The sequence below is a fragment of the Massilia sp. KIM genome, from assembly GCF_002007115.1.
Classification (GTDB): Bacteria; Pseudomonadota; Gammaproteobacteria; order Burkholderiales; family Burkholderiaceae_D; genus Telluria.
On sequence record NZ_MVAD01000001.1, the window covers coordinates 2,160,848 to 2,216,918 of the forward strand.

Annotated in this window: 52 protein-coding genes (2 of these 52 cut by a window edge); 26 read left to right on the forward strand and 26 right to left on the reverse strand. The window is 69.0% G+C overall.

Going from position 1 to position 56,071, the window contains the following annotated elements:
- From mdcB to B0920_RS09385, 9 genes are all read right to left on the reverse strand, one after another.
- Positions 1 to 70 carry the beginning of a triphosphoribosyl-dephospho-CoA synthase MdcB gene (gene mdcB / locus B0920_RS09345; RefSeq protein ID WP_078032236.1) on the reverse strand. 797 nt of this gene lie to the left of the window's left edge, so 70 of the gene's 867 nt are visible here — the first part of the coding sequence; it begins with the start codon at positions 68 to 70; the stop codon falls past the left edge of the window.
- The gene (gene mdcG, locus B0920_RS09350; protein WP_078032237.1) at positions 67 to 750 is read right to left on the reverse strand and encodes a malonate decarboxylase holo-[acyl-carrier-protein] synthase; all 684 of its coding nucleotides are present in this window, start codon (positions 748 to 750) and stop codon (positions 67 to 69) included. Before mdcG ends, mdcB begins: the two co-directional genes overlap by 4 nt.
- Positions 734 to 1,450, reverse strand: a complete 717-nt coding sequence (mdcE, locus tag B0920_RS09355) for a biotin-independent malonate decarboxylase subunit gamma (RefSeq protein ID WP_078032238.1) — start codon at positions 1,448 to 1,450, stop codon at positions 734 to 736. The genes mdcG and mdcE overlap by 17 nt, the downstream gene beginning before the upstream one ends.
- Before the next feature lies 1 nt (position 1,451).
- Positions 1,452 to 2,354 carry a biotin-independent malonate decarboxylase subunit beta gene (locus B0920_RS09360; protein ID WP_078032239.1) on the reverse strand — a complete coding sequence of 301 codons (903 nt, stop codon included), beginning with the start codon at positions 2,352 to 2,354 and terminating at the stop codon, positions 1,452 to 1,454.
- Entirely contained in the window at positions 2,351 to 2,665 is a 315-nt protein-coding gene (gene mdcC, locus B0920_RS09365; RefSeq protein WP_078032240.1) for a malonate decarboxylase acyl carrier protein, read from the reverse strand. Before mdcC ends, B0920_RS09360 begins: the two co-directional genes overlap by 4 nt.
- Before the next feature lie 10 nt (positions 2,666 to 2,675).
- Positions 2,676 to 4,343 (reverse strand): malonate decarboxylase subunit alpha, encoded by a 1,668-nt coding sequence (gene mdcA, locus B0920_RS09370; protein WP_078032241.1) that lies wholly within the window; start codon positions 4,341 to 4,343, stop codon positions 2,676 to 2,678.
- A gap of 27 nt (positions 4,344 to 4,370) precedes the next feature.
- Entirely contained in the window at positions 4,371 to 5,786 is a 1,416-nt protein-coding gene (locus B0920_RS09375; RefSeq protein WP_078032242.1) for an SLC13 family permease, read from the reverse strand.
- 198 nt (positions 5,787 to 5,984) lie between these two features.
- Entirely contained in the window at positions 5,985 to 6,899 is a 915-nt protein-coding gene (locus B0920_RS09380) for a LysR substrate-binding domain-containing protein (protein WP_078032243.1), read from the reverse strand.
- 49 nt (positions 6,900 to 6,948) lie between these two features.
- Positions 6,949 to 7,896 carry a LysR family transcriptional regulator gene (locus tag B0920_RS09385; RefSeq protein ID WP_078032244.1) on the reverse strand — a complete coding sequence of 316 codons (948 nt, stop codon included), beginning with the start codon at positions 7,894 to 7,896 and terminating at the stop codon, positions 6,949 to 6,951.
- A 283-nt stretch (positions 7,897 to 8,179) separates the two neighbouring features.
- Between B0920_RS09385 and B0920_RS09390 the strand changes: the two genes are divergently transcribed.
- From B0920_RS09390 to B0920_RS09435, 10 genes are all read left to right on the forward strand, one after another.
- Complete coding sequence (locus tag B0920_RS09390; RefSeq protein WP_078032245.1) at positions 8,180 to 10,462, forward strand: TonB-dependent receptor; 2,283 nt, start codon at positions 8,180 to 8,182, stop codon at positions 10,460 to 10,462.
- A gap of 139 nt (positions 10,463 to 10,601) precedes the next feature.
- On the forward strand, positions 10,602 to 11,489 hold the full coding sequence (locus tag B0920_RS09395) for an alpha/beta fold hydrolase (RefSeq protein ID WP_078032246.1): 888 nt from the start codon (positions 10,602 to 10,604) through the stop codon (positions 11,487 to 11,489).
- Positions 11,490 to 11,510: 21 nt separating this feature from the next.
- Positions 11,511 to 12,710: a substrate-binding domain-containing protein gene (locus B0920_RS09400; RefSeq protein ID WP_078032247.1), complete on the forward strand. Its 1,200-nt coding sequence runs from the start codon at positions 11,511 to 11,513 to the stop codon at positions 12,708 to 12,710.
- A 1-nt stretch (position 12,711) separates the two neighbouring features.
- On the forward strand, positions 12,712 to 13,503 hold the full coding sequence (locus tag B0920_RS09405; protein ID WP_078032248.1) for an ABC transporter ATP-binding protein: 792 nt from the start codon (positions 12,712 to 12,714) through the stop codon (positions 13,501 to 13,503).
- Positions 13,466 to 14,239 carry an ABC transporter ATP-binding protein gene (locus B0920_RS09410; RefSeq protein ID WP_078032249.1) on the forward strand — a complete coding sequence of 258 codons (774 nt, stop codon included), beginning with the start codon at positions 13,466 to 13,468 and terminating at the stop codon, positions 14,237 to 14,239. Before B0920_RS09405 ends, B0920_RS09410 begins: the two co-directional genes overlap by 38 nt.
- Positions 14,240 to 14,241: 2 nt before the next feature.
- Positions 14,242 to 15,270: a branched-chain amino acid ABC transporter permease gene (locus tag B0920_RS09415; RefSeq protein ID WP_078032250.1), complete on the forward strand. Its 1,029-nt coding sequence runs from the start codon at positions 14,242 to 14,244 to the stop codon at positions 15,268 to 15,270.
- A 2-nt stretch (positions 15,271 to 15,272) separates the two neighbouring features.
- The gene (locus B0920_RS09420) at positions 15,273 to 16,349 is read left to right on the forward strand and encodes a branched-chain amino acid ABC transporter permease (RefSeq protein WP_078032251.1); all 1,077 of its coding nucleotides are present in this window, start codon (positions 15,273 to 15,275) and stop codon (positions 16,347 to 16,349) included.
- Between the two features lie 386 nt (positions 16,350 to 16,735).
- The gene (locus B0920_RS09425; RefSeq protein ID WP_179119131.1) at positions 16,736 to 17,398 is read left to right on the forward strand and encodes a choice-of-anchor J family PEP-CTERM protein; all 663 of its coding nucleotides are present in this window, start codon (positions 16,736 to 16,738) and stop codon (positions 17,396 to 17,398) included.
- A gap of 30 nt (positions 17,399 to 17,428) precedes the next feature.
- Positions 17,429 to 17,917: a post-PEP-CTERM-1 domain-containing protein gene (locus tag B0920_RS09430; protein ID WP_078032253.1), complete on the forward strand. Its 489-nt coding sequence runs from the start codon at positions 17,429 to 17,431 to the stop codon at positions 17,915 to 17,917.
- On the forward strand, positions 17,904 to 19,334 hold the full coding sequence (locus B0920_RS09435; RefSeq protein WP_078032254.1) for a PA domain-containing protein: 1,431 nt from the start codon (positions 17,904 to 17,906) through the stop codon (positions 19,332 to 19,334). Before B0920_RS09430 ends, B0920_RS09435 begins: the two co-directional genes overlap by 14 nt.
- Positions 19,335 to 19,537: 203 nt before the next feature.
- On the opposite strand, the gene ppa is transcribed toward B0920_RS09435, so the two are convergent.
- The 5 genes from ppa to hemC all read right to left on the reverse strand — a co-directional run bounded on the left by ppa (position 19,538) and on the right by hemC (position 24,360).
- Positions 19,538 to 20,077 carry an inorganic diphosphatase gene (ppa, locus tag B0920_RS09440; RefSeq protein WP_078032255.1) on the reverse strand — a complete coding sequence of 180 codons (540 nt, stop codon included), beginning with the start codon at positions 20,075 to 20,077 and terminating at the stop codon, positions 19,538 to 19,540.
- Between the two features lie 134 nt (positions 20,078 to 20,211).
- Entirely contained in the window at positions 20,212 to 21,408 is a 1,197-nt protein-coding gene (locus tag B0920_RS09445) for a heme biosynthesis protein HemY (protein ID WP_078032256.1), read from the reverse strand.
- Positions 21,409 to 21,411: 3 nt separating this feature from the next.
- A complete protein-coding gene (locus B0920_RS09450) occupies positions 21,412 to 22,593 on the reverse strand; it encodes a uroporphyrinogen-III C-methyltransferase (protein WP_078032257.1) in 1,182 nt (393 codons plus the stop codon).
- Between the two features lie 2 nt (positions 22,594 to 22,595).
- A complete protein-coding gene (locus tag B0920_RS09455) occupies positions 22,596 to 23,357 on the reverse strand; it encodes a uroporphyrinogen-III synthase (protein WP_078032258.1) in 762 nt (253 codons plus the stop codon).
- Positions 23,350 to 24,360 carry a hydroxymethylbilane synthase gene (hemC, locus tag B0920_RS09460; protein WP_078032259.1) on the reverse strand — a complete coding sequence of 337 codons (1,011 nt, stop codon included), beginning with the start codon at positions 24,358 to 24,360 and terminating at the stop codon, positions 23,350 to 23,352. Before hemC ends, B0920_RS09455 begins: the two co-directional genes overlap by 8 nt.
- A 110-nt stretch (positions 24,361 to 24,470) precedes the next feature.
- On the opposite strand from hemC, the gene ppc reads away from it, so the two are divergent.
- Entirely contained in the window at positions 24,471 to 27,266 is a 2,796-nt protein-coding gene (ppc, locus tag B0920_RS09465; RefSeq protein ID WP_078032260.1) for a phosphoenolpyruvate carboxylase, read from the forward strand.
- Between the two features lie 255 nt (positions 27,267 to 27,521).
- On the opposite strand, the gene B0920_RS09470 is transcribed toward ppc, so the two are convergent.
- From B0920_RS09470 to B0920_RS09480, 3 genes are all read right to left on the reverse strand, one after another.
- The gene (locus tag B0920_RS09470) at positions 27,522 to 29,693 is read right to left on the reverse strand and encodes a family 10 glycosylhydrolase (RefSeq protein ID WP_078032261.1); all 2,172 of its coding nucleotides are present in this window, start codon (positions 29,691 to 29,693) and stop codon (positions 27,522 to 27,524) included.
- A 242-nt stretch (positions 29,694 to 29,935) separates the two neighbouring features.
- The gene (locus tag B0920_RS09475) at positions 29,936 to 30,736 is read right to left on the reverse strand and encodes a transporter (protein WP_218669348.1); all 801 of its coding nucleotides are present in this window, start codon (positions 30,734 to 30,736) and stop codon (positions 29,936 to 29,938) included.
- A 56-nt stretch (positions 30,737 to 30,792) separates the two neighbouring features.
- Positions 30,793 to 31,959: an L-dopachrome tautomerase-related protein gene (locus tag B0920_RS09480; RefSeq protein WP_078032262.1), complete on the reverse strand. Its 1,167-nt coding sequence runs from the start codon at positions 31,957 to 31,959 to the stop codon at positions 30,793 to 30,795.
- 122 nt (positions 31,960 to 32,081) lie between these two features.
- On the opposite strand from B0920_RS09480, the gene B0920_RS09485 reads away from it, so the two are divergent.
- Positions 32,082 to 32,972 (forward strand): LysR family transcriptional regulator, encoded by an 891-nt coding sequence (locus tag B0920_RS09485; RefSeq protein WP_078032263.1) that lies wholly within the window; start codon positions 32,082 to 32,084, stop codon positions 32,970 to 32,972.
- Between the two features lie 43 nt (positions 32,973 to 33,015).
- On the opposite strand, the gene B0920_RS09490 is transcribed toward B0920_RS09485, so the two are convergent.
- Both B0920_RS09490 and rpoD read right to left on the reverse strand, forming a co-directional pair.
- On the reverse strand, positions 33,016 to 33,984 hold the full coding sequence (locus tag B0920_RS09490; protein WP_078032264.1) for an IS1595 family transposase: 969 nt from the start codon (positions 33,982 to 33,984) through the stop codon (positions 33,016 to 33,018).
- Positions 33,985 to 34,124: 140 nt separating this feature from the next.
- Positions 34,125 to 36,755: an RNA polymerase sigma factor RpoD gene (rpoD, locus tag B0920_RS09495; RefSeq protein ID WP_179119132.1), complete on the reverse strand. Its 2,631-nt coding sequence runs from the start codon at positions 36,753 to 36,755 to the stop codon at positions 34,125 to 34,127.
- A gap of 786 nt (positions 36,756 to 37,541) precedes the next feature.
- Here rpoD and B0920_RS09500 point away from each other — a divergent pair.
- From B0920_RS09500 to B0920_RS09515, 4 genes are all read left to right on the forward strand, one after another.
- Positions 37,542 to 37,937, forward strand: coding sequence for a ProQ/FINO family protein (locus B0920_RS09500; RefSeq protein WP_143745771.1), 396 nt, complete (start codon positions 37,542 to 37,544; stop codon positions 37,935 to 37,937).
- A complete protein-coding gene (locus B0920_RS09505; protein WP_078032265.1) occupies positions 37,934 to 38,527 on the forward strand; it encodes a 3'-5' exonuclease in 594 nt (197 codons plus the stop codon). Before B0920_RS09500 ends, B0920_RS09505 begins: the two co-directional genes overlap by 4 nt.
- A 99-nt stretch (positions 38,528 to 38,626) precedes the next feature.
- Positions 38,627 to 39,373 (forward strand): c-type cytochrome, encoded by a 747-nt coding sequence (locus tag B0920_RS09510; protein ID WP_078032266.1) that lies wholly within the window; start codon positions 38,627 to 38,629, stop codon positions 39,371 to 39,373.
- Positions 39,370 to 40,638, forward strand: coding sequence for a cytochrome c (locus B0920_RS09515; protein WP_078032267.1), 1,269 nt, complete (start codon positions 39,370 to 39,372; stop codon positions 40,636 to 40,638). Before B0920_RS09510 ends, B0920_RS09515 begins: the two co-directional genes overlap by 4 nt.
- Here the strand turns inward: B0920_RS09515 and B0920_RS09520 are convergent.
- Positions 40,635 to 41,525 (reverse strand): EamA family transporter, encoded by an 891-nt coding sequence (locus tag B0920_RS09520; protein WP_078032268.1) that lies wholly within the window; start codon positions 41,523 to 41,525, stop codon positions 40,635 to 40,637. The genes B0920_RS09515 and B0920_RS09520 overlap by 4 nt on opposite strands.
- Before the next feature lie 167 nt (positions 41,526 to 41,692).
- Between B0920_RS09520 and B0920_RS09525 the strand changes: the two genes are divergently transcribed.
- A complete protein-coding gene (locus tag B0920_RS09525; protein ID WP_179119133.1) occupies positions 41,693 to 42,577 on the forward strand; it encodes a LysR family transcriptional regulator in 885 nt (294 codons plus the stop codon).
- On the opposite strand, the gene B0920_RS09530 is transcribed toward B0920_RS09525, so the two are convergent.
- The 3 genes from B0920_RS09530 to B0920_RS09540 form a co-directional block, all read right to left on the reverse strand.
- Complete coding sequence (locus B0920_RS09530) at positions 42,570 to 43,442, reverse strand: PhzF family phenazine biosynthesis protein (RefSeq protein WP_078032270.1); 873 nt, start codon at positions 43,440 to 43,442, stop codon at positions 42,570 to 42,572. The genes B0920_RS09525 and B0920_RS09530 overlap by 8 nt on opposite strands.
- A 100-nt stretch (positions 43,443 to 43,542) precedes the next feature.
- A complete protein-coding gene (locus B0920_RS09535; protein ID WP_078032271.1) occupies positions 43,543 to 44,664 on the reverse strand; it encodes a type IV pilus twitching motility protein PilT in 1,122 nt (373 codons plus the stop codon).
- An 83-nt stretch (positions 44,665 to 44,747) separates the two neighbouring features.
- Complete coding sequence (locus B0920_RS09540) at positions 44,748 to 45,221, reverse strand: DMT family transporter (RefSeq protein WP_078032272.1); 474 nt, start codon at positions 45,219 to 45,221, stop codon at positions 44,748 to 44,750.
- 196 nt (positions 45,222 to 45,417) lie between these two features.
- Between B0920_RS09540 and B0920_RS09545 the strand changes: the two genes are divergently transcribed.
- Complete coding sequence (locus B0920_RS09545; protein WP_078032273.1) at positions 45,418 to 46,197, forward strand: head GIN domain-containing protein; 780 nt, start codon at positions 45,418 to 45,420, stop codon at positions 46,195 to 46,197.
- Between the two features lie 93 nt (positions 46,198 to 46,290).
- On the opposite strand, the gene B0920_RS09550 is transcribed toward B0920_RS09545, so the two are convergent.
- Both B0920_RS09550 and B0920_RS09555 read right to left on the reverse strand, forming a co-directional pair.
- Entirely contained in the window at positions 46,291 to 46,740 is a 450-nt protein-coding gene (locus B0920_RS09550) for a copper chaperone PCu(A)C (RefSeq protein ID WP_078033361.1), read from the reverse strand.
- Positions 46,741 to 46,795: 55 nt separating this feature from the next.
- A complete protein-coding gene (locus B0920_RS09555; RefSeq protein ID WP_078032274.1) occupies positions 46,796 to 47,338 on the reverse strand; it encodes a YaeQ family protein in 543 nt (180 codons plus the stop codon).
- A 108-nt stretch (positions 47,339 to 47,446) separates the two neighbouring features.
- Here B0920_RS09555 and B0920_RS09560 point away from each other — a divergent pair, with 108 nt between their 5' ends.
- The 8 genes from B0920_RS09560 (at position 47,447) to B0920_RS09595 (ending at position 55,717) form a co-directional block, all read left to right on the forward strand.
- Entirely contained in the window at positions 47,447 to 48,478 is a 1,032-nt protein-coding gene (locus B0920_RS09560) for an NADP-dependent oxidoreductase (protein WP_078032275.1), read from the forward strand.
- Between the two features lie 77 nt (positions 48,479 to 48,555).
- On the forward strand, positions 48,556 to 48,993 hold the full coding sequence (locus B0920_RS09565) for a phasin family protein (RefSeq protein ID WP_078032276.1): 438 nt from the start codon (positions 48,556 to 48,558) through the stop codon (positions 48,991 to 48,993).
- A 113-nt stretch (positions 48,994 to 49,106) separates the two neighbouring features.
- Positions 49,107 to 49,460 (forward strand): KGG domain-containing protein, encoded by a 354-nt coding sequence (locus B0920_RS09570; RefSeq protein WP_143745687.1) that lies wholly within the window; start codon positions 49,107 to 49,109, stop codon positions 49,458 to 49,460.
- An 83-nt stretch (positions 49,461 to 49,543) separates the two neighbouring features.
- A complete protein-coding gene (locus tag B0920_RS09575) occupies positions 49,544 to 50,056 on the forward strand; it encodes a YgjP-like metallopeptidase domain-containing protein (RefSeq protein WP_078032277.1) in 513 nt (170 codons plus the stop codon).
- 173 nt (positions 50,057 to 50,229) lie between these two features.
- Positions 50,230 to 51,477 carry a porin gene (locus tag B0920_RS09580; RefSeq protein WP_143745688.1) on the forward strand — a complete coding sequence of 416 codons (1,248 nt, stop codon included), beginning with the start codon at positions 50,230 to 50,232 and terminating at the stop codon, positions 51,475 to 51,477.
- A 7-nt stretch (positions 51,478 to 51,484) separates the two neighbouring features.
- Positions 51,485 to 51,916 carry a phosphate ABC transporter substrate-binding protein gene (locus B0920_RS09585; protein WP_078032279.1) on the forward strand — a complete coding sequence of 144 codons (432 nt, stop codon included), beginning with the start codon at positions 51,485 to 51,487 and terminating at the stop codon, positions 51,914 to 51,916.
- Position 51,917: 1 nt separating this feature from the next.
- Entirely contained in the window at positions 51,918 to 54,623 is a 2,706-nt protein-coding gene (locus B0920_RS09590; protein ID WP_078032280.1) for an EAL domain-containing protein, read from the forward strand.
- Positions 54,620 to 55,717: a diguanylate cyclase gene (locus B0920_RS09595; protein WP_078032281.1), complete on the forward strand. Its 1,098-nt coding sequence runs from the start codon at positions 54,620 to 54,622 to the stop codon at positions 55,715 to 55,717. The genes B0920_RS09590 and B0920_RS09595 overlap by 4 nt, the downstream gene beginning before the upstream one ends.
- 21 nt (positions 55,718 to 55,738) lie before the next feature.
- Here the strand turns inward: B0920_RS09595 and B0920_RS09600 are convergent, their stop codons facing one another.
- Positions 55,739 to 56,071, reverse strand: the 3' portion of a protein-coding gene (locus tag B0920_RS09600) for a TIGR00730 family Rossman fold protein (protein WP_078032282.1). The gene runs 255 nt beyond the window's last position; only the last 333 of its 588 coding nucleotides appear in the window; the start codon falls outside the window, past its right edge; the stop codon is at positions 55,739 to 55,741.

Genomic DNA, 56,071 nt, shown 5'->3' on the forward strand with positions numbered 1-56,071 from the left:
CCGCAAGGCGGGCGACCTGCGCGGCCACCTCGCGTCGCGCGCCCACGCGCTCGATCGTCAGCGCCGTCATGCCAGCTCCTCCATCGTCGCGAACAGTTCGTCCAGGGGGACGAGCGAAATGCGCGCCAGCTCCTTGGCCAGCACGCGTGTGCCCGGCGCGCCGTCGAGCGCCGCCTGCAATTCCTTCCACGCCACCGCGCGCCCATCGGGGAACACGATCTCGCCGTCGAGCGGCAGCGCCGCAGCATGGCGTGCCAGCAGCGCCAGCGCAGTTTCGAGGTGGGCGCGCCCGAGCGGGCGCAGGAGCACGTCGATGTCCGAGGTCTCGCGCAGATAGGACTGGCCGGTCACCGCCTGCAGCGCCACCGAGCCGTAGGCGGCCGGACTCAAACCGTGCGCGGTCGCCTCGCGCTCGAAGGCCGCCAGCGGGCCGCGCCAGCGCGCGGGGGCCGCGTCGAGCGCGGCCAGCAGCGGCAGGGGAGGCGCATGTCGGCCGACGTCGGCGATCGGCGCCCGCGCCGCGATGCGGAGCTTGCGGTCGTCTTGCACGCGCGGCGGCAGCGCGATGCCGAGCGCCAGCAGGCCAGTCTCCTGGCCCGCTACCGGGACCGCTTCGTCACGCCGCACCACCGCCGGCCAGCCGGCGCGCCGCCAGCCGTCCAGCGCCGTGCGGTGTTCGGGTTCGGCGCCGGCGCACACCCTGTCCCAGCCGTGGGCGCTCAGCCAGACCAGGTCATGCCGGGCGAACATCGCCGCCCCCGCGCACCGCTTCCGCGACCGTCTGGGCCAGCATGCGCCCGCCGCGCTCGCGGCCCAGTTCCATGCGGCGGTCCTGCGGCCCGGCCTCGCGCAGGGCCTGCGCCAGCGCCTGGGCCAGATCCCCTTCCCAGATCCCGTGCAGGCCGCCCATGCGCAGGTAGTTCGGCGCGCCCGGCGCGAACACCGGATTGTCCCTGGCCAGTTCCGTCAGGCGTTCTTCCGGCACCTTGGTGATGCGCGCCATGGCCGGCAGGCCCATCACGCGGATGGTGGCCTCCGGCAAGGCATAGCAGGCGTCGGCGATCAGGCCGCTGGTGATGAAGCCGCCCGACAGGGCCTGGTCGTAGACCAGGCCGAGCACCGTGTGGCCGCGACGGCGCGCCAGGTCGATGCACTTGCCCAGATGGGCCATGTAGCTGTTGATGCCCAACATCTCGTCACGGTGGCGCAGGCGCTGGCCCTGGGTGTCGACCAGGATCACGATCGGCCGGCCAGGGTGCGCCTGCACGGTCTGCAGCACCGCGCGCGCCTGGGCCAGCGCGATCTCGACGCCGATCGGCGTGTGCTCGGTGGTGCCGATCACGCTCACCTGCCGCCCCTCGACCTGGGCGCTGCCGGACAGGAAGTTGCCGCTTTCGACGATGTCGTGGCCGGCCGGGAACAGCCGCGCCGCCAGAAGTTTCCAGTCCATCTCATTCTCCTTTGCGCGACGGGGCGCGGTGGCGCTGCGCCAGCGCGAGGAAGGCCTCGGCTTCCAGCACCGGCACCCTGGCCGGTTCGGGAATGCCCATGCCTGCCCAGACCTCGAGCGGATCGCGCATGTTCTCGGTGTCGCGCAGGCGGCGCGCCAGCATGTCCTGCTCGGCCAGCAGCTCTTCCAGGCTCAGGACCGCGCCCTGGGCGCGCAGGGCCGCGATGGCGTCCAGCGCGGCGGCGCGGAAGGCCGCTGCGTCGTCAGCCACCAGCGCCTGGCAGTCGCCCATCAGGTAGCGGTGCTTGCCGCCGGTGGTGCGCCACACCAGGGCGCGGTCGCGGGCGTCGAATTCCTCGACCCCGTTGGCGGTCTCGATCACCTCCGGCCCGGACATGGCGAGCCGCCCCTCTTCCGACATGATCACGGTGTTGGCGCAGCGCGCCGCGATGCCCATGCCGCCGAAGCAGCCGTTGGCCCCGCCCACCACCGCCACCACCGGGATCCCGGCCGCGCGCACGTCGAGGATGGCGCGCATCACTTCCGAGACGGCGATCAGGCCGGCGTTCGCCTCGTGCAGGCGCACCCCGCCCGATTCGAGCAGCAGCAGCACCGCGTGCGCGTCCTCGTCGATCGCGCGGCGCAGCATGCCGACCAGCTTGGCCCCATGCACTTCACCCACCGCGCCGCCCATGAAGCCGCCCTCCTGGGCGGCCCCGAACACCCGCTTCCCGCCCAGCAGGCCACGCCCAACCACGACGCCGTCGTCGAAGGACACCGGGGCGTCGAGCTGGGCCAGGTGGGGACTGGTCACGCGCGCCGCCGGCGGCAGGAATTCCTCGAAGCTGCCGGGGTCGAAGATGGCCGGGATGCGCTGGCGCGCATTCAGTTCGAGGTAGCTCATGGCCGGCCTCCGGTCACGGATTCGGCCGCCTGGTCCAGGCGCAGGCCCACCACGGCGGGCGTGGCGCCCATGTCGTTGATGCAGATGCGCGCGTCCGCCAGTCCCCAGCGGGCATGGAAGTCGTCCATCACCGCGCGCCAGGTGGCGCCGAAGCCGGTGGCGGCGGTGCGCACTTCGATCTCGCAGGCGCCGGCCAGGGCCGCGGGTTCGATCAGCACCTCGAGGTTGCCGGAGCTGACCACGCCGACCAGCCGGGCGTCGCCGGCCAGGGGTTGGCGCCCCTGTTCATAGCGAAAATTCAGGGTTTCCATCGTCTTTCCTTCACCAGTTCCGGAAGCGCTTCGGCGGATCGTACAGTCCGCCTGACGCGCGCACCAGGTCCTTCATGTTCTTCGCCGCCAGCAGGTCGCGGGTCGCCATGCGCTTGTCGATGCCGAGGTCCTCGGCGCGCCGGATCACGCCGCGGTCGCGCAGGTTCTCGACCATGCGCCGGTCGCGCCCCAGGCCCACCGGCGTGTAGCCGGCCACGCCGCGGATCGCCTGTTCGCGCTCCTCGTCGCTGCGGCACAGCAGCAGGTTGGCGATGCCCTCTTCCGTCAGGATGTGGGTGACGTCGTCGCCATAGATCATCACCGGCGGAATCGGCATATCGGCCTGCTCGGCCAGCTGCCAGGCGTCGAGGCGCTCCACGAAGGCCGGCGCCATGTGCTCGCGGAAGGTCTCGACCATCTGCACCACCAGCTTCTGGCCGCGCGGGATGGTGTTGCGCCCGAGGCGCGCCTCGCGCCCCGCCTTGAGCCAGGCTGCGCTCGGGTGGCGCCGTCCGCGCGCGTCCGAGCCCATGTTGGGCGCGCCGCCGAAGCCGGAAATGCGGCCCAGCGTGGCGGTGGACGAATTGCCCTGCAGGTCGATCTGCAGGGTCGAACCGATGAACATGTCGCAGGCATAGTGGCCGGCCGCCTGGGAAAACGCGCGGTTGCTGCGCATCGAGCCGTCCGGGCCGACGAAGAACACGTCGGGACGGGCGCGGATGTAGTCCTCCATCCCGAGCTCGGAGCCGAAGGAGTGCACCGACTCGACGAAGCCGGCCTCGATCGCCGGGATCAGCGCCGGGTGCGGATTGAGCGCCCAGTGGCGCGCGATCTTGCCCTTCAGGCCCAGCTGGGCGGCGTAGGTGGGCAGCAGCAGCTCGATGGCGGCGGTGTCGAAGCCGATGCCGTGGTTCAGGCTGTCGATGGCGTATTCGGCATAGATGCCCTTGATCGCCATCATCGCCATCAAGACCTGGATTTCCGAGATCTGGGCCGGGTCGCGCGTGAACAGCGGCTCGATGTAGTAAGGGGTGGGCGACTGCACCACGAATTCGACCCAGTCGCCCGGGATGTCCACGCGCGGCAGCTTGTCGACGATGCGGTTGACCTGGGCGATCACGATGCCGCTCTTGAAGGCCGTGGCTTCCACGATGGCGGGCGTGTCCTCGGTGTTCGGACCGGTGTAGAGATTGCCCTCGCGGTCCGCCGCCTCGGCCGCCACCAGGGCCACGCGCGGGGTCAGGTCGACGAAGTAGCGGCCGAACAGCTCGAGGTAGGTGTGGATCGCGCCGATGTTGAGCTTCCCGGCCATGGCCAGCTTGGCCAGGCGCCCGGCCTGCGGGCCGGAGAAGGAGAAGTCCAGGCGCGATGCCAGGCCCTTGTCGAACACGTCCAGGTGCTCGGGCAGGGACAGCACCGACAGCAGCATGTGCAGGTCCCTGACGCGGGCCGGATCGAGCCTGGTCAATGCCTTGGCCAGGAAATCGGCCTGCTTCTGGTTGTTCCCCTCCAGGCAGACCCGGTCCCCGTTCTCGAGCACCGCGTGCAGCAGGTCGACGATACGGCCCGCGTCCACCCGCTTGCCCTCGATGCCCTCGCCGAGGGCGGCGCGGGCCCGGGCCACGCGCTCCCTGCGGTTGGTTTGCTGGGTGTCCCAGCGGCGTTGCGTCTCTAACATGGCGTTTCCTACGGTTGAACCCTGCGCTTACAGGACGACGAACAGCAGCCACACCACCACCGGCGCCACCAGGGTCACCACCGCGCCGTAGATCATCAGCTGGCGCAGGAAGACGTCGCGGTCGATGCCCTGGGCATTGGCCAGCACCAGGGCGCCGTTGGTGGAGAAGGGGCTGACGTCGACGATGGTCGAGGCCACCGCCATCGCGGCGATGAAGCCGATCGGGTCGACGCCCGTGCCCTGCTGCAGGAAGGGCACGGCGAGCGGAATCAGGGAGCCCAGCACCGCGGTCGAGGACGCGAAGGCCGAGACGATGGCGCCCACGAAGCACAGCAGCAGCGCCGCCATCAGGGGCGAGGTCAGGCCGGCCACGCTGTGGCCGACGAAGTCGATGGTGCCCATCTTCTGCATCACGCCGACGTAGGTGGACACGCCGACGATCAGCATGATCTCGGGCCAGGACACCTGGCCGATGGCGCGCTTCTGCACCTGGGGAGACATGATGGACAGCAGCAGGCCGATGGTGACGGCCACGAAGCCGATGTCGAGCTTGTACATCAGGGTCAGGACCGCCAGCGCCGCCAGGCCCAGCACGGTGGCGAGCTGCTGCACGGTCGGTCCGGCATCCAGCGCAGTCGCGCCGGGCACGGCGCCGGCGCCGCCGCCCACGGCGGTGAGCGCGTCCGCCGAACGTTGACGGGTCAGCTTCTCCTCGCTCGCGGCCTCGGCCTCGGCGTCGTCGTAGATCTGCGGGCCTTGCGCCGCCACTGCGACCTGGGTCGCGAAGGGCATGCCAGGCAGCCCGGGCGAAGGGCGCGCCGCGGCCGATTTATCCTGGCGCATCAGGCGCACGCCGCCCAGCAGGAAGAACAGCAGCAGGGCGACTGCGAAGTTGAAGCCGAGGCTGACCAGGGCCGTGGTCATCTCCGACAGCGGCAGGCCGGCCTTCTGCACGATCTTGTTGGTGATGCCGCCATAGATGCTGATCGGCGAGAAGCCGCCGCCCTGGGCGCCGTGGATCACCATCAGGCCCATCATCAGGGGGCTGATCTTGTACTTGGCGGCGAAGCCGAGGGCGATCGGGGCGATGATGGCGACCGCCGCCGGGCTGACCGCGCCGACCGCCGTGAGCAGGGCCGCGATCGCGAACATCACCCAGGGAATGGCGGCGATGCGCCCGCCCACGGCGCGCACCGAGAGCCGCACCAGCCAGTCGATGGTGCCGTTGTTCTGGGCCTGGGCGAACAGGAAGGTGATGCCGACCAGGGTCAGGAACAGCTCGGCCGGAAAGCCGCCCATGATGGCCTTGGTCTCCATGCCGGCGACCAGGGTGCCGACCAGGAAGGCGCCGACGAAAGCGATGACGCCCATATTGATGGGCAGGACGGTGGCGAGCACGAACATCAGCGCCAGCACGTAGATGGAAATCATGTGAGAGGACACGCGAGCTCCTTCGGCGTGCGGCCCGGGCTCGCCGGGCCGCCGCAAGATTGTCTCCGATATTGCCGCCGGATGCAGCCGGTGGACCCGGCCGCCGCCCACGGCGCCTGTTGTTATGGGACTAAGTTAATCCCGATCGCGGCCGAGATCAATTACGCGGGAGGCCGGACGTTTACTGTCAGCGAAAACGTCGACGCGGGTTCACGCCGGACGGTGCTTCAGCATGCGGCAGACGGCCGCCAGCGCCAGCAGGTTGGGGTCGCGCTCGCGCACCCGCAGGAAGCTCAGGCCGATGGTCTGGCGCATCGCATAGTCGGCATGGAGCGGAATCAGCTGCACCCTGTCGCCGAACACATGGCGCACACGGCCCGGCAGCAAGGTATAGCCGATGCCGGCCGCGACCAGGTTCATCAGCGAGAAGATGTCGCCGACCCGGGTCACCACCGTGGGCGCGAAGCCGGCGATGCGGAAGGCTTCCTGGAAGCCGTGGTTGGTGATGAAGCCTTCGCTCAGGCAGACGAACTTCTCGCCGCTGCAGTCGCGCAGGTCGACGCTGGCGGCGCCGGCATAGGGCGAGCCGGCCGGGGCGGCGAAGAAGATCTCGTCTTCGAACAGGGGCAGGGACTCGACCTCGGGCTCGGGGTCGGGCAGCGCGATCAGGGCGGCGTCGATGGCGTTCTGCTTGAGCTTGTGCAGCAGGTCGGCGTTCGAGCCCAGCACCAGCTCGGTCTGCAGCTCGGGCTTGCGCAGCTTGATCCCGATGATGACCTCGGGGATGGTGCCGGTGGTGAGCGAGTACAGCGAGCCGATCTTGAGATGGTCGGCCGAATAGCCGGCCGCCGAACGGGTGGCGGCGATGCCGTCGGCCATCAGCTTGATCACGTCGCGGCTGACGCCGGCCAGCACCTGGGCGGCCTCGTTGGGAATCAGGTTGCGGCCCTGGAGGCTGAACAACTGGCAGCGCATGCCCTCCTCCAGCGAATGCAGGGCGCGGTGGACGCTGACGGCGCTGATGTCGAGCATGCGCGCGGCCGCGTTCAGGTTGCCGCCCTCCATGTAGGCGAGCAGGATCTCGAGCTTGCGGAAGGTGATGTCGTCGCTGATCTGGCTGCGCATGGGCTGGGTCCGTGGTGAGTGAAAGCCGAAAGTGACAGGGGCGCGGCGCTCAGTGCGGCTCGGCATGCCGGGCCGCCTGCGCCACCTTGTCGATGTCGCCGTTGTGCCACCACAGCGAAGGATTGTTGTCCGCCAGTTCGCGCAGCAGGTCCCACACCACCTTCACCCGCCGCAGGCGGTACAGGTCGGTCGGCGCGGCCAGCCAGAACGAGCGCTCGGCGAAAAAGCCGGGCAGCACCGGCACCAGGCGGCCGTCGTCCGGCACCGCATAGGGCGGCGCCATCATCAGGCCCATGCCCAGCGAAGCGGCCTCGATCTGGGCCGTCATGCCCGAGCAGCACATGCGCCGGCGCGGCGTGAATCCGAGCTCGTTCAGGTAAGAGAGTTCGCGGCTGGCCAGGCGGTCCTGCACGTAGTCGACGAAGTCGTGGCGCGCCAGGTCGGACTGCTGGCGGATCGGCGGGTGGCGCGCCAGGTAGGAAGGCGCGGCGTACAGGTAGAAGCGGAAGGAGGCCAGGCGGGTGACCACGTAGCGCCCGGTGGTGGGCGGGTCCAGCATCACGCCCAGGTCGGCCTCGCGGTTGGCCAGGTTGGCGAAGCGCGGCAGGGCCAGCAGGTCGATCGACAGGTCCGGGTGCTGCTCCAGCAATCCGGCCAGCAGGGGGGCCACCACCCTCACCCCGAACACTTCCGGCACGCCCAGGCGCACCACGCCGTGGGCGGCCACCTCGGCCCCGCCGATCTGCTCGGCGGCGGCCAGGGCCGCGCCCTCCATCGCCTCGGCGTGCGGCAGGAGCGCCTGGCCGACTTCGGTCAGTTCGTAGCCCTCGCGGCTGCGGTCGAACAGGGTGGCGCCGAGCTGGGTCTCGAGCCGGTCGATGCGGCGGGCCACCGTGGTGTGCTCGACTTCCAGCCGGCGCGAGGCCCCGGAAAGGGTGCCGGCGCGCGCCAGCTCAAGGAAGAAACGCAGGTCGGTCCACTCAGGCAGCGTATTCATCGGCGTACTTGTCCAATATCAAGATGACATATTGTGCACCAGTGCACATTCGGCCTGCAATACGCAGGCTCATCCAGTGTGCATGTGCGCCAGAATCGCGCAAAGGTGCCTTTCTGACCTACTACTGCTCACTGTCAATGGATGCACTGCACCAGTGCGAAAGCCTGTGCATTTTTGCACAAAGGGGTGGGCGATTGTTGCCTATTCAACCAAACCCAACCGAGGCACACTGCTCGGCATGCGAAATTCTGTACGCATGCCTACAAAAAACGAGGAGACAAGAATGCGTCTGACCAAGAAGAAACTGAAGCTGCTTAAACAATCCGCAGCCGCCCTGCTCGCCCTGTCCGGCGGCACGGTCGGGTTCGCCCAGGCCCAGGAAGCCGGTGGCGCGCCCGCAGCTTCGAGCGAGGAAAACGTGTCCAAGGTGGTGGTCACCGCGCGCCGCCGCGAAGAGACCCTGCAGGACGTGCCGGTGTCCGTCACCGCCTTCAGCGCCGACCAGCTGTCCAAGCAGGCCGTGCCCGACGTGACCGCCCTGGCACTGGCCCTGCCGAACACCACCCTCAAGGCATCGCGCGCCACGAATTCCACCCTGACCGCCTTCATCCGCGGCGTCGGCCAGGCCGACCCGCTGGCCGGCTTCGAGTCCGGCGTCGGCATCTACATCGACGACATCTACCTGGCCCGCCCGCAGGCGGCGGTGGCCGACATCTACGACGTCGAGCGCATCGAAGTGCTGCGCGGCCCCCAGGGCACCCTGTACGGCCGCAACACCATCGGCGGCGCGGTCAAGTACGTGACCCGCAAGCTGGGCCCGAAACCGGACGTGCGCCTGCGCGCCACCCTGGGCGAATACCAGCAGCGTGAAGCGGTCGTCACCGCCAGCACCCCGGTGTCCGAGACCGTCCGCGTCGGCGCCACCCTGGCCCGCTTCAAGCGCGACGGCTTCGGCGACAACCTGTTCACCGGCAAGGGCAACTACGACAAGGACGTGAAGGCGGCGCGCCTGTCGGCCGAGTTCCAGCCCACCCCCGACCTCTTCATCCGCCTGGCCGGCGACATCACCCAGGACGATTCCAACCCCAAGAACGGCCACCGCCTGATCCCGGGCCGCACCAGCGGCGCGCCGGTGCTGGCCGACGAATTCGACACCCGCGGCAACCTGCTCAAGGCCCTCGGCCGCGACCAGGACGTCAAGGCCCACGGCGTCTCGGCCACCGTCGAATACACCATCAACCCGCAGTGGAGCTTCAAGTCGATCACCGCTTCGCGCAAGGACCGCTCGTACGCGCCGATCGACTTCGACGCCCTGCCGGTGGTCGACATGGAAGTGCCGGCCCTGTACAAGAACAAGCAGTTCAGCCAGGAATTCAACCTCACCTACACGGGCGAGCGCCTGCAGGGCGTGGCCGGCGTCTACTACATGGACGCCAACGCCTTCAACCAATTCGACACCATCCTGGCCGGCGCCTTCCCGTCCTCGACCTTCACCCTGGGCGACATCGACACCAAGGCCTGGGCCGTGTACGCCGACGGCAGCTACACCATCGTCGACGGTCTGCAGCTGTCGCTGGGCGGCCGCTACACGGTCGACAAGCGCGACGCCGAGATCCTGCGCCAGATCTACTTCGGCCTGGGCGGCACGCCCCAGATGGGCAACCCGAACGCGGTCCTGTTCCGCACCGACACCGACCTGCGCGGCGGCGTGCTCTCGCGCGAGGACAAGAAATTCACCCCGCGCGTCGCCCTGAACTGGAAGATGAGCGACGCCCACAACGTCTACGCTTCCTACTCCGAGGGCTTCAAGGGCGGCGGCTTCGATCCGCGCCTGAACGTGGTCGGCACCCGCATCCCGCTGTCCACCGCGCGCGCCGGCTACGCCCCGGAAACCATCGAGACCTATGAACTGGGCCTCAAGTCGGCCTTCAACGGCGGCCGCATCACCACCAACGCCGCCGTGTTCTACAGCGACTACCAGGACGTGCAGATCCCGGGCTCGGTGGCGATCGACACCAACGGCGACGGCCGCGACGACAGCTTCGCCGGCGTGACCACCAATGCCGGCAAGGCCAAGATCCAGGGCGCGGAACTGGAAGCCATCGCCAACTTCACGAACAACTTCATGGTCGCCGGCATGTACAGCTACATCGACGCCGAGTACAAGGAGTACATCGTGGCCGGCGTCAACGTGGCCAAGCAGCGCGTGTTCCAGAACACCCCCAAGAACTCGGCCAACCTGCGCTTCAACTACGACATCAACCTGCCGGTGATGGGTTACGGCGGCAAGGTCTCGCTGATCGGCAGCTGGTCGTACAAGGGCGCGACCGCCCAGTTCGAGACCCCGTCGCTGCTCGACCAGGACTCCTACCGCATCTGGGACGCCAGCATCGTCTGGACCCGCAGCGACGGCAAGGTCCGCGCCGGCATCCACGGCAAGAACCTGAACGACACCCGCTACAAGACCGCCGGCTACCTGTTCCCGACCCTGGGCAACGAGGGCACCCTGACGGCCTTCTACGGCAACCCGCGCACGGTCTCGGCCACCGTCGAGTACCGCTTCTGAGCGAGCCGCCCCGGTCGTCCGCGCGACCGGCGGCGCATGAACGTCGCCCCGGCGCAGGCCGGGGCCCAGGTTTGCCGGGCAGCGTCGACGCGGACGAGCACCCAGCCACCCCAATCGCACCGACAGGATCGAACCCAGCGTGTCCACCTTCACACCAATCAGCTACACCAGCGGCGACGGGCTCGTGCTGTACGCACGCGACTACCCCGCCATCGCAGAGGCCGGCCAGCCCGGCCTGGCGCGGCTGCCGGTGATCTGCATCCACGGCCTGACGCGCAATTCCTCCGATTTCGACGAACTGGCGCCCGAGCTGGCCCGCCTGGGCCGGCGCGTGATCGCCCTCGACGTGCGCGGCCGCGGCCACTCGGCGCGCGACCCCAACCCGGCCAACTACACGCCGGCCGTCTACGCCACCGACGTCATCAAGCTGATGAGCGACCTGGGCATCGCGCGCGCCGTCTTCATCGGCACCTCGATGGGCGGCCTGATCACCATGACCCTGGCCGCGCGCCGCCTCGACCTGATCGCCGCCGCCGTCATCAACGACATCGGCCCGGTGATCTCGCCGCGCGGCCTGGACCGGATCGCCGGCTATGCGGGCCGGGTCGGCGCCCTGGCGTCCTGGGACGAAGCCAGTTGCTATGTGCGCGACATCAACGCCTGCGCCTTCCCCGACAACCCGGACAGCGAGTGGGACAAGTGGGCGCGCCGCGCCTTCGAGCAGCGCGACGACGGTTTGTTGAGCCCGCGCTACGACCCGAACATTGCGCTCGCCCTGCAAACGGGTAAACTTCCCCCGACCTCGCTGGCGGCGCGCATGGCCTTCCGCCGCCTGGCGCGGCGCCGCCCCACCCTGCTGGTGCGCGGCGCCCTGTCCGACCTGGTCGAGCCGGAACAGGCGGCCTGGATGCGCAAGGCCGCCCCCGAACTGCAGTACGTCGAAGTACCGAAGGTCGGCCACGCGCCGATGCTGACCGAGCCCCAGGCGCTGGACGCGATCCGCGCCTTCCTGGCCCAGGTCCCCTGACTAGAACAAGGAGACACACCCATGCAGCAGCTGATCAAACCCCTCGCCCTCGCCGTCCTCGCCGCCTGCGCGGCCGGCGCCGCCCCCGCCGTGCTGGCCCAGGGCAAGGACTTCAAGGTCGCCCTCATCGCCGGCAAGACCGGCGCCCTGGAAGCCTACGCCAAGGAGTCCGAGACCGGCTTCATGATGGGTCTCGAATACCTCACCGGCGGCAAGATGGAAATCAATGGCCGCAAGATCAAGGTGATCGTCAAGGACGACCAGAGCAAGCCCGACCTCGGCCGCACCCTGCTGGCCGAGGCCTACGGCGACGACAAGGTCGACATCGCGGTCGGCACCACCTCGTCCGGCTCGGCGCTGGCGATGCTGCCGGTGGCCAAGGAATACCGCAAGGTGCTGATCGTCGAGCCGGCCGTGGCCGACGCCATCACCGGCGACAAGTGGAACAAGTACATCTTCCGCACCGCGCGCAGCTCGATGCAGGACGCGCTGGCCGCCGCCTCCACCTTCAAGTCCGGCAGCGTGGGCTTCCTGGCCCAGGACTACGCCTTCGGCCGCGACGCCATCAAGGCCGGCAAGGAAGCCCTGGGCGCCACCGGCAGCAAGGCCAGGGTGGTGCACGAGGAATACGCGCCGATGACCACCACCGACTTCACCGCCCCGACCCAGCGCCTGTTCGACGCGCTCAAGGACAAGCCGCAGCCGCGCGTGCTGGCCATCGTCTGGGCCGGTCCCAACCCGATGAACAAGATCGCCGACCTCAAGCCGGACCGCTACGGCATCTCCCTGGTCCCGGGCGGGAACATCCTGCCGGTGATGAAGACCTGGAAGTCCTATGCCGGCACCGAAGGCACGATCTATTACTACTACGGCTTCCCGAAGAACAAGATGAACGACTGGCTGGTCGCCGAGCACACCAAGCGCTTCAAGGCCCCGCCCGACATGTTCACCGCCGGCGGCATGGCCGCGGCCAGCGCCGTGGTGGCCGCCCTGCAGAAGGTCCCGAGCGGCAACGGCGACCAGATGGTCGCCGCCATGGAAGGCATGAGCTTCGAGACCCCGAAGGGCACCATGAGCTTCCGCAAGGAGGACCACCAGGCGATCCAGCCGATGTACCACTTCCGCATCAAGAAGGACCAGAAGCACGAGTGGGACTTGCTGGAGCTGGTGCGCGAGATTCCGGCCAGCGAACTGCCGCTGCCGGTGCGGAACAAGCGCTGACATGAGCGCTCCCGCGGCATCCCAGCCGTCCCTGTCGACCCGCGACCTGACGATCCGCTTCGGCGGCCACGTCGCGGTGAACGCGGTGACGGCCGACTTCTCCCCCGGCACCCTGACCGTGATCGTCGGTCCCAACGGCGCCGGCAAGACCACCTACTTCAACCTGGTCTCGGGCCAGCTAGCGGCAAGCGCCGGCCGCGTGTTCCTGCGCGGCGAGGACGTGACGAAGGCCGGCCCGGCGCGCCGCACCCGCATGGGCATTGGCCGCGCCTTCCAGCTCACCAACCTGTTCCCCAACCTGACGGTGATCGAGAACGTGCGCCTGGCGGTGCAGAGCCGCGCCGGCATGGGCCTGAACTTCTTCTCGATCTGGTCCAGCCACAAGGAACTGGTCGCGCGCGCCGAGCACTACCTGGAGCGGGTGGCCCTGATGGGCCGGCGCGACACCTGGGTCGGCGCGCTCTCGCACGGCGACCAGCGCAAGCTGGAGGTCGCGATCCTGCTGGCGCTCGAGCCGGACATCATGATGTTCGACGAACCCACGGCCGGCATGAGCGTGGACGAGGTGCCGGTGGTGCTCGACCTGATCCGCAAGGTCAAGGAAGAGCGCAACAAGACCGTGCTGCTGGTCGAGCACAAGATGGACGTGGTGCGCCAGCTGGCCGACCGCATCGTGGTGCTGGTGAACGGCGCCCTGGTCGCGGACGGCAAGCCGCAGGAAGTCATGCAATCGAAGATCGTACAGGAAGCCTATCTTGGAACACCCCAAACCCAGCACGCCCAGCACGCTTGAGCCGGCGGCCGGCCGCGAGCCGCTCCTGACCCTTTCTAGCGTGCATACCCACATCGGCCAGTACCACATCCTGCAGGGCGTGGACCTGGTGGTGCCGCGCGGCGGCCTCTCGGTCCTGCTGGGCCGCAACGGCGCCGGCAAGACCACCACCCTGCGCACCATCATGGGCCTGTGGAAGGCCAGCCAGGGCAGCATCGTCTTCGACGGCCGCGACATCACGAAGCTGGCCACGCCCGACATCGCGCGCGCCGGCGTCGCCTACGTCCCGGAGAGCATGGCCGTGTTCTCCGACCTCACGGTGCGCGAGAACCTCCACCTGGCCGCGCGCAGCGGGCCGCTCGACCCGGCCCGCGTGGACTGGATCTGCGGCTTCTTTCCGGCCCTCAAGAAGTTCTGGAACTACCCGGCCGGCAACCTCTCGGGCGGGCAGAAGCAGATGGTGGCGATCGCGCGCGCCATCGTCGAGCCGCGCAAGCTCCTGCTGGTGGACGAGCCGACCAAGGGCCTGGCCCCGGCCATCGTGCAGAGCCTGATCGCGGCCTTCCGCGAGCTCAAGGAGACCGACACCACCATCCTGCTGGTCGAGCAGAACTTCAACTTCGTGCGCTCGCTGGGCGACACCGTGAGCGTGATGGACGACGGCCGCGTGGTGCACGCCGGCTCGATGCAGGAACTGGCCGGCGACGAGGCCCTGCAGCGGCGCCTGCTCGGCCTTTCGCTCGACTCCCATCAATAGGAATGACCATGAGTGCAAGCCTTCCCCTCGCCGCCGCCGACACGGCCCTGCCCGCGGCCAAGCCGGACCTCGCGCCCCTGCTGCTGGTGCCGGCCCTGATGCTGGCCGTGCTGCCGCTGGCCGGCAGCTTCTCCACCTGGGTCACCTTGAGCGTCGCCGGGCTGGCGATGGGCATGATGTACTTCATCATGGCAAGCGGCCTGACCCTGGTCTTCGGCCTGATGAGCGTCCTGAACTTCGGCCACGGCGCCTTCGTGTCGGTCGGGGCCTTCACCGCCACCCTGGTGCTGCTGCCGATGCGCGGCTGGCTCGAGATGGATTCGCTGCTGATCAATCTCGGGGTGCTGGGCCTGGCCGTGCTGCTGGCCATGATCGTCACCGGCCTGCTGGGATGGTTCTTCGAGCGCGTGATCATCATGCCGGTCTATGGCCAGCACCTGAAGCAGATATTGATCACCATGGGCGGCATGATCGTGGCCGAGCAGCTGATCCATGTGATCTGGGGCGCGGAAACCATCGCCCTGCCGCTGCCGGCGGCCCTGCGCGGCGCCATCCTGATGGGCGACGCGGCGATCGAGAAATACCGCCTGGTGGCGGTGGTGGTCGGCATCGTGGTCTTCGTCGCCATGTTCCTGGTGCTGAACCGCACCAAGATCGGCCTGCTCATCCGCGCCGGCGTCGAGAACGGCGAGATGGTCGAAGCCCTGGGCTACCGCATCCGCCGCCTGTTCGTGGCGGTGTTCGCGGCCGGCTCGGCGCTGGCCGGCCTGGGCGGCGTGATGTGGGGCCTGTACAAGGAAACCCTGTCGGCCGCGATGGGCGGCGAGATCATGGTCATGATCTTCATCGTCATCATCATCGGCGGCCTCGGCTCGGTGGGCGGCTGCTTCATCGGCGCCCTGCTCATGGCCCTGGTGGCCAACTACGCCGGCTTCCTGGCGCCGAAACTCGCGCTGGTCTCGAACATCATCCTGATGATCGCGATCCTGCTGTGGCGTCCGGCCGGTCTTTATTCCACAACGCGGGGTTGACCATGCTGCACCAGCTTCTTTCCGGCGACAAGCCGCGCAGCCGCATCCTGAGCGCGGTCCTGCTCCTGATCCTGTTCGGGCTGGCATTCGCGCCCTTCCTGACCTCCGGCGCGCGCCCGCTCAACACGGCGGCCACGATCTGCGTCTACATCGTGCTGGTCGCCTCCTACGACCTGCTACTGGGCTACACGGGCATCGTCTCCTTCGCCCACACCATGTTCTACGGCATCGGCGCCTACGGCATCGGCCTGGGCCTGGCGCGGGTGGACGAGCCGACCTGGAGCGCCGCCCTCGCCGGCCTCGGCCTGGCCCTGCTGCTGGCCCTGGCCCTGGCCCTGGTGGTCGGCCTGTTCGCGCTGCGCGTGCGTGCCATCTTCTACGCCATGATCACGCTGGCGGTGGCTTCCTCATTCGCGGTGCTGGCCTCGCAGCTGTCCGACTTCACCGGCGGCGAGGACGGCATCACCTTCAGCGTGCCCGAGCTGCTCTCGCCCGGCTACCAGCTGCTCGAGAACGAGGTGCTGGGACGATCGATCGACGGCAAGCTGATCACCTACTACATCGTGTTCTTCGGCTGCCTGCTGCTCTTCCTGTTCCTGCTGCGCCTGGTGAACTCGCCCTTCGGGCGGGTGCTGCAGGCGGTGCGCGAGAACGAGTTCCGCGCCGAGGCCCTGGGCTACCGCACCATGGTCTACCGCATCTGGGCCAACTGCTTCGCCGCCCTGGTCGCCGCCCTGGCGGGCGCCCTGATGGCCCTGTGGCTGCGCTATGTCGGCCCCAAGACCTCGCTCGGCTTCGAGGTGATGACCGACATCCTGCTGATCGTGGTGATCGGCGGCATGGGCACGATGTATGGCGCGGTGGTGGGCGCGGCGCTGTTCATCATCGCGCAGAACTACCTGAAGGAGCTGATGGCGGCGGGTTCGAGCGCGCTGGAAGGCGTGCCGCTGCTGGCCAACGCCCTGCATCCCGACCGCTGGATGCTGTGGCTGGGCGTGTTGTTCGTGCTGTCGATCTATTTCTTCCCGATCGGGATCGTCGGCAAGCTGAGGCTGCGCGCCTATTTCGCGCGGCGCTGACGCGCCTCGGAAAAGCGCTTCAGTTCCCGCCATTTTGTGCACTGCTATCGACGTCCTTCCCGGCACTGCCGGGAAGGACGTTTTTTGAGGCTGCAAAAAGTTCCCCACTCATCGCTCGAGGCCGGCTGAACATGCCTTGCCTCAACGCTTAAGCTCGTCCCCCGCCTGCGCGGCGAGTCCTTCCCGGCAGTGCCGGGAGCGACGTTCTCGGGGCTCCAAAAAGTTCCCACTCCTCGCTTGAGACCAGCTGAATTCCCAGCTCAGCCTGTTCGTCAAATATCAAAATCCCTTGTCTTTTTACTCATACGATAAAGACAACAATGGCCTCGTCGTCAGCCAGCGCGAGCGGTCCACCATCCTACTGGCTCAGTGAAGGATCCATCCCCATGAAGCGACTGATATCCCAGATCGCGGCGGCCGCATTGGTCGCGGCCGCGCTTGCTCCATTGGCCGGCCACGCGGCGCCGGCCCAGGTCCTCGACGAGGGCTTCAACAACGTGACCGACCTCAGCAACTGGGAACTGATCAACGACAGCACCCCGCCTGGCGCGAGCTGGTTCCAGGGCAATTCCGGCATCTTCGGCGCCCAGGCCGGACCCTCCCACGCCTATATCGCCACCAACTTTTTCGGCGCCGCCAACGGGATCGGCGAGGTCGACAACTGGCTGATCACGCCCGTGCTCGACCTCAGTGGGCTGACCACCCTTTCCTTCTTTACCAACCGCGCCAGCACCACCAGCCTCGATGTGCTCGAAGTGCGTTTCGCCGCCGGCAGCGGCGACGGGACCGACGGCTTCGACACGCTGCTCCTCACCATCGGCGGCAGCGACTTTCCCGGCGCCTGGCAGGAATGGACTACCAGCCTGTCGGTCCAAGGACTAGGGCGCTTCGCATTCCGCTACCTGGGTGACGCCGAGCAGCTCGACTACATCGGGCTGGACAGCGTAAAGGTCGTCACCGCGGTGCCCGAGCCGTCCGGCTGGGCGATGCTCGCCGGTGGAGTCGGCCTGCTCGCCTTCCTCCGCCGCCGCCAGCGTCTGTCCAGATAAGCGTGCAAGCCAAGCAAACAGGAGAACTCCATGCGAACACGGTACTTGAGCAGCATCTTCCTTCCCCTCGCGGCCCTGGGTACGGCGGCCTGCGCCACCCCGCAGGCTACGAGCGGCGTCGCCGCCGGATCCAGCGCCCCTTCCGCCGCCCAGTCCGGCCAGCAGCCCGCCGAGGCCCCTCCCCGCACGGAAGGCATGGTGGTCGTCCGCGACCCGGAAACCGGTCAACTGCGCGCCCCTACCCAAGCCGAGATGCAGGCCATCACGAGCAGCGCGGGCAGCGCGGGCAGCGCAAGCAGCGCCAGGGCGACACCCCCGCAGCACCAGCTCATCACCGGGGCCGACGGCAGCCGCCACGTGAAGCTGGGCGAGAGCGGCTTGGTGTACTCGGTCGTGACCCGCGACGGCAAAGGCAGGCTCGAGCGGCATTGCGTGCACGGCGCAGACGCCGCCGACCGGGCCCTGCAGCATTCCCATTCCAGCGACAGCAAGGAGACCCAGGACCATGAGAGCCGCTAACGCCCTGCTGCGCGCCGCCGCCGCGCTGTTCTCCTCCCTGTTCGTCCTCGCCGGCGCCCATGCCGCGACCGTCCTCATCATCAACCAGAACGAACCCGGCGTCGGTTTCAACGACCCCACCCCGGCGACGCCCGTCGGCGGCAACATGGGCACCACCTTGGGCCAGCAGCGCCTGATCGCCTTCCAGCGCGCCGCCGAGATCTGGGGCGCCACGCTCAGCAGTCCGGTCCCGATCCGGGTCGGCGCCTCCTTCGTGCCCCTGAACTGCACCACGACGGGTGCCGTGCTCGGTTCGGCCGGCGCCAATGAAATCTGGACCGACTTTCCGAACGCACCGCGCGCCAATACCTGGTATCCGAGCGCGCTGGCCAGCAAACTGGTCGGATTCGACGTCAGCGACCCGGCCGATGCGCACATCGTCGCCCGCTTCAATTCGCGGCTCGGCCTGTTCCCCGATTGCGTGCCTGGCCTGACCTTCTACCTCGGCCTGGACAATAACGCGGGCAGCCAGATCGACCTGGTCACCGTCCTGCTGCACGAGATGGCCCATGGTCTCGGTTTCCAGACCTATACCAGTGGCGCCAGCGGCCGGCAGATCCGGGGCATTCCCTCGGTATGGGATCACTTTTTGGTCGACAACCGCACCGAGCAGACCTGGGCCCAGATGAGCAACGCCGAGCGCGCCGCTTCCGCCATCAACTGGCGCCGCCTGTCCTGGAACGGTCCCAACGTGACCGCGGCCGTCCCGGCCGTGCTGGCGCCGGCGCCGGTGCTGCGCATCACCGGACGGGTCGCGGGCGATGCCGCCGGCTCCTATGCGGTCGGCACCGCCTCCTTCGGCCCGCCGCTGAGTGCGGTCGTGGTACGCGGACAGCTGATGCCCGTGGTCGACCAGGCGAACGGCCTCGGCTACGCCTGTGCCGCCCTCACTCCCGCCAACGTCCTGGCAGTGCGCGGCAACGTGGCCCTGGTCGACCGCGGCGGCGGCTGCGGCTTCACCGACAAGGCGCGCAACTTGCAGGCCGCCGGCGCCATCGGGATGGTAGTGGCCGACAATGCGCCCGGCGAGGTCGCCGGCATGAACGGCGTGGACGCGTCGATCACCATCCCCTCGGTGCGCGTCACCCAGGCCGACGGGCTCCGCCTCAAGACCGCCCTGCAGTACCGCTCGCGCACCCGCTCGGGAGTGGTCGCCGCACTGGGTGCGAGCACCACGCGGCTGGCCGGCGCGGACTCGGACAACCGCATCCTGATGTACACGCCCACCACGCATCAGCCCGGTTCATCGGTGTCTCACTACACCACCGAGGCGCGTCCCAACCAGTTGATGGAGCCATCCATCAGTTCGGACCTGGAGCACGTGGTGACGCCGCCGCGCGACCTGACCTATCCGCTGCTGCGCGATATTGGCTGGTAATGCGCGGCTGGTGGTGAGTTGCCCGTAGTATGTGACATAGTCAGTGGCCGGTAGTGCGTGCCCGGCTCAGGCGACGGGCAGTGAGCGGCCGCCGAGGCTGCCGGTCTGCGGCAGGCAGCTGGCGGCCGGTCGCCGATGGCCGCACAGCAAAAAGGCCGGCCGCCCCGAGGGGCGCCGGCCTTTGCGCATGAAGCGTGGCGGGATTACGCCTGGCTCTTCTGCTTGAATGCGGCCACGCCGTTGGTGATCTCGGCCTTGGCGGCTTCGGCATCGGCCCAGCCTTCGATCTTGACCCACTTGCCCGGCTCCAGGTCCTTGTAGTGCTCGAAGAAGTGCTGGATCTGCTGCAGGCGCAGCTCTTCCAGGTCTTCCAGCTTCTGGATCTTCTTGTACATCGGCAGGACCTTCTCGACCGGAACGGCGATCACTTTGGCATCGCCGCCGCCGTCGTCGGTCATCTTCAGCACGCCCAGTGCGCGGCAGCGCACCACCACGCCCGGCGGCAGCGGGAAGGGAGTGATCACCAGCACGTCGCAGGGGTCGCCGTCATCGGCGATGGTCTGCGGCACGTAGCCGTAGTTGCACGGATAGTGCATCGCGGTGCCCATGAAGCGGTCGACGAAGATCGCGCCGCTGTCCTTGTCGACCTCGTATTTGACCGGGTCGGCGTTCATCGGGATTTCGATGATGACGTTGAAGTCGTTCGGCACGTCTTTGCCGGCTGGGACGTTGTTCAAGCTCATGGAGGAGTCCTTGGTTGCTGAAGAATCAATAATAGAGCGCCATTATAGCGAATGCGCTATCGCTTGTGCGGCGCAGCAGTGTCCCGTCCCTCAGGGGGCGGACGCCGGACCTGCCGGCGCGCGGCGTGATGTCGTCAGAGGATGCTGGCCAGCGCGCACTGGCGATAGTGGTAGGCCGCCCCCTGCTCCTGGCCCAGCGCCTCGTGCATCTGGGCCAGCTTCAGGTGCGCCTCGCGCACCATGCCGGCCTCGGTCGCGTCCGACAAGGCTCCCTCCAGGTAGCGCTGGGCCTTGCCCCACAGTTTCTGTTTCAGGCACAGCGCTCCCAGGGTCAGGGCCAGCTCGGGATCGTTCGGACGGGCCCTGAGCCAGGTCTCGCAGCTCTCGATCTGGGCCAGCAGCGAGGGCGAGCCGGCCGGGCTGGCGGCGTCGCGGTAGGCGCGCACCACGCGCTCGTCCCAGTTGGCCTTGAGCGCCTCCTCGGCGATGGCGCGCGCCTCGTCGTGCAGGCCGCGCGCGTTGAAGGCGGTGGCGGCGCGCGCCGCAATATAGGGCACGCTGCGGTCCTGGGCCGGCACCGTGGCCCACACGCGGCGGATCGATTCGGCGTCGTGGCCCGGCTCGCCCAGCAGGGCTTCATAGGCCATCTCGCGCAGGCGCGTCGACAGCGCCGGATGCAGGGCCTTGCGCTTGTCCAGGATGCGCACCAGGCGCAGCACCTCGGGCCAGTTGCGCGCCTGCTGGTTGGCCTTCATGGCCCACTGCAGGGCGTGGATGTGGCGCTGGCCGCTGGCGTTCAGCTCGGCCACGGCCTCCAGCGCCGCCTCGGGCTGGTGGTCGTCGACCAACAGCTCGGTCACGGTCATCAGGCGCGCGGTCTTGAGCGAGGCGTCGTGGGCGATGCCGGCCAGCCAGGCGTCGCGGCGCGCCGGTTCGCGCATGCGGTGGGCGGCGCGGGCCCCGATCAGGCCCGCCAGGCCGGCGTTCTCGGGCAGTTCGGCGGCGCGCATGGCGGCCTTCTCGGCGTGGCCGAAGCGGCCCTCGAACAAGGCCTTGAGCGCGTCGCGCAAGCCCTTGTTGCCTTCGCGCTCACGCTTGCGCTGGCGGTAGGCGGCGACCCGCTCCGGCATCCTGACGGTGGCGTTCAGCGCCCGCACCAGGCCGTACAGCACCACGAACAGCAGGACCAGCAGCACCACGAACAGGTTGAGCGACATGTCGATCCGGTGCGGCGGATAGAACAGCACCACATTGCCCGGATTGAAGCGCGCGGTCACGGCAATGCCGATGGCGGCGGCCATCAGCGCGACTAACCAGAGGAGTAAACGCATGGCTTATTGCTTCGCTTTGTAGTTGCGCACGGCGTTCAGGCTGTCCGCCAGGGTCGGCATCTCGATCTGCAGGTTGTTGGCCTGCACCTGGCGCAGCGCCGCCTGCACCGACTGGGTGGCGCGGGCGCGCGTGTCGAAATACTTGAGCAGGGTTTCCTGGGCGGTCTCGAGGTCGTCGCGGAAGGTCGCCTCGTTGCGCGACAGCAGGGCCAGGCGGGCGTTCAGCAGGCGCAGCTTGAGGTTCTCGCGCACGAAATACGATTCGCTCGGCGACAGCATCAGCGCCTCCGGCTGCTCGACGCTGCGCACGCGGATCAGTTGCCGCACGTCGTCCCACATCTCCTGGCTCCAGTTGCGCCAGGTCTGGGTCAGGCGCTCGCCAACGGTCAGGGCGGCCTTGGGCTCCTCTTCCTTCTTGCGGGTGCTGCGCAGCGGCGCGGCCGGCAGCAGCGGCTGCTCGCTGGAGACCATCGGCAGGGTATCGATCTGGGCGATCGCATTGTCCAGGCGCAGGGCGACGCCGGCCATGTCCACGGCCGGGGTGGCCTTGAGCTTTTCGATGTCGGCCGCGATCGCGCGGCGGATGGTGAGGAATTGCGGCTTGTCCGAGCGCGACAGCGAGCGGTCGGCGTTCTGCAGCGCGATCAGGGCGCCCTGCACGTTGCCGGCCAGCTGCAACTGCTGGCTGGCGGTGGACAGCACCTGCTCGATCTCCGACAGCGCCCACTCGTCGCGGTTCTTCGACAAGTCCTGGTAGAGCTGCTCGAGGGCCAGTTGCTGGCTCTGGGCCTCGCTCTGGCGGCTTTCCAGCACCCCGACCTTGATCTGGAGCTCCTTGGCCTGGTCCGACACCTCGCGCGCCAGCGCGGCGGTCTCGGCGTTCACGGCATTGCCTTTCTGCAGGCTCTGGGCCATGTCCTTGCGCAGGCTGTTGATGCGGCTGTGCGAGGAGATGGTCTGCACCGCCAGTAGCACGGCCAGCGCCACCAGCGCCAGCGGCAGCGGCTGCTGCAGGGTCTGGAACAGGCCACGGCCTGCCGCGCGTGCGCCGCCGGCGCCCTGCGAGGGGCCTTGCGGCTGCGGCTGTGGCTGCGGCTGTGCCGGCGCCGGCTCGGCTTTCTGCAGGCTCGGGGCCGGGGCGCCGGAGGGCTCGGGGTGGTCTGGTTGATGTGGCAGTTCGTTCATTCTTATGATTGTAGCGCGGCAAGTAGGCGTGCGTCTCCGGAACCTGTCAGCGTGACGTGCGCGCATCCCAGTTCGCGCGCGGTGTCGGCGATGCGGGCGTGGGGCACGATCAGGTGCTGGCTGCGCAGGCGCGCCAGTCCGGCGTCGGGGTCGAGCTCCCGGACCAGCCCGGCCAGCCCGCGCAGGGCTTCGGAGCTCGTGATTATCCAGTCGTTTGGCTGCGCCAGCAAGGCGTTCAGCCGTTCGGCAAGGGGCGGGCTCAAGGGCGGGACGCGGCGCCGGTAGGCGGTCACCGTCTCCACTAGGGCGCCGGCGGCGCGCAGGCTGTCGGCCAGCAGTTCGCGCCCGCCGTCGCCGCGCACGATCAGGACCCGGCGCCCGCGCAGGGCGGCCAGGTCGAGCGTGGCCAGCAGGTGTTCCGAATCGCTGGCCTCGCCCTCGGCCGGGCAGTGGATGGTGGCGTTCTCATCCGTTACCCCGTGGCGCGCCAGCGCCAGCCGGCTGCCCTCCCCCACCACCGCCGCCGCCACGCCGGCCGGCCAGCCGTCCAGGTGGGCGAAGGCGGCGTCCACCGCATTCGGCGACACGAAGGCCACCAGCGCGAATTCCGGCAGGCGCGCCAGCACGGCGCGCAGCGTGGCGGGGTCCTCGACCGGGGCGATGTCCAGCAGCGGCAGCAGCACCGGCCTAAGGCCGAGCGCGGCCACGGCCCGGGCCAGCGGCTCGGCCTGGGCTTGCGGCCGGGTGATGACGACTTCAGGCATCCAGGGCGGCTTCCTGGCGGCAGGCCGCCAGGATCCCATGCGCGTCCTGACTGTCCAGCAGCGCCGCGACCTGCTCGCCCAGCAGTTCCGGGCGGTCGGCCGGGCCACGCACCTCGCCGCTGGCGACGCGCTTGCCGTCCGGGGTGGCGACCATGGCGCGCAGGCGCAGTTCCTCGCCCTCGACCTGGGCGAAGGCGGCCAGCGGGATCTGGCAGCTGCCGCCGAAGATGCGCGAGACCTTGCGCTCGGCCATGACCGCGCGCTCGGTGTCCTGGTGGTTGAGCGCGGCCAGCACGGCGCGCAGGTCGACGCCGTCGCTGCGCGGCGCGCTCAGGATCTCGATGCCCATGGCGCCCTGCCCGGCCGCCGGCAGGCTGTATTCCGGCTCGAGCAGCGCGCGGATGCGCCCCGCCATGCCCAGCCGGTTGAGGCCAGCCGCGGCCAGGATGATGGCCGCGTAGTCACCGCGATCGAGCTTGCCCAGGCGGGTGTCGAGGTTGCCGCGCAGCGGCTGGATCACCAGGTGGGGGTAGCGCGCCGAGATCAGGGCCTGGCGGCGCAGGCTGCTGGTGCCGACCACGGCCCCGGCCGGCAGCGCGTCCAGGCTGGCATAGTCGTTCGAGACGAAGGCGTCGCGCGGGTCTTCGCGTTCCGTCACGGCGGCCAGTTCGAAGCCTTCCGGCAGCTCCATCGGCATGTCCTTGAGCGAGTGCACGGCCAGGTCGGCGCGGCCCTCGGCCATGGCGACTTCCAGTTCCTTGACGAACAGGCCCTTGCCGCCAACCTTGGACAGGGTGCGGTCCAGGATCTGGTCGCCCCGTGTTGTCATTCCTAGAATTTCTACGCTGCAGTGCGGATATAATGCGGCGAGACGATCGCGGACGTGTTCCGCCTGCCACATGGCTAGGCGGCTCTCTCGGGATGCGATAATCAGTTTCGCGGGCGCCTTGGGCGCCGATTCAGTAGCTTTCAACACGGATTCTTTCACTGTCGTTGAGCCCATCCGGACGATGCCAGTAACCGGCTCATGCATAAGATCACAAATTTTATCATGCGCCCTCTTGCAGACCATGGCCAACCGCCATAGCACAATCTATTCAATTTGTGGTCGATATGGACAACCTAGCTGCACAAGAAGTACTCGGCGCTGACAAGGATGCGCCCCTGAAAGAAGACATTCGCCTGCTCGGCCGCATTCTCGGCGACGTGCTGCGCGACCAGGAAGGCGACGACGTGTTCGACGTCGTCGAGACCATCCGCCAGACCGCGGTCCGTTTCCGCCGCGAAGCGGACCCCAAGGCGGGCGAAGAGCTCACCACCCTGCTGCACAAACTGACCCGCGAACAGACCATCTCGGTGGTGCGGGCCTTCTCGTATTTCTCGCACCTCGCGAACATCGCCGAGGACCAGCACCACAACCGCCGCCGCCGCGCCCACCTGCTCCAGGGTTCGCGCGCCCAGGCCGGCAGCGTGGCCTATGCGCTGGGCAAGCTGGTCGACGCCGGCGTGAGCCAGGAAACGGTCGAGGGCTTCTTCAAGGACGCCCTGATCTCCCCGGTGCTGACCGCCCACCCGACCGAGGTGCAGCGCAAGAGCATCCTGGACGCCGAGCACGACATCGCCCGCCTGCTGGCCGAGCGCGACCTGCCGCTCACGCCCAAGGAACGCCAGCGCAACGAGCAGATGCTGCACGCGCGCATCGCCACCCTGTGGCAGACCCGCATGCTGCGCTACTCCAAGCTGACCGTGGCCGACGAGATCGACAACGCCCTGTCCTACTACCGTATCACCTTCCTGCGCGAAGTGCCGGCCCTGTACGACGACATCGAATGCGAGATCGCGGCCCACTACGGCAGCGCCGGCGCGCGCCTCGAGAACGCCAACTACCTGCAGATGGGCAGCTGGATCGGCGGCGACCGCGACGGCAACCCGAACGTCAACGCCGACACCATGCGCCACGCGCTGACCCGGCAGTCGACCACCATCCTCGACTTCTATCTCGAGGAAGTGCACGCGCTGGGCGCGGAACTGTCGGCCTCGACCCTGCTCGTGAGCGTCAGCCCGGCCCTGGAAGCCCTGGCCGACGCCTCCACCGACAATTCGCCCCACCGCAGCGACGAGCCCTACCGCCGCGCCCTGGTCGGCATCTACGCCCGCCTCGCGGCCACCGCGCGCGAACTGGGCGTGGGCCACATCCTGCGCAAGGAAGTCGGCCACGCCGCGCCCTACCTCGACCCCGAGCTGTTCGCGGCCGACCTCGAGGTGCTGGCCAGCTCGCTGCGCGACAACCACGGCGCGATGCTGATCCGTCCGCGCCTCGCGGGCCTGATGCGGGCCGCGCGCATCTTCGGCTTCCACCTGGCCTCGCTCGACATGCGCCAGAGTTCGGACGTGCACGAGCGGGTGCTGGCCGAGCTGTTCGCGCGCGCCGGCGTCGAGGACGACTACGCCGCCCTGCACGAGGACCAGAAGGTCGACCTGCTGCTGGCCGAGCTGAAGCAGCCGCGCCTCTTGTACACGCCCTACGAGGAATACAGCGACGAGACCAACAGCGAGCTGGCGATCCTGCGCACCGCGCGCGAAATCCGCCTGCGCTACGGCAACCGCGCGATCCGCAACTACATCATCTCGCACACCGAGACCGTGTCCGACCTGCTCGAGGTCCTGCTGCTGCAGAAGGAGACCGGCCTAATGCGCGTCTCCGGCGCCGCTTGCGACGCCATGGTGATCCCGCTGTTCGAGACCATCCCCGACCTGCAGCGCGCGGCCGGCATCATGGCCGAGTGGATGTCGATCCCGCTGGTGGCCAGCGTGATCGAGAAGCAGGGCCGGCTGCAGGAAGTCATGCTCGGCTACTCCGACTCGAACAAGGATGGCGGTTTCCTGACCTCGAACTGGGAGCTCTACCAGGCCGAACTCAAGCTGGTGCAGGTATTCGCCGAAAAAGGCGTCAAGCTGCGCCTGTTCCACGGCCGCGGCGGCACCGTGGGCCGCGGCGGTGGTCCGAGCTACGACGCGATCCGGGCCCAGCCGCCGGGCACCGTCAACGGCCAGATCCGCCTGACCGAACAGGGCGAGATCATCGCCTCCAAGTTCTCCAACCCCGAGATCGGCCGCCGCAACCTTGAGCTGCTGGTGGCGGCGACGCTCGAGGCCAGCCTCAGCCCGCAGTCGGGCAACGCCGCCCAGGCCGCGACCCTGGCGCGCTTCGAGGGCGTGATGGCCGAGCTGTCCGAGCGCGCCTACAAGGCCTACCGCAACCTGGTGTACGAGACCCCTGGCTTCACCGACTACTTCTTCGCCGCCACCCCGATCGCCGAGATCGCGGAGCTGAACCTCGGTTCGCGTCCGGCCTCGCGCAAGTCGACCCGCCGCATCGAAGACCTGCGCGCGATTCCCTGGGGCTTCTCCTGGGGCCAGTGCCGCCTGCTGCTGCCGGGCTGGTTCGGCTTCGGCGCCGCGGTGAGCGGCTGGCTGGCCGAAGGCGAGCGCGAAAGCAGGCTGGAACTGCTGCGCACCATGTTCCGCGAGTGGCCCTTCTTCGCCACCCTGCTGTCGAACATGGACATGGTGCTGGCCAAGACCGACCTGGCGATCGCCTCGCGCTACGCCGGGCTGGTGGCGGACGTGGAGCTGCGCGAGCGCATCTTCCGCCGCATCTCGGCCGAGCATGGCGAGACCCTGCGCTGCCTCGAGGCGATCACCGGCGCCAGCGAGCGCCTGGCCGGCAACCCGCTGCTGGCGCGCTCGATCCAGAACCGCTTCGCCTACCTGGACCCGCTCAACCACCTGCAGGTGGAGCTGATCCATCGGCGCCGCAAGCTGGCCGACAATGTGGATCCGCGCGTCAATCGGGGGATTCACCTGTCGATCAATGGGGTGGCGGCGGGATTGCGTAATACGGGCTGAGCGCGGTGTTGGCCGGGGTTTCGCGCCTCGGGCGTTGATTCGCGCCTCGGGCGTTGATACAAACTTGGGTCCCCGCCTGCGCGGGGACGACGTGCTGGGGCACGAGGCCGTAATCGGCAGTGCCGGAAAGTCGTGCCCTGCAGTGCCGGCGCGACGGAGCTGCCAAAGAGCATAGCCGACCTCAGCACGTCGTCCCCGCGCAGGCCTCGGCGGCCCCGCGGTGACCCAAGTTTCTGGAACCACCACCTGCCCCACTCAAGACCCGCAGACCCCCAGCGTACTTCCCTTGCGCAGATGCGCCTCCACCGCCTCCGGCGCCACGCAGATCTGCTGCCCCGGATGCGACGCACTACCCGTCTTGTGGCAAACCGCCACCTTCCCCCCTTCGCAGCGCGCATCGATGACAGGCACCGTCACGCTAGCCTGCGCATAGCACCCCTGGGCGCTCGCCGCCTGCACCGTGAAGCTGAAGGTCCCGGGCCCAGTCGGCGTAAACGTCGTCACCGGCCCGCTCGCGCTCGACAAACCGGTCGCCGGACTCCAGGCATACTCGGCCGCCGCTCCATCCTTGTCACTCACGGTCAGCGTCACGCTCTGCGGCCCGTAGCCCAAAGTCAGCCCCTGCGGCGCGCTGCTCGCTACCAGCGGCTGCGGCTGCACACCGTTCACCTGCACGCTGGCCTCGCCGCTCGCCGTATTGCCGCCCTTGTCGAGCACCGTCAGCGCTACCGACTGGATCCCGATGTCCGCGCAAGAGAAGCTGGCGCGCGACAGGCTGAGCGACTCGACGCCCCAGTTGTCGCTGCTGCCGCCATCGACCTCCGCCGCCGTGATCGAGGCCGCGCCATTGGCCAGGGTGACGGAGGCTGGGCGCGTGCGCACCATCGGCGGCTCGAAGTCGTTGCTGACCGGGGCGGCGCGTGGACTCTCGGCGCTGTGGCGGTTCAGGGCCGTGACCGTGTAGTAGTAATACTTGCCCGCCTCGACGCTCTTGTCGATGAAGACCGTGCCGGCCGCGTCGGTGGCGGCCAGCAGCGCGCCGGGCGCGTCCAGGTCCATGTCGCGCTGCTCGCCGCGATAGATCGCGTAACGACGGGTCTTTTCCATCTCGTCCGCGGCCTCGGCCGGCGCGTCCCAGCTGAGCTGCACCGCATTGTCCTGCGCGACGCTGGCCGCCAGAGCGCCTGGTGCGGACGGCGTCGCCGTCCCCTTCCAGGGCATCAGGGGCAGCAGGGCCGGCCGCTTGTAGGTCGCGTTCATCAGGCTGCTGCGGTAGCCGAGCAGGTCGCCCTGCAGGAAGGCGTGGCGGAAGTGGATCTGTCCGGAGATCCCTGGCAGGGAGCGGTTCAGGGCGATCTGGCGGTTGATCTGGTTCGGATCGGTCCACCCGGCGGTGTTCATCTTGTAGTCCGCGATCCCGATGTACATGTGGCGCTCGTAGGCGTTGTCGTTCCACCAGGGGACCAGCAGGCTGTAGTCGGAACCGGCCTGCCCCATGTACCAGTAGACCTGGGGCGCCAGGTAGTCCACCCAGCCCTCGCGGATCCATTTGCGGGTGTCGGCGAACATGCTGAGGTAGTGCTGGGACGCCCCGCTCGAGGTCGGCGAACCGATCGCCGGATCGGTGCTGCTGCGGTAGATGCCGGAGGGCGAAACGCCGAACTTCACCCAGGGCTTGGCGGCGCGGATGCTGTCGTTCACGCGCGCGATCAGGAGGTCGATGTTGTCGCGCCGCCAGTCGGCCCGGCCCGCCGCCGTGTCGGGGAAGCCGCGCGGGTCGGCCTGGTAGGCCGCGTCGTCGTTGATGGCCCCATTCGGATAGAAGTAGTCGTCGAAATGGATGCCGTCGACGTCGTAGCGCTCGACGATGTCCGTGATGACCTTGACGACGTGTTCGCGCACCTGCGGCAGGCCGGGGTTCAAGATCTTCACCGTGCCCACTTGCAGCAGCCATTCCGGATGGGTGCGCGACACGTGATTGGGCGCGTACTGCGCGTTGTTGGCTTCGCTGGCGGTGTTGGCCACCGCGCGATAGGGATTGATCCAGGCGTGGAATTCCAGGCCCCGCTTGCGGGTCTCTTCCAGGGCGTACTGGAGCGGATCCCAGGCCGGCGCCGGCGCGCTGCCCTGCTGGTTGGTGAGGTAGTAGGACCAGGGTTCGTACGCGCTCGGGTACATGGCGTCGGCCTGGCTGCGCACCTGGAAAAAGGCCGCGTTCATGCCGGTCGCCTTGTTGTGGTCGAGGATCGCCGCCAGCGCCGCGCGCTGCTGCGCGGGCGTCTGGAGGCGGTTCGGCCAGTCCAGGCTCAGGTGGGTGCTGATCCACACGCCGCGCAGTTCGCGCTTGGGCGAGGCCTCCTGGGCGCCGGCATGGGAGATCGAAGCGGCCAGCATCGTGGCTGCCGCGGCAAGCAAAAGTTTGTGCATGTTGTGGTTTTTTGCAGGGTTGAAGTCGACGCACCGAGCCGATGCGCCTGTGGCCACCCTGCGCCGTGTCTCCCCGCCACAGGCCGGCCATCTTCAGCGGAGCTTACGCCCGTGCATTTTTTGCAACCAATGATTTTGCACATGTGTTGCATAACTTGAATGCATGAGCGGCAATCCGGACACATTCGCCGGCGGGCGAGGTCCATCCGCTTCACCGGCGGCGGCAACCGCCCGCAGTCCGGCTAGCGCCGGAACGACAGGCCGACCGTGAACGCGGTATCGGGCGTGCGGCCGTTCAGGCCGCGCGAGAACATGGCGTCGAGCTGGCAGTCGCGAGACAGCAGCCAGGCGGCGCCGAGGTCGAAGCTGGCCTGGGTGCCGCCGTGGCGGCCACGCGCGATCTGCGGCAGCGCCAGTTCGGCGAAGCCGCGCAAACCCTCCCCGAGCTCCTTGCCCAGCACCACACCGAGGATGCCGTAGCGGTAGCGCCGGCCGTCCTCGTCGCGCTCCTGGCCGATCCCCGGCATCACGCCCAGCGACCAGTCGCGCGCCAAGTCCCACTCGGCCGCCACGCGCAGCGAAGGCCGCACGCCCTCGCCGCGAAAGGCGCGCGAGCCGCTGTCCAGGTCCGCATGCAGCAGCACGCCCACCGAAGGACGGCCGCCCTCCGCATCCAGCGCATGCCATTTCAGCCCGAGGGCGGTGTCGGCGTAGCCAAGCGCGCGTTCGGTGACGCCGCTGGCAGCCTCGAACTGGCGGGCGCGGACCCGGCCATCGGTCTCTGCCCGCAACTCCAGCGTGTCGCCCACGCCGACCCGCAGCAAGGTCGGCGTGGACACGCTGCGCGCCCTTGCCTGCGGGTTGCGGTCGCGTTCCAGCAGCAGGCTGGTCTCGACCTGGAGACGGCCCTTGCCCACCACCAGGCTCGATTCGACGAAATCCGGGCGGTCGGTGACGATGCCGTCATCAAGCGCCAGCGCCAGGGGCGCGGCGCACAGGAAACCGGTCATGGCGAACAGCTTTGGCCAGGTGGGCAGGTGCATGATGGCTCATCGGTCAATACGGATGGGTGCACCTTACCACCGCCGCGCGGCGGCCGCTAGCGCGCGGCCGGCGTCGCCAGGCGCCAGATGGCGTAGCGCTCCTCCCCTTCCTTGACCGCGCCGGCGAAATGCCCGTTCAGGTGGTTGACGACGAAGTACAGGCCGTCCGGACGCGCGTCGGCGGTATCGGGCCAGAAGATCGCCTCGTGCGACCAGGCGCCGGCCAGCTTGCCGCTGGCCGGATCGAAGGCCGTGATGCCGTTGCGCGTGACATTCGTGACGTACAGCCGTCCGTCCGCGCCGAAGGCGATGCCGTCCGTGTTGCCGCCGATGTCGGCCACCCGGCGCACCGACGCGCCCACCGTGGCCGGCGCCGCGGCCGGATCGCGCAGCAGGGCCGCCGGCGCCGCGTACAGGCCGGTGCCGGTGGTGACGGTCCAGTACAGGGTCTGCCCGTCCGGCGACAGCGCGATGCCGTTGATGCCGATGCGCAGCGGCTGGCCGGGCAGCGCCTCGACGCCGTGCGAGACCACCTTCGCGCCCGGCTCGGGCAGCACGCTCGGATGGCGGTGCAGGACGCGGCGCGCGCTGCCGGCCGCGAAGTCGACCACGATGATGCCGGCCTGGTTGTCGGGCGCGCTGCGCACGCCGCTGTCGGACAGATAGGCCAGCCTGCGGCCCTCGTCGACCGCGACGTCGTTCAGGAAGCTGCCCTTGCGGTCGGCCACCCCGTCGAGCGGAATGCTCTTGACCAGCTTGCCGCTCGCCTGCTCGTAGACATTCAGTTTCTGCGCGCCGCGCGGCGCTTCGGCCTCGCCGGCGACGAAGCCCATGTCCAGCACCCACACCCAGCCATTGCGGTCGTCCACATAGAAGCCGAGGACATTACGCAGCGCTTCCCCGGCCGGGCCCGCGACGGCGTTCCCCTCCACCGAGGGGAAGGCGCGCAGGTGGGCGAGTCCGTCCTGGCGCTCGAGGTCGAGCAGGCTGAGGGTGGCGGGCGCGGCGCCGGACAGCAGGCGCGGCGTGCTCACAAAGGCGCGCCCGGCGCGGTCGAAGTGGAGCCCGGCGATCGGGGCCTGGGTCGAGCCGGCGAAGCGCTGGCCGTCCCAGCTCACGCCACGGTAGCTGCGCCAGGCTTCCAGGCCGCCCTGGGTCTCGAAGGCATGCACGGCGCCGGTAGCGAGGAAAGCCGTGCCGAGCGCGAGAATGAGTTTTTTCATGTTCTGTTTCCTGTTGAAGGTGCGAGGCCGCCATCATCCAGCTTCCCGGCCCTGCCGTGAACGGCCTCGCGGTAGAATCACGGTCCACTGTCAGTGGATAATCCACAGGAAGGAGCAAGGAAATGGACCGGTTCGTCGCCATGCGCGTCTTCGTACGCATTGCGGACCTGGGGAGCTTTTCGCGCGTGGCGGAAGAAATGGAGCTGTCCAGCTCCTACGTCAGCAAACTGCTCCAGCAGCTCGAGGACAGCCTCGGCGCGAAGCTCCTGCAACGCACCACGCGCCGCCTGCAGCTCACCGATGCCGGCGCCGCCTACCTGGCCCAGTGCCGCAGGATCCTGGCGCTCACCGAGGAAGCGGACGCCCTGGTGGCGGACCTGGGCCAGCGCCCCAAGGGCCAGCTGCGCATCAATTTGCCGCTGGCCTTCGCCAATGCCCGCCTCGGCCCGCTCATGAGCCGCTTCGCGCGCCAGTACCCGGAGCTGGAACTCGACCTGCACCTGAGCGACCAGCAGGTCGACCTGCTGGAAGGGGGTTTCGATTGCGGCCTGCGCCTGTCCACCCAGTTCCGCGACTCCAGCTACATCGCGGTCTCGCTGGCCAGCTACCGCATCGTGGTGTGCGCCTCTCCCGCCTACGTGGAGCGACACGGCGCCCCTGCCACGCCGGGCGAGCTGGCGCGTCACCGCTGCTTCGTCTACGCCTATGCCAACGCGGGCAACCGCTGGCCGCTGCAGACCGAGGACCAGCCCTATGTCAGCGTGGACGGGGCGATGCGGGTGAACAGCACGCCCTTCATGAAGTCCTTCATCCTCGACGGCCTGGGCATCGGCGTGCTGCCCGAGTTCGTGGCCCGGCCCGAACTGGACGAGGGACGGCTGGTGGAGGTGCTGGCCGAGGTGGCGCGGCCCGAACTGAAGCTGTATGCGGTCTATCCGGAGCGCAGCCTGGCGCCGGCCAAGGTGAGGGTCTGGGTCGACTTCATGAAACGCGAGATGCGGCGCACACCCTGATCGCTGGACCGCCGCGGCAGGCGTAAAAAAGGCGCTGTCACCGTTAAGTGTTGATGACTCCGATTGCGATGCGCAGCAATTGCTCGTCAGTATTGATCCGTCCGCCATCGAGCGCCCAGCGCCAGCCCAGATAGTTCGGCAGGTAGCGCGAAGCCACGCCGTGAAAGCGCGCCAGCCAGTCCCGGAAACGGTGGTGATAGGCATTCACGTTTTGAACGTGGATGGCGCCTGAAGCGCCGGCCCGGACCCGCACGCCAGCGCACAGGTTCACCGCCTCGTGCGCAATGCCATGCTGGCGCGAAAAGGCCCGGTAGACGGCGTTCGAATCGGTGACCAACAGCGCCTGCGGGTCGAGTTTCGGCAGCAGATGGTGCGTGAGTTGCCGTGCCTTGAGAGCGCCGCGTCCGGTAACGGCATCGATAGTCTGGCCGCCGCGATCGCGCGCCACCAGAATACAGTCGAGTTCGCGCGAGATTCCCCTCCTGCTGGCCGCGCCGCCCCGCTTGCGCGCAGGCCGGCCGAGCTTGCGCGCTCCCTTTTGCGATTCGAGCAGGAACATTTCATCGGCTTCGACGATGCCGCTCAAGCGCGCCGGCCGGTCGTGCTTGACCTGGTCCAGGAAGCGGTGGCGCCAGCGAAAGGCGGTGTTGCGGTGCACGCCGACCTCGCCGGCTGCCGCCCGAACGGGCCGCGATGCCAGCAAGGCCTGAAGGTATTCGCACCACTTGCCGCGCAGCCTCAAGCGCGCCAGCGGCGTGCCGCTCAGGTCGTTGTACGTGCGGCCGCACTCGCGGCAACGGTAGCGTTGCAGATCATTGGCGTGACCGTGACGGTGCCACGACGGGCTGGCGCAGCGGGGACAGCGCCGGTCCGCCGCGCGGATTACCGTGAGCAGCGCAACGATCTGGACCAGCCCGGCCGCCGGCCGCAGCGCGTCGAGCACGCGCAGACGCTGCGGCTGGTTCAGCGACGGCAGTTTGGCGAACCACTTCTGGAACCCTGGCGCCTTCATGATCGCTCCTGTCGAGAGATGACAGGGCTTGGACCACCAAGCAGCTCAGCAGTTCAGTACTCATCCATAGCTAACGGTGACAGCGCCTAAAAAAAAGCCGCCTGGCGAACCGGGCGGCTTCTTGAATCCTGCGCGAGGACTTAGTTATTGTGCAGGAAGGTCTTGAGCTTGTCCGAGCGCGAAGGCTGGCGCAGCTTGCTCATCGCCTTGGCTTCGATCTGGCGGATACGCTCGCGGGTCACGTCGAACTGCTTGCCGACTTCTTCCAGCGTGTGGTCGTTCGACATCTCGACGCCGTAGCGCATGCGCAGCACCTTGGCTTCGCGCGGGGTCAGCGAGTCCAGCACTTCCTTGATCACGTTGCGCATCGAGGCGTGCAGGGCGGCGTCCAGCGGCGCCAGGGTGGCGTTGTCCTCGATGAAGTCGCCCAGCTGCGAATCGCCGTCCTCGCCCATCGGGGTTTCCATCGAAATCGGTTCTTTCGCGATCTTCATGATCTCGCGAACCTTGTTCTCCGGCATTTCCATCTTGGCCGCCAGGGTCGGCAGGTCCGGCTCGCTGCCGGTTTCCTGCATGATCTGGCGCGAGATGCGGTTCATCTTGTTGATGGTCTCGATCATGTGCACTGGCACGCGGATGGTGCGGGCCATGTCCGCGATCGAGCGCGTGATCGCCTGGCGGATCCACCAGGTCGCATAGGTCGAGAACTTGTAGCCGCGACGGTACTCGAACTTGTCGACCGCCTTCAGCAGGCCGATGTTGCCTTCCTGGATCAGGTCGAGGAACTGCAGGCCGCGGTTGATGTACTTCTTCGCGATCGAGATCACCAGGCGCAGGTTGGCCACCGTCATTTCGCGCTTGGCCTGGCGCGCGCGCTTCTCGCCCGCCGCCATCTGCTTGTTGATCTTGCGCAGGTCGGCCAGGGGCAGCGCCACGCGCGCCTGCAGGTCGATCATGCGCTGCTGCAGTTCCTTGATGGCCGGCAGGTTACGGCTCAGCACCGCGCTGTACGGGTAGGCGCAGTCGACTTCGCGGTCGCCCCATTGCAGGTCGGTCTCGTTGCCCGGGAAGACCTTGATGAAGTGGGCGCGCGGCATGCCGCAACGGTTCACGCAGATGTCCAGCACCGCGCGCTCGATGGCGCGCACTTCGTCCATCTGGCCGCGCAGGCTGTCGCACAGCTTCTCGACCACCTTGGCGGTGAAGCGGATGCCCAGCAGCTCGTTCGAGATCACTTCCTGGGCGTCGTTGTAGGCCTGGGAGCCGTAGCCCTGGGTCTTGAAGGCGTGGCCCATCAGGTCGAACTGCTTCTCGATCACGGCGAACTTTTCCAGCGCGCTCTTACGCAGAGCGGCCAGCTGTTCGGCCGAGTAGCCGGCCGCGGCGCCGCCGGCGCTGCCCTCTTCTTCTTCGTCCTCGACCTCTTCCTCGTCCTCGTCATCCGAGGAGGAGGAAGCGGCGGCCGGCGCCGAGGCTTCGTTCAGGTCGACGAAGCCGTCCACCACGTCGTCGATCTTCAGCTCGTCGCTGGCGATCTTGTGCGACAGGGCGATGATTTCCGAGATCGTCACCGGGCAGGCCGAGATCGCCTGCACCATGTCCTTCAGGCCTTCCTCGATGCGCTTGGCGATCTCGATCTCGCCTTCGCGGGTCAGCAGCGACACCGCGCCCATCTCGCGCATGTACATGCGCACCGGGTCGGTGGTGCGGCCGAAGTCCGAATCCACGGTCGAGAGCGCGGTCGCGGCGGCGGCCTCGACTTCGTCTTCCGAAGTCGGGGTCACGGCCTGGTCCGACAGCAGCATCATTTCCGCTTCCGGCGCGCGCTCGTAGACCGCGATGCCCATGTCGTTGAAGGTCGCGATGATGCCTTCGATCGCTTCCGGATCGATGATGTTTTCCGGCAGGTGGTCGTTGATCTCCGCATGGGTCAGGTAGCCGCGCTCCTTGCCCATGTTGATCAGGTTCTTCAGCTGCTGGCGGCGCTTTTCCAGTTCCTCGGCCGAGAAGCCGGCTTCGTTCAGGGTGACCAGGCCCTTGGCCTTGCGCTCGCGCAGCTTGGAGGCCGCCTTCAGTTCGGCGCGCTCGACCGCGTTCAGGGCCGCGACCTCGTCGTTCTCGGGGATGAATTCGCTCGGCTTGCGGCCGCGGCGGCCCGGCACCTTCACCTGGGGCAGCAGATAGCCGGAGGTGTCGATCTGGGCCAGGGCGGCGGCGTCGGTGGTCTGGCTGACCGCGCCCACGGCGGTCGGCGCGGCGGCAGCCGGGGTCTCGACGCGGCGCACGGCGCGGGTGCGCGTCTTGGGCGCCGGCGCTTCATCGGCCGGGGCTGCTTCGGCCGCGGGGGCTGCGGCGGCGACAGCTTCCTCCACCGGCTCGGCTGCGGCCGGCTCGGCGGCCGCCTTCAGGCTGGCCAGCTTGCCGCGCTTGCGCACGATCACCGGCGGCGCGGCCGGCGTGGCCGGCGCGGCGGGCAGGTAATCCTCGGCATCGTTCGCGGCCTCGACGACCGGATCCGCGGCGACCGCCATCGTTTCGACCGGCGCTTCGGCGACCGCTGCGGTTTCCACCGCTACGGGCTCGGCGACCTGGGCCGTTTCGACGGCCTTGAGCGCAGCAAGGCGCGAACGGGTCTTGACCACCGTCACCTTCGCCGCAGCCTCCGTCTCGAGGAAATAGGAGGTCGCGGTTTTCGGCACTGCCAGCGGCGCCGAGCTCTTGGCCGGTGCTTTTTTCGCTGTCAGTGTCAATGTCTTGGCGGTGTTCTTCATCTAAAGCTCTCCAGTCGAGGCGGGTGGCGCGCCTGCGAAGTCAATAATCCAGCAAGACCCGCGGCGCGGGCCCTGGCAAACGGGGTCGGAAGGGGCCCTAGCTTAGGGCGGACAGGCGGACTTCAAGCACGAATTTCCGCATTTCTCGCGCACGGCAGGGGCCGGGGCGGCGAAGGATCGTGGAAACGTCGGTGGTCAAAATCGCGGTGTGCATGTCGGAACGAAAAAAAGCCCGTTATCGCGACGGGCTTGCATCTATTGTTCTAGAAGAATAGAGGGAAGGCAGCATTATGCCCCAAAGAAAGAATTGGTGATAATTGAAATATCCGATAAGGGATATACACAATTCTTATAGTGGCAAGCCTCCTCGGTTCCCCTTTCGGTTCTGCGTCGGCGCAAGCCATACGCAAGGCAAGGGGCGGATCATACACGATTTCCCGGCCCCGTGCCGGCGAGCCCTCGTGGAAAACCCGACAGTATTCGTTGGAACAAGTACAATACGCGCCCGATCGCCATGCTATCCTTCGCATTCCCGTTCTTACCATGAAGTCAATGAATACCAATACCCCTGCAGAGTCCGCCGACCTCACCCCTGCCCCGGACGCCAGCCCAGCCCCCGCACCCGAGGCCAAGGAGGCAGCGCAAGCCCAGCCGGAAGCCCAGGCCCCGGCGGACGCGAACGCGGACGCGGAAGCGGAAGCGAACGCGAATGCGGAAGCGGACGTCCAAGCCAAGGCCGAGACCAAGGCGAACGCGAACGCGGGAGCCCAAGCCAAGGCGCCGGCCCTGTCGGCCCGCGCCCTGCTCAAGCAGCTCCAGCAGGAGTACCCCGCCTTCCGCGACTGCCTGCCCCTGGCGATCGGCATCGACAAGCAGCTGCTGGCCAAGATGCCCGGCCTGGACCGCAAGACCATGCGCGCCGCCCTGGGCATCCACACCGGCTCCATGCGCTACCTGCGCGCCATGGAAAAAGCCAAGATCCGCTACGACCTGGACGGCACCCCGGGCGCCGAGGTGACCGACACCCACCGCCAGCACGCCAAGGAACAATTGCAGCAACGCTTCAAGAAAGAAGCGGAACGCAAGAAGGCCGAGCGCGAGGCCGCCGCCGAGGAAGAAGCGAACCGCAAGCGCCAGGAAAAGCTGCAGGCCCTGGCCAACAAGTTCTCGCGCAACGGATGAGCGACGACGCGGACGAGCTGCTTCCACCCTATGTCGGCATCGGGCTGGCCGACGTACGCATCGTCCGCACCGACGCCGAGGCGGCGGCGGCGCTCACGGCCCTGAGCGCGGCCGACGCGATCGGCTTCGACACGGAATCCAAGCCCACCTTCGCCAAGGGCGAAGTCTCGACCGGGCCGCACCTGGTGCAACTGGCCACCGACGACATGGCCTACCTGTTCCAGACCGCCAGCGCGGCCGGCAACGCCACCGCCCTCACCGTCCTCAAGCCGGTGCTCGAATCGGAACGCATCCTGAAGGTCGGCTTCGGCCTGGGCGACGACCTGCGCCGCCTGCGCACCAAGCTCGGCATCGAACCGCGCAACGTGCTCGACCTGTCCACCGCCCTGCGCCGGGGCGAGCGCAACACCCTGGGCGCCAGGACCGCGGTGGCGCGCTTCTTCGGCCAGCGCCTGCAGAAATCGCGCCGCATCACCACCACCAACTGGGCGCTGCCGCGCCTGAGCGAGAAGCAGGTGCTGTACGCGGCCGACGACGCCCACGTGGCGCTCAAGATCTACCGCCACTGGTCGGCCAGCCGCGGCGGCTAAGCCGCCCCCGGGCCAACAGGGGCTGATGCCGAAGACATATGGGCATCGAATGTTGATCCACGTTATCATTCCCGCACCTTCCACGCCCGGAGTGACGCCATGAGCCTGTTCCGCTTCCTGCTGCCGCAGGCCGTCCTGCTGGCCGTGGCGCTCGCCGCCCCGCCGGCCCAGGCCCAGGCCCAGGCCCAGGCGCAGCAGACGGTGCCCGACACCCTGGCCCAGCGCCTGGTGGCCTGCACCTCCTGCCACGCCCGGGTCGACGCGCGCGGCAATCCGGTCAACGACGCCTACTTCCCCCGCATCGGCGGCAAGCCGGCCGGCTACCTCTACAACCAGCTGCTGAACTTCCGCGAGGGCCGGCGCCAGTATCCCCTGATGACCTACCTGGTCGACCACCTGCCGGACGACTACTTGCGCGAGATCGCCGGCTGGTTCGCCGCCCAGCATCCGCCCGCTCCCGCCCCGGCGCCCCTTGATGCCGCGCCCCGGCTGCTGGAGCGCGGCCGCCAGCTGGCCGTACAGGGCGACCCGGCGCGCAAGGTCCCGGCCTGCATGGCCTGCCACGGCCAGCGCCTGACCGGCGTCGAACCCGGGATTCCCGGTTTGCTCGGCCTGCCGCGCGACTACGTGAACGCCCAGTTCGGCGCCTGGCGCAACGGGCAGCGGCGCGCCCACGCCCCCGACTGCATGGCCGAGATCAGCGCCCGCCTCACGCTCGAGGACGTCAACGCGGTGTCCAGCTGGCTGGCGTCCCAGCCGGTGCCCGGCGACCCGCGCCCGGCCGCCGCTTCCACGCTCGCGCGCCCGCTGCCGCTGGCCTGCGGCAGCGCCGGAGACACGCCATGAAACGCCTCGTCCTCGCCCTCCTGATCCTGGTGGCCGCCGCCCTGGCCGCGGTCGCGATCTTCTGGCCGCGCGCCCAGCACGTCCCGTCCGCCTCGCCAGCCGCGTGGGCGCCCACGCCGGACAACATCGCGCGCGGCGCCTACCTGGCGCGCGCCGGCGACTGCATCGCCTGCCACACGGTGCGCGGCGGCCAGGCCTACGCCGGCGGGCGCGCCCTCGACACCCCCTTCGGCCGCCTGTACGGCCCCAACCTGACGCCCGACCGCGAGACCGGCATTGGCGCATGGAGCGCCGACGACTTCTGGAACGCCCTGCACAACGGCATCGGACGCGACGGCCGCCTGCTCTACCCGGCCTTCCCCTATACCAACTACACGCGCGTCACGCGCGCCGATTCCGACGCCCTCTACGCCTATTTCCGCAGCCTGGCCCCGGTGCGCCAGGCCAACCGGCCGCACGAACTGGACTTCCCCTACAACCAGCAAGCCGTGCTGGCCGGCTGGCGCCTACTCTACTTCCGGCCCCAGGTGTTCGCACCCCAGCCCGCGCGCGGCGCGCAATGGAACCGCGGCGCCTACCTGGTCGAGGGACTGGGACATTGCAGCGCCTGCCACAGCGAGCGCAACCGCCTGGGCGGGAGCAGCGACACCCTCTCGGGCGGCCTGATTCCGACCATCGGCTGGTATGCGCCCTCGCTGGCGGCCGGCAGCCAGGCCGGCATGAAGGACTGGGACAAGGCCGACATCGTGGCGCTGCTGGGCAGCGGCGTATCGCCGCGCGGCACCGCCACCGGGCCGATGGCCGAGGTGGTGGCGCGCAGCCTGCAGCACCTCAGCCAGGACGACCTGGGCGCCATGGCCGACTACCTGAAATCGCTGCCGGCGACCGACGCGCCGGCCGCGCCCTCGGGCGAGCCGGCCAGCCGCCAGGTGCTGGACCAGGGCCGGAACATCTACGAGGCCCGATGCGTGGACTGCCACGGCGCCGATGGCCAGGGCAAGGCGCCCGCCTATCCGCCGCTGGCCGGCAACCGCGCGGTGACCCTGACCCCGGCGGTGAACGCGATCCGCATCGTGCTCAACGGCGGCTTCCCGCCCGGGACCAGGGGCAATCCGCGCCCCTACGGCATGCCGCCCTACAGCCACGAGCTGGACGACGCCGAGGTGGCCGCCGTGCTCAGCTACGTGCGCGCCAGCTGGGGCAATGCGGCGCCGGGCGTCAGCGCCGCCGACGTCAACCGCTACCGCAGCGTGCCGCTCGACTAGCGCGGGCAGCCCGCCGGCGCGCGCCGCCAGAAGGCCAGGCGGGCGCCGAAGAACATCACGCCGATCCCCGACAGGATGCACAGCGCGGCCAGCAGCTTGGCCGCGCCGATGGTCTCGCCATAGGCCAGGTGAGAGGTGAGCAGGCCCGCCACCGGCACCAGCAGGGACAAGGGCGCGACCTGGCTCACCGGGTAGGTCTTCATCAGCGAATTCCATACCCAGTAGCCGAACAGGGTCGTCACCCAGGCCTGGAAGCCGATCGAGAACAGGGCCGCCGCGCCGGTCGCGTCGAGCAGGCGCGCGAAAGGCGCCGCGCCGCGCGCCCACAGGGTCAGGACCAGCAGGGCCAGGGTGGCGTAGGCGCAGGCCCAGACCAGGAAGGCGAACATGTCGGCCGGTTTCGCACGGCGCACGATCAGGTTGCACACGCTCCAGGCGAAGGCCGCCGCCACGATCAGCAGCAGGCCCGGGCGGCTCGCGCCCGGTTCGCCCACCGCCATGATCAGCGCCAGGCCCAGGCCGGCCAGGGCCATGCCCAGCCACTGCTGCCTGCCGATGCGTTCGCCCAACACCAGGCTGGCCAGGGCGATGGTGAAGAAGGCGCTCAATTGCAGCAGTAGCGAGGCCAGGCCGGCCGCGACGCCGGCATGGATGCCGAGGTTCACCAGGCCCCACAATCCGCCGCCGAACAGGGCGCCGTAGACCGCCACCCAGCGCATGCCGGAGGGGCGGGGCACGAACAGGATCAGGGGGAAGGCGCTCAGCGCGAAGCGCGCGCAGGCCAGCACGAAGGGATCGAGGTCGGCCAGGCCGAGCCGGATGACGGAGAAGTTGGCGCCCCAGATCGCGGTGACCAGGATGCCGAGCAGGAGGTGCTTCAATGCCATGGGAGGTGCTCTCGGGTTGCAGCGGGGGTCCCACTCTACGAAGCCGCGCGCCGGCGGTCCAATCACTTCCGCTTCCCCGCCCTCAGCAATCCTGAGGCCTGATGCCGGGACGGCGACACGGGTACAATCGTCCGGATTCGGCACCTCGAGAACGGAACCGCACCCCTATGGATATCCACCAGCTGAAGTCCCTGGTCACGATCGCGCGCTGCGGCACGGTGGCGCGCGCGGCCGAGCTGCTGCACCTGAGCCAGCCGGCGGTCAGCGCCCACGTCAAGCAACTGGAGGAGGAATTGCGGGTGCGCCTGTTCGAGCGCCACGCGCGCGGCATGAGCCTGACCGCCGCCGGCGAGGCGGTGTTCGCCCACGCCAGGCGCGCCCTGCATGCGGTCGACGCGATCCGCGACGAGGCCAATACCCTCAACGGCGAGGTGGCCGGCGAACTGGTGATCGGCACCGTCAACGAGCCGGCCTTCCTGCGCCTGCCGGCCTTCCTGCGCCACCTGCGCGAGGCCGCGCCCCAGGTCGCGATCTCGCTGGTCCAGGCCACCTCGGGGGCGGTGTTGAAGAACATCGAGGACGGCGTGTTCGACGCCGGCTACGTCGAAGGCCGCCTGGAAGGCCTGGACGTCGACGCCACCCTGCTGTTCCCGGTGGAGTTCGTGGTCGCCTACCCGGCCGCCTGGCAAGCGCGCGTCGAAGCGGGCGGCATTGCGGCGGCCCTCGCCCTGCCCTGGATCGGCACCTCGGACGACTGCTCCTTCCACAGGCTCACCAGCGCCCTGTTCGCCGCCCACGGGCGCAGCTTCGCGCCGGCCCTGCGCACCGACCAGGAAAGCCTGCTGCTGGAAATGGTCGGCCAGGAGGCCGGCCTGTCGCTGCTGCGGCGCGACATGCTGGAAGCCGGAGCGGGCGGCGCGGTGCGCGCGCTCGAAGGCGTGGTGGTCGAGGCGGGCATGTACTTCGTCTGCGCGCGCTCGCCCGCCAAGCCCGGCCTGCTGCGCGTGGCCCAGCGCGCGATGCGGCGCGCCTGGCCCGCCGGCCTCACATGAGCGAGACGGTGCTGGCCAGCCGGGCCGCCCCGCCGGCATACAGGCCCTCGATGCGCCCCGCGTCGTCGAACTGCAGCTCGACCACGATGCGCGAGGGAGACGGCGGCGACATCCAGGCGCCCTGCCGGATCAGGAGGCGCGGCTGGCTCACACCCAGGCGGTCGTGCAGGTAGCAGGCCAGCGGCCCGGCCGCCATTCCGGTCGCGGCTTCCTCCTCGATGCCGTAGTGCGGGGCGAACATGCGGGCGCTGGCCGCGAACTCGCCGCCGGTCGTGGCGAACACGTAGTAGCCGATCGCGCCAAATGCGACGCTGACCGCCGCGATCTCCGCCATGTCCGGCGCCAGCCCCGCCAGCAGCGCCTCGGTGCGCAGGTGGACCAGCACGAAGCGGTTGCCGGTGCCGACCACGCAGGGCGGCGCCGCCACCTGGGCCGGGTCCAGTCCGAGGCTGGCCAGGATGCGCGCGCCGCTCACGCCGGGCGCGAAGTCCGCTTCGTCGACATAGCTCGGCGCGAGCTGCTCCATGAAGGCCGCCTCCCCGCGCAGCACGATGCGGCGCAAGCCGTCGATGGTTTCCTTGGACGATTCCGGGCCGCGCACCAGGCCGCGCTGGGCCAGCAGCGCGAAGGCGGCGATGGTGGCGTGCCCGCAGTGGGCGATCTGGCGGGTGGGCGTGAAGAATTCCAGCTTCACCCCGGCCACCTGCGAACGCGAGACGAAGGCCGTTTCGGACAGGCCGACCAACTGCGCGATGCGCTGTTTTTCCTGGGCCGACAGGGCGTCGGCCTCCAGCACCACGCCGGCCGGATTGCCGCCCTGGTCGCCGTCGACGAAGGCGTTGACGATGTTGACGGTGTGCGCCATGTGCTCCTCCTGGTTCAAGACGAGCTGGCAGGGTAAGGCCGGCGCGCGCGCCGGTCCAATCAGGTTTGCGCGCCGGCCCCCGGTTTTCCTGAGGGGTGGGTCACACCATGTCGGCGAAGGCGACCCGGTCGGTGGTGGCGTTGCGCGCGTCCTCCACCCTCACCTTGTGCGCCGCGAGCAGCTGCTCGAGCGCCTGGTTCATGGTGTGGCAGCCGGGGTCGCGGCCGCTGTTCATGTGGGCGCGGATGCCGCCGATGTCGCCGCTCTCGAGCATGCGCATCACGGCCTGGCTCGGGGTCAGGCATTCGGTGGCCAGGTGGTAGCGGTTGCCTTCGCGCGAAGGCAGCAGCGCCTGGCACAGCACGCCGCGCAGTGCGTGCGCCAGGGCCTGGGACTGGGCGTCGGAGTTGCCGAGCAGGCGCAGCATCTTCTGCAGCCCCAGCTCGGTCGAGCGCGCGTGCAGGGTGGCCAGCACCAGCGGGCCCGATTCGGCCAGCGCCAGCGCCTCCTGGGCGGTCTGGGCGTCGCGGATCTCGCCGATCATGATCACGTCGGGACGCTCGCGCAGCGCGTCCAGGGCGCCCAGGTAGTAGCTCTCGACGTCGCCGTCCACGCCCACTTCGCGCTGGGTGATGATGCACTTGCGCTGCGGGATCAGGGTCTCGACCGGGTCCTCGATGGTGATGATGTGGCCCGAGCGCTGCTTGTTGATCTCGTCCAGGATCGAAGCCATGGTGGTCGACTTGCCCTGGCAGGTGTCGCCGATGATCAGGACCAGGCCCGAGCTCAGGCGCGCGAACTCGCGCTCGTCGTCCCACAGGCCCAGGTCGGCCAGCGGCAGCGGCTCCTTGGGGAAGCGGCGGATCACGCAGCCCAGGCGCTTGCGGCCCTGGAAGTGGAAGCAGTTGGCGCGGATGCGCGCCGTGTGCAGGTCGATCGAGCGGTCGAAGGCGCGCACCGCGATGCGCTCGTTCCAGTTCGGCTCGATCACGTCGAAGAACTCTTCCAGCTCTTCCTTCGTGATCGGCGAATCGGTCACCGCCACCAGGCCCTTGGGCTGGCGCAGCATGAGCGGGCTGTTCTGGTGAATGATGATGTCCGAGAACACCAGCTTCGAGTTCAGCAGGTGCAGGATCTGCTCGACCAGGGTGCCGAACACCGGATGGTCTTCGTTTTCGATGTACGAGAGAGTGGGGATCTGCGAGGACTGGTGATATTCCATCTGGCCGGGCCGGTAAATGAACGTGAACGATTCATTATAAAACCAGCACCGGTCAAAAATTGCAATATCGAAATTAAAATTGCTTAGCGTCCCATGCTTGCAACGATGCGGTCACCGAACAGGGTGATCGCCACGCCCGCCACCACCACCAGGGCGCCCGCCATGCGCACCGGCGACACCTTGCGCGCGGCCATCTGGATCAGGCCGAAGTGATCGATCGCCATCGAGGTCAGCAACTGGCCGGCGATCACCAGTACGACCAGGCTCAGCAGGCCGATGCGGGGGGCGAGGAACACGGTGCCGAACACGAAGGCCGCGCCCAGGAAGCCGCCCGCGAATTTCCACAGCGGCACGCTGGGCAGGGCCGCCAGGGTGGCGCCCAGCCCGCCCTTGGCGAGGGCGGCGAGGCACAGCACCAGGGTGCCGCAACCGAAGGACACCAGGGCGGCGACCACGGAGTTGGCGCCGATCGCGGACGCCAGTTGGCTGTTGACGGCCGCCTGCACCGAAATCGCGATGCCGACGCAAAAAGCCGCCAGGAAGAGAATGAGGTTCATGCTAGTGCTCCATCCGGCTGTTGCCGGAGCGAAAAGTGCACGATTCTAGTGCAAACGCCGCCAGGCTGCACGACGGCCTGTCCCCCCATCCTGCATTCTGGACCGCGAGCCCTGCGCTTCGTCGCAAACGCCTCCCCTGCTTGCGGACGGCTGGGTAGCATGGCCTCAATCATACTTGCATCCGAGGAGAGCTTCCATGAACAACCTTTCCACCCTGTCGCGTTCGCCCGTCCTGCGCTCCCTGCTGCTGGCCCTGGCCCTGGCCGGCGCCGCCGTCCCGGTCAGCGCCGGTCCCTGGCCTTTCGGCGGCGAGCAGGTCGAGGGCAGCGGCAGCATCAAGCGCCAGGCGCGCCAGGTCCAGCATTTCACCGGCGTGGCAATGGAAATGCCGGGCAAGCTCGAACTGCGCATGGGCAGCACCGAAGGCGTCACGGTCGAGGCGGACGACAACCTGCTGCCGCTGATCGAGACCGTGGTCGAGGATGGGGTGCTGCGGGTGCGCCCGTCCAAGCGCAACCTCAGCCTGCGCACCCGCAACCTGCGCGTGGTGGTGAACGCGCGCGAGATCGATCGCCTGTCGCTGGGCGGCTCGGGCAGCATCGAGGCCGACGCCCTGCGCAGCCCGCGCCTGCATGTCGACCTGGGCGGCTCGGGCAAGATCAACGTGCGCGGCATCGAGAGCGACACCGTATCGATCAGCCTGGGCGGCAGCGGCGGCTTCCAGGCCGACGGCGGGACGGCGCGCAAGGTCTCGGTGTCGATCGGGGGTTCCGGGAATGTCGACCTGGGCAAGGTGCAGGCCGACAATGTGAGCGTCAGCGTGGGCGGCTCGGGCGACGTGACGGTGTGGGCGCGCGAGGCGCTGAGCCTGTCGATCGCCGGCTCGGGGGATGTGCGTTACTACGGCGATCCGCGGGTCAGCAAATCGATCGCCGGCTCGGGGGATGCGCGCCGCCTGGCGGCGGCGCCGCGCTGAGTGCTCCGGGGCCCGCCGCCGGCGGGCCTGCGGCGCAGCTGTCCGCTGGGTGCGCTCCTCAGTTCGCCCCTTGGTGCGCCCCTCGGTGCCCCCTCAGTGCCCCGCGTGGGCGCTGTGGGTCAGGGGCTTGACGGGCACGCTCAGCTTCACTTCCTGCCGCTTCTTGTCGGCTTCCTGCACCACCAGGGTCAGGTCCACCTTCTCCCCTTCCTTCAGCTGGCGCTTCAGGTCGAACAGCATCACGTGGTAGCCGCCGCTGGCCAGGTCGACCGTCTTCCCGGCCGGCAGCTCGATGCCCTCCACGCGGCGCATGCGCATCACCTGGCCGTCCATGGCCATCTCGTGCAGCTCGGCGCGGCCGGCCGCCTCGGTGCGCACCTCGACCAGGCGCGCGGGCTTGGCCGATTGCAGTTTCATGAAGGCGCCGGTGCTCTTCTGCACCGGCACGGTGGCGCGGATCCAGGGCTCGCTCACGCTCACCTGGGCGAAAGCGGAGGCGCAGCACAGGCCGGCGGCCAGCAGGGCGATCAGTCGTTTGGTCATGATGTCCATGAAAATCGGGTGGTCCAGCGGCGATTATAGCCCTGCTGCGGGTGACTCAGTTCCCGCCGAACAGGTATTCGCGTTCCACCAGCACGGTCTCGACACCGTCGGTCAGCCAGACCTGGCCGTCCTGGATCGTGCACTGCAGCTGCATCGAGCGCTTGGCCAGCTTTTCGAGCTGGGCGCTGGTCTCGGCGGGAATGTTCACGATGGTGACGTTCCTGGCGCGGTCGATCTTGTTGGCCAGGCCCTTGAACCAGATGTTGCTGGTGGCGCTGTAGCTGTACACGAACACCCGCTCGGCGCGGCTGCTGGCCTTCATGATGCGTTTCTCGTCCGGCTGGCCGATGTCGATCCAGAGGTCGATCGCGCCGGTCAGGTCCTTCTGCCAGAGTTCAGGCTCGTCGACGTCGAACAGGCCCTTGGTGAAGCCGAGCGCCGGATCGGCGTGCAGGGCGAAGGCGAGCACGCGGATCATCACGCGCTCGTCGGTTTCGGACGGATGCCGCGCGATGGTCAGGCCGTGGTCGCCGTAATAGTGGCGGTCCATGTCGGCGATCGACAGGTCGGCCTTGTAGATGGTCGCTTTGAGAGCCATGGGAGTGGGAGGTTGCGGAAACCCGCTATTGTCGCATGGGCTGCGCCCGAGCGGCGAGTCGCGGTATAGTTTCGCTGACAATCACCCCACCATGACAACGGAGACCCCATGACCAACGCCTTCCCGCCCAACCAGCAGTTCCGTCTCGCCGCCCGTCCCTCCGGCCTGCCGCGCCGCGAAGACTGGCAGTTCCACGAGGAGGCCGTGGCCGAGCCCGGAGAAGGCGGCATCGTGGTCAAGGTGCTCTACCTCTCGCTCGACCCGGCCATGCGCGGCTGGATGAACGAGGGCAAATCCTATATCCGTCCGGTCGCCATCGGCGAAGTCATGCGCGCCGGCGGCCTGGGCGTGGTGATCGCCTCGCGCTCGCCGCGCTTCGCGGTCGGCGACTACGTCACCGGCGGCACCGGCGTGCAGCGCTACTGGTCCGGCCAGGCCGACGACAAGACCGCGGGCTTCATCCGGATCGATCCGCGCCTTGGCAATGTCACCGCCTGGCTCAACGCCCTCGGCATGCCCGGCATGACGGCCTGGTTCGGCCTGAAGGAGGTCGGACAGGCCAAGGCCGGCGACACCGTGGTGGTGTCGGGCGCCGCCGGCGCGGTCGGCATGACGGTGGGCCAGCTGGCCAAGGCCATGGGCTGCCGCGTGGTCGGCATCGCGGGCGGCCAGGACAAGTGCCGCTTCGTGGTCGAGCAGCTCGGCTTCGACGCCTGCATCGACTACAAGGCGGGGCCGGTGCATGCCGCGCTCAAGGAGCACTGCCCGCAGGGCGTCGACGTCTACTTCGACAACGTCGGCGGCGACATCCTGGACGCCGTGCTGGCCCGCATCAACATGAAGGCGCGCATCGTGATCTGCGGCGCGATCTCGCAGTACAACGCCACCGACAAGGTCAAGGGGCCGGCCAACTACCTGTCGCTGCTGGTGAACCGCGCGCGCATGGAGGGCATGGTGGTGTTCGACTACGCCCCGCGCTATGCCGAGGCGGCGCAGCAGATGGCGCAGATGCTCATGGAGGGCAAGCTCAAGAGCGTGGAGTACGTGGTCGATGGTTTCGAGACCTTCCCGGAAAGCCTGAACCTGCTGTTCGAGGGCCGCAACCTCGGCAAGCTGGTGCTCAAGGTGGCCGACGCCTGAAGGGCGCGCTCCAGAACTTTGGTCCCGGCCCCGGGTCTTACGGGGGCCGGCAAGGGCCGGTTTTCGATGGAGCGCGCATGTTCCCCTTTTCCACATTCACCCCGGGGTCGGCTTCCGGTCCCGGTCCCGGTATCGGTATCGGTATCGGCTTCGGCGTCGGCCAGCCCCATCCCGCCCTGCTCGCGCAACTCGAGGCGCAGGCCGGGTTCATGGCCCAGCTCTCGCAGCGCGGCTGCGACCTGGCCGGCCGCCTCGGCCTGCTGCACCTGCAGCTGGCGCGCCAGGCCATCACCGACGCGCTCGACACCGCGCAGGCGCTGGCCGCCTGCCCCGACCCCTACCAGCTCGCCCCCACCGCCCTGAGCCGCCTGCAGCCGGCCGGCGAGCGCCTGCGCGACTACCAGCACCAGCTGCTGGTCCTGCTGTCCGAGATCCAGAACCAGTTCCAGGCCCAGCTCGCCCGGCCGGCCACCGGGCTGCTGCAGCCGCCAGGCCCGGCCGGCGCGCCCCACTGAAGCGCCGAAGGCAGGCGGAACTAAGCTCCCGTCCTTCTCTCTAAACGCACGAGCGCAGCCATTCAGCGCTCTTGGTACCGACACCGAAGCATAACGGGCACAAGGAGATCGACATGGCGACTAGCAAAGACAGCAGCAAGGGAGGGGCCGGCCAGGGCGCGGGCGGCAACGTGCAAAAGAGCGGCCAGCCGGCCAAGCGCGGCTTCGCGGCGATGGACCAGAACCAGCAGCGTGAAATCGCGAGCAAGGGCGGCCAGGCGGCCCACCAGAAGGGAACGGCGCACGAATTCGATTCCGAAGAAGCGCGCCGGGCCGGGCAGAAAGGCGGCGAGGCCGTGAGCCGCAACCGCGCCCACATGGCCGACATCGGCCGCAAGGGGGGCGAGAGCCGCCAGTCGGCCCAGCGCGCCGCCGCGGCCGCCGCCGCAGCAGCTAAGGGCAACCGCCAGGGCGAGAAGGAGGGTTAAGGCAGCACGGCGCCGCCCCTCGGCGTGGCGCGGGCGCCTCATGCGTTCGCCAGCGGGGCCGTCTGTGGTACATTGCGGCCCCTATGCACACCCTGAAATACCTGACCGCCTACCCAAAGCCCCTGCGCGCCCAGGTCAGCGGCCTGATCGAAAAACAGCAGCTCGGCAAGGTCCTGCTCGGGCGCTACCCCGAGGCCCACGGCATCCGCACCGACCGCGCGCTCTACGACTACGTCCAGGAACTCAAGACCGCCTACCTGCGCCAGGCCGAGCCCATCGCCAAGGTGGCTTTCGACAGCAAGATCCAGGTCATCCAGCACGCCCTCGGCCTGCACACCGCCATCTCGCGCGTGCAGGGCAATCGCCTCAAGGCCAAGCACGAGATCCGCATCGCCACCGTGTTCCGCGACGCCCCCCTGCCCTTCCTGCGCATGATCGCCGTGCACGAGCTGGCCCACCTGAAGGAAAAAGAGCACGACAAGGCCTTCTACAAGCTGTGCTGCTGGATGGAGCCCGCCTACCACCAGCTCGAATTCGACCTGCGCCTCTACCTGACCCATCTCGACCTCGGCGGCGAACGCCTCTGGGCCGCCTGAGCCGCTCTAGCGTGCCGTTGCCATCTCACAACAATCATTGTCAAATTCGATAATTGCCGTGCGTAAAGTTCTCGACTTGGGCGGACGCGGCAGGTAAAGTCTGACCGGACCTGCGCATGCGCGCCGTCCCTCCCGGTTTCACTCTGGCCGCCGGGGCCGCCATCCGAATCAGCATGACCCAACGACTCACACCCGGCAGGCTGCTCCCTGCCGCGCTCGGCGCCGCCTTGCTGGCCTGCGGCCTCGGCGCCCAGGCCGCCGAAGCTGGCGCCACCTGGAAACTCTCGGGCTTCGGCACGCTCGGAGCCGCGCATTCCAGCTACCGCAACGCCGATTACATCGCCTCGTCCCTCAAGCGCGACGGTCCCGGCTACAGCCGTTCCTGGAGCGCCGACGTCGACTCGCGCCTGGGCGTCCAGGTCGACGTGGCGCGCGGCCGCTGGTCCGGCGTGGTCCAGGTGGTCAGCGAGCAGCGCCTGGACGGCAGCTACCTGCCCCAGGTCGAATGGGCCAACGTCAAGTACCAGGTGACGCCCGACTTCGCGCTGCGCGCCGGCCGCATCGCGCTGCCGGTCTTCCTGGCGGCCGACTACCGCAAGGTCGGCTATACCGTGCCGTGGGTGCGCACGCCGGTCGAGGTCTACGGCGGCCAGCCCCTGAGCGGCAGCGACGGCGTCGACGCCACCCTGCGCTGGGGCCGCGGCGCGCTGCGCCACACCACCCAGGCCTTCTATGGGCACACCGATCTCGACCTGCGCAACGGCCTGCGGGTCCAGGCGGCCGCCATCGCCGGCCTCTCGCACAGCATCGAACAGGGCGCCTTCAGCGGCCGCGTCTCGGCCATCACCGGCAGCCTGACCACCGACATCGGCAAGGAACTGTTCACCGCCCTGCGCGCCTTCGGACCACGCGGCCAGGCCCTGGCCGACCGCTACGCCATCGTCGACAAGCGCCTGGTCCTGGTGAGCGCCGGCGCCAGCTACGACCCCGGGGCCTGGTTCCTCACCACCGAGGCCGGGCGCAGCCGCAACGACTCGCTGCTGGGCGAAGTCAGCGCCTTCTACATCGGCGCCGGGATGCGCTTCGGCGCCTTCACGCCCTACGTCGGCTATGCGCGGGCGCGCGCCGAGTCGCCGATCATGGATCCGGGCCTGCCGCTGGCCGGCCTGCCGCCGCGCCTCGCGGCGACGGCCGGCATGCTCAACGCCGGCCTGAACGCCTACCTGATGACGATCGCGAACCAGTCCACCCTGAGCGCCGGCCTGCGCTGGGACTTCGCGCCCGACTTCGCGCTCAAGGCCCAGGTCGAGCGCGTGCGCCCCCAGGACGGCAGCCGCGGCTCCTTCACCAACCTGCAGCCGGGCTGGCGTTCCGGCCAGACGGCCCACGTGACCAGCGTGGCGCTGGACTTCGTCTTCTGAGGCCCGCATGCCGCACCGTATCCTGAACCTGCTCGGCGCTTCCCTGCTGGCCCTCGGCGCCGCCGCCGACGCCTCGGCCCAACTGGTGGTCATCGTCTCAGCGCGCAATCCGGCGCCGGTCCTGAACAGCGAGCAGATCGCCGCCATCTTCCTCGGCCAGTCGGCGCGCTTTCCCGACGGCCTCGAGGCGGTCGCCCTCGACCAGCGCCTCGGCTCGCAGGAGCGCAACCAGTTCTACCAGCAGTTGGCGGGCAAGACCCCGGCCCTGCTCAAGGCCCACTGGTCGAAGATGGTCTTCACCGGCCGCGGCCAGCCGCCGCGCGAAGCCGCCGACAGCGCGGCCGTGCGCCGCATGGTGGCCGACAACCCGTCGATGATCGGCTACATCGACCGCGATGCGCTGGACGCGAGCGTGCGTCCGGTGCTGGTGCTGCGCTGACATGACGAGCCTGGCCACCCCGGTCCTGGCTTCCGGCGTCCCGGCGCGGCGCCGCCGCGCGCTCTCGCGCTGGCTCGGCCTGGGCCTGGAAACCTATGTGTCCCTGCCGCTGTTCGCCCTGCTCCTGATCGTCGCCGCCTGGTTCGCCGTGCTGCAGGTGATCGAGGCCGAGCGCGCCGCCGCCCGCGACGCCGCGCTGGACGCCACGCGCGAGCTGGTCGACACCTACGAAGCCCAGATGGCGCGCAGCCTGAGCGGCATCGACCAGACCCTGCGGGTGCTGAAGTACGCGGTCGAGCTGAACGGCCCCACCCGCGCCTTGCCGGCCCTGCAGGGCCAGGGCCTGCTGCCGCATGGCCTGGTGTTCCAGGTCGCGATCAGCGACGCCGAGGGCCGGGTGGTGGCCAGCAACCCGAGGCTGGGCGCGCGCGACCTCTCGTCCACGCCCTGGTTCGCCTGGCACCGCGAAGCCGACCGCGGCACGCCCTACGTCGGCCAGACCAGCCTGAACGAGCAGGGCGAACCGCACCTGCACTTCTCGCGCCGCATCAACGACGGCGCCGGCCGCTTCGCCGGCGTGGCCGTGGTGGCGGTCGATCCGGCCTATTTCACCAGTTCCTACGAACGCTCGCGCCAGGGCGAGCGCGGCCTGCTCGGGCTGGCCGGCCTGGACGGCGTGGCGCGCGCCCTGCGCGTGGGCGAGCAGGTGAGCTGGGGCCAGCGCATCGATCCCGGGGCCGCCGAGGCGGTGGTGCTGCGCACCATCGGCGCCGACAGCGAAGCGCGCTACACCGGCACGCGGGCCCTGAACGGCTTTCCGCTGGTGGCCCTGGTCGGCCTGTCGCAGTGCGAGCAGATGAACGGCTTCGAGCAGCAGCGCCGCGCCTGGCTCCTGGGCGCCAGCGCCGCCACCGCCCTGCTGGTGGGCGTGGTGAGCCTGGTGAGCGCCTGGTCCTGGCAGCTGGCCAAGGCGCGCCGCCGCGAACGGCGCGCCCAGCAGACCTATGCCGCCGCCTCCGAGGCCAGCCTGGACGCCTTCTTCGTGCTGCGCAGCCTGCGCGGGCCGGACGGCGCCGTGCTCGACTTCCTGATCGAGACCGCCAACAGCCGCGCCGAGCAGCTGACCGGCCTGTCGAAGGAACAGATGGCCGGCAAGCAGATGTCGGTGATCCTGCCGGCGCCGCTCGGCGCCAGCATCTTCGAGGACCTGGCCGCGGTGGCCCGGGACGGCGTGCCGCGCGAAGCCGAGTGGCTGGCGCACGCGCTACCGGTGCCGGACCGCTGGCTGCACCGCCAGGTGGTGCCGGTCGAAGGCGGAGTGGTGGCGATCATGCGCGACATCACCGAGCGCAAGCTCACCGAGCAGCGCATCCGCCACCTGGCCCACCACGACGACCTCACCGGCCTGCCCAACCGCAGCCTGCTGCGCGACCGCCTCGGCCAGGCCATCCGCGACGCCGAGCGCAAGGGCGGCGCGGTGGGCCTGGCCTTCATCGACCTGGACGGCTTCAAGCTGGTCAACGACGGCCTGGGCCACAACGCCGGCGACGAGCTGCTCAAGGTGGTGGGCGCGCGCATGGGAAGCTGCCTGCGCCGCACCGACACCCTGGCGCGCTTCGGCGGCGACGAATTCGTGATCCTGCTGCCCGACCTGTCGGGCGATCCGATGGCGATCACCCCGCTGCTGGAGCGGGTGCGCCAGGCGGTCACCGAGCCGGTGCTGGTCGAGGGCCAGGAAGTCCAGGTCAGCTCCAGCATCGGGGTGGCCTTCTATCCGCGCGACGGGGCCGACACCAACACCCTGATGATGAACGCAGACGCCGCGATGTACCGCGCCAAGGAACTGGGCAACAACAACGTCCAGTTCTACGCCAGCGAGATGAACGCCAGCGTCGAGGAAAAGCTGGTGCTGCTGGAAGGCCTGCGCGCGGCGCTCGACACCTGCGTCGACGGCTATCCCGGCCCCTGCCAGTTCGAGCTGCTCTACCAGCCCAAGGTCGACCTGAGGAACGGCCGCCTGTTCGGGGTCGAAGCGCTGATCCGCTGGCACCATCCGGAGCATGGCATGGTGTCGCCGCTACGCTTCATCAGTCTGGCCGAGGAAAGCGGCCTGATCGTCCCGATCGGCGAATGGGTGCTGCGCACCGCCTGCCGCCAGGCCCAGGCCTGGCGCGCGGCCGGGCTGCCCCCGCTCAGCGTGTCCGTGAACGTGTCGGCGCGCCAGTTCGAGGAAAAGCGCCTGGTCGAGCGCATCGAGGGCGCGCTGCGCGACAGCGGCCTTCCGCCCGCCGCGCTCGAAGTCGAGGTCACGGAAAGCTCGATCATGCGCGACCTCGCGCGCTCGGTCGACAAGATGCGCGAGCTGGAAGCCATGGGCGTGTCGCTGTCGATCGACGACTTCGGCACCGGCTACTCGAGCCTGTCGGCGCTCAAGTCCTTCCCGATCAGCCGCCTCAAGATCGACAAGTCCTTCGTGCGCGACCTGGCGGAGAGCCCGGACGACCAGGCGATCGCGATGGCCGTGATCTCGCTCGGCCACAAGCTCGACCTGCGGGTGATCGCCGAAGGCGTCGAGACCGAGCAGCAGCGTGAATTCCTGCGCGCCAACGACTGCGACGAGATGCAGGGCTATCTGTTCAGCCGCCCGGTCCAGGCCGGGCACATCGCCGCCATGCTGGCGCAGGCCTCGAGCGTGGGCGGCGCTTGAGGGTCCTGGCCTTCCTCCTGCGCCTGCTGGCCGGCTCCGAACGGAGCCTGCGCCGGATGCTGCAGTATTGGGCGGCCACGGCGGTGCTCTACCTGGTCTGCATCGCCCTGCTGCTGGTGCAGGTGGAATCCGGCATCAGCGAACCGGCCGGCGCCTTCTGGCTGACGGTCTTCGGCGGCAGCGGCGCCCTGCTCTTCTACCTCCTGATCCGGCTCAGCCCGCGCCTGCGCATCTCGACCGACCAGCTGGCGGTGTCGCAGGCCGCCTTCTCCCTGGTGTGCGCGGCCTGGGCCTACGCGGTGTCGGGCCCCCTGCGCGCCGCGATGCTGAGCATGACGGTGGTGATCATCGCCTTCTGCATGTTCGCCGCGCGCCCGCGCCAGACCCTGGCGCTGGCCGCCGGCGCGATCGCCTGCATGGGCGCCACCATGTGGTGGCTGGCGACCCACGACCCGCTGCACTTCCCTCCGCTGACCGAGGCGATCACCTTCGGCTACCTGTCGGGGGCCCTGCTCTCGATCGCGATACTGACGGTCGAGATGAGCAAGCTGCGCGCCTACCTCCAGCACAAGAAGCGCGAACTGACCGAGGCGCTCGAGACCATCCGGGTGCTGGCCTCGGTGGACGAGCTGACCGCGCTGGTCAACCGGCGCCGCATGAACGAGGTGCTGGAGGAAGAGCAGAGGCGCCAGCCCCAGGGCGCCGGGACCTGCGTGGCGCTGCTCGACATCGATTTCTTCAAGCAGGTCAACGACCGCCACGGACACGCGGCCGGCGACGCGGTGCTGCGCCATTTCGCCGCCACCGCGCGCGCGGCGCTGCGCGAGCAGGACGTGCTGGCGCGCTGGGGCGGGGAGGAATTCCTGCTGCTGTTGCCGGACACCCGGCCGGCGGACGCGCGCCTGGTGCTGGAGCGGATGGCGGCCCGGGTGCATGCGATGCGGGTGCCGGGGCTGGAAGAGCGCCGCATCAGCTTCTCGGCGGGACTTGCGGCGCGCGATCCGGGCGAAACCTTCGCCGACGCGATCACCCGCGCCGACAAGGCCCTGTACCGGGCCAAGGAAGCCGGCCGCGACCGGATCGAGCAGGCCTAGCGCGGCCTGCCCTGCGGCGCTTCAGCCGCGCAGGATCTCGCCTTCGAGGTCGGCCCCCGCCGCCGGCAACGCGCGCTCGCGCAGTCCGCGGATGAGGAGATCCGGATCGTCCTCGATCGCCATCAGCCCCTCGTGCTCGGGCTTGACGAAGCCCTCCTCGCACTGGTGGCGCACGAAGGCCTTGAGCCCGTCGTAGAAGCGGTTCGTGTTCAAGAGCCCGATCGGCTTGGCGTGGATGCCCAGCTGGGCCCAGGTCACCATTTCGAACAGCTCTTCCAGGGTGCCCATCCCGCCCGGCATGGCGATGAAGCCCTCGGACAGGTCGGACATCATGGCCTTGCGCTCGTGCATGTC

Bases quoted from the DNA above. Each gene is read 5' to 3' on its own strand.
- B0920_RS09470 (WP_078032261.1), bottom strand. From the start codon at position 29,693: ATGCACAAACTTTTGCTTGCCGCGGCAGCCACGATGCTGGCCGCTTCG.
- B0920_RS09490 (WP_078032264.1), bottom strand. From the start codon at position 33,984: ATGAAGGCGCCAGGGTTCCAGAAGTGGTTCGCCAAACTGCCGTCGCTG.
- B0920_RS09540 (WP_078032272.1), bottom strand. From the start codon at position 45,221: ATGAACCTCATTCTCTTCCTGGCGGCTTTTTGCGTCGGCATCGCGATT.
- B0920_RS09570 (WP_143745687.1), top strand. From the start codon at position 49,107: ATGGCGACTAGCAAAGACAGCAGCAAGGGAGGGGCCGGCCAGGGCGCG.
- B0920_RS09590 (WP_078032280.1), top strand. From the start codon at position 51,918: ATGACGAGCCTGGCCACCCCGGTCCTGGCTTCCGGCGTCCCGGCGCGG.
- B0920_RS09550 (WP_078033361.1), bottom strand. From the start codon at position 46,740: ATGACCAAACGACTGATCGCCCTGCTGGCCGCCGGCCTGTGCTGCGCC.
- mdcA (WP_078032241.1), bottom strand. From the start codon at position 4,343: ATGTTAGAGACGCAACGCCGCTGGGACACCCAGCAAACCAACCGCAGG.
- mdcC (WP_078032240.1), bottom strand. From the start codon at position 2,665: ATGGAAACCCTGAATTTTCGCTATGAACAGGGGCGCCAACCCCTGGCC.
- B0920_RS09435 (WP_078032254.1), top strand. From the start codon at position 17,904: ATGAGAGCCGCTAACGCCCTGCTGCGCGCCGCCGCCGCGCTGTTCTCC.
- ppa (WP_078032255.1), bottom strand. From the start codon at position 20,077: ATGAGCTTGAACAACGTCCCAGCCGGCAAAGACGTGCCGAACGACTTC.
- B0920_RS09485 (WP_078032263.1), top strand. From the start codon at position 32,082: ATGGACCGGTTCGTCGCCATGCGCGTCTTCGTACGCATTGCGGACCTG.
- B0920_RS09380 (WP_078032243.1), bottom strand. From the start codon at position 6,899: ATGCGCAGCCAGATCAGCGACGACATCACCTTCCGCAAGCTCGAGATC.
- B0920_RS09530 (WP_078032270.1), bottom strand. From the start codon at position 43,442: ATGGCGCACACCGTCAACATCGTCAACGCCTTCGTCGACGGCGACCAG.
- hemC (WP_078032259.1), bottom strand. From the start codon at position 24,360: ATGGGCTCAACGACAGTGAAAGAATCCGTGTTGAAAGCTACTGAATCG.
- B0920_RS09450 (WP_078032257.1), bottom strand. From the start codon at position 22,593: ATGAACGAACTGCCACATCAACCAGACCACCCCGAGCCCTCCGGCGCC.
- B0920_RS09415 (WP_078032250.1), top strand. From the start codon at position 14,242: ATGACCATGAGTGCAAGCCTTCCCCTCGCCGCCGCCGACACGGCCCTG.
- rpoD (WP_179119132.1), bottom strand. From the start codon at position 36,755: ATGAAGAACACCGCCAAGACATTGACACTGACAGCGAAAAAAGCACCG.
- B0920_RS09405 (WP_078032248.1), top strand. From the start codon at position 12,712: ATGAGCGCTCCCGCGGCATCCCAGCCGTCCCTGTCGACCCGCGACCTG.
- B0920_RS09545 (WP_078032273.1), top strand. From the start codon at position 45,418: ATGAACAACCTTTCCACCCTGTCGCGTTCGCCCGTCCTGCGCTCCCTG.
- B0920_RS09385 (WP_078032244.1), bottom strand. From the start codon at position 7,896: ATGAATACGCTGCCTGAGTGGACCGACCTGCGTTTCTTCCTTGAGCTG.
- B0920_RS09580 (WP_143745688.1), top strand. From the start codon at position 50,230: ATGACCCAACGACTCACACCCGGCAGGCTGCTCCCTGCCGCGCTCGGC.
- B0920_RS09510 (WP_078032266.1), top strand. From the start codon at position 38,627: ATGAGCCTGTTCCGCTTCCTGCTGCCGCAGGCCGTCCTGCTGGCCGTG.
- B0920_RS09360 (WP_078032239.1), bottom strand. From the start codon at position 2,354: ATGAGCTACCTCGAACTGAATGCGCGCCAGCGCATCCCGGCCATCTTC.
- B0920_RS09445 (WP_078032256.1), bottom strand. From the start codon at position 21,408: ATGCGTTTACTCCTCTGGTTAGTCGCGCTGATGGCCGCCGCCATCGGC.
- ppc (WP_078032260.1), top strand. From the start codon at position 24,471: ATGGACAACCTAGCTGCACAAGAAGTACTCGGCGCTGACAAGGATGCG.
- B0920_RS09515 (WP_078032267.1), top strand. From the start codon at position 39,370: ATGAAACGCCTCGTCCTCGCCCTCCTGATCCTGGTGGCCGCCGCCCTG.
- B0920_RS09505 (WP_078032265.1), top strand. From the start codon at position 37,934: ATGAGCGACGACGCGGACGAGCTGCTTCCACCCTATGTCGGCATCGGG.
- B0920_RS09475 (WP_218669348.1), bottom strand. From the start codon at position 30,736: ATGCACCTGCCCACCTGGCCAAAGCTGTTCGCCATGACCGGTTTCCTG.
- B0920_RS09400 (WP_078032247.1), top strand. From the start codon at position 11,511: ATGCAGCAGCTGATCAAACCCCTCGCCCTCGCCGTCCTCGCCGCCTGC.
- B0920_RS09520 (WP_078032268.1), bottom strand. From the start codon at position 41,525: ATGGCATTGAAGCACCTCCTGCTCGGCATCCTGGTCACCGCGATCTGG.
- B0920_RS09585 (WP_078032279.1), top strand. From the start codon at position 51,485: ATGCCGCACCGTATCCTGAACCTGCTCGGCGCTTCCCTGCTGGCCCTC.
- B0920_RS09430 (WP_078032253.1), top strand. From the start codon at position 17,429: ATGCGAACACGGTACTTGAGCAGCATCTTCCTTCCCCTCGCGGCCCTG.
- B0920_RS09560 (WP_078032275.1), top strand. From the start codon at position 47,447: ATGACCAACGCCTTCCCGCCCAACCAGCAGTTCCGTCTCGCCGCCCGT.
- B0920_RS09535 (WP_078032271.1), bottom strand. From the start codon at position 44,664: ATGGAATATCACCAGTCCTCGCAGATCCCCACTCTCTCGTACATCGAA.
- B0920_RS09425 (WP_179119131.1), top strand. From the start codon at position 16,736: ATGAAGCGACTGATATCCCAGATCGCGGCGGCCGCATTGGTCGCGGCC.
- B0920_RS09525 (WP_179119133.1), top strand. From the start codon at position 41,693: ATGGATATCCACCAGCTGAAGTCCCTGGTCACGATCGCGCGCTGCGGC.
- mdcE (WP_078032238.1), bottom strand. From the start codon at position 1,450: ATGGACTGGAAACTTCTGGCGGCGCGGCTGTTCCCGGCCGGCCACGAC.
- B0920_RS09420 (WP_078032251.1), top strand. From the start codon at position 15,273: ATGCTGCACCAGCTTCTTTCCGGCGACAAGCCGCGCAGCCGCATCCTG.
- B0920_RS09390 (WP_078032245.1), top strand. From the start codon at position 8,180: ATGCGTCTGACCAAGAAGAAACTGAAGCTGCTTAAACAATCCGCAGCC.
- B0920_RS09555 (WP_078032274.1), bottom strand. From the start codon at position 47,338: ATGGCTCTCAAAGCGACCATCTACAAGGCCGACCTGTCGATCGCCGAC.
- B0920_RS09565 (WP_078032276.1), top strand. From the start codon at position 48,556: ATGTTCCCCTTTTCCACATTCACCCCGGGGTCGGCTTCCGGTCCCGGT.
- B0920_RS09455 (WP_078032258.1), bottom strand. From the start codon at position 23,357: ATGCCTGAAGTCGTCATCACCCGGCCGCAAGCCCAGGCCGAGCCGCTG.
- mdcG (WP_078032237.1), bottom strand. From the start codon at position 750: ATGTTCGCCCGGCATGACCTGGTCTGGCTGAGCGCCCACGGCTGGGAC.
- B0920_RS09575 (WP_078032277.1), top strand. From the start codon at position 49,544: ATGCACACCCTGAAATACCTGACCGCCTACCCAAAGCCCCTGCGCGCC.
- B0920_RS09480 (WP_078032262.1), bottom strand. From the start codon at position 31,959: ATGAAAAAACTCATTCTCGCGCTCGGCACGGCTTTCCTCGCTACCGGC.